The sequence below is a fragment of the Pseudomonas delhiensis genome (assembly GCF_900187975.1).
Lineage (GTDB): Bacteria > Pseudomonadota > Gammaproteobacteria > Pseudomonadales > Pseudomonadaceae > Pseudomonas > Pseudomonas delhiensis.
Genome location: NZ_FZPC01000044.1, coordinates 1 through 45750, shown reverse-complemented (window position 1 = coordinate 45750; position 45750 = coordinate 1). Strand labels below are relative to the sequence as shown.

At 67.7% G+C, this 45750-nt stretch carries 36 protein-coding genes; 14 read left to right on the top strand and 22 right to left on the bottom strand.

Annotated elements, in window-relative coordinates; genetic code table 11:
- From CHC02_RS27875 to CHC02_RS27865, 3 genes are all read right to left on the bottom strand, one after another.
- The coding region (locus CHC02_RS27875; RefSeq protein WP_141137691.1) for an IS110 family transposase at nucleotides 1-290 on the bottom strand (290 nt) is incomplete at its 3' end.
- A 246-nt stretch (nucleotides 291-536) separates the two neighbouring features.
- Nucleotides 537-1736 (bottom strand): lytic murein transglycosylase, encoded by a 1200-nt coding sequence (locus CHC02_RS27870; RefSeq protein ID WP_089394627.1) that lies wholly within the window; start codon nucleotides 1734-1736, stop codon nucleotides 537-539.
- 11 nt (nucleotides 1737-1747) lie between these two features.
- Nucleotides 1748-2419: a polysaccharide lyase family 7 protein gene (locus CHC02_RS27865; RefSeq protein ID WP_089394626.1), complete on the bottom strand. Its 672-nt coding sequence runs from the start codon at nucleotides 2417-2419 to the stop codon at nucleotides 1748-1750.
- Between the two features lie 159 nt (nucleotides 2420-2578).
- Here CHC02_RS27865 and CHC02_RS27860 point away from each other — a divergent pair, with 159 nt between their 5' ends.
- The 3 genes from CHC02_RS27860 to CHC02_RS27850 all read left to right on the top strand — a co-directional run bounded on the left by CHC02_RS27860 (nucleotide 2579) and on the right by CHC02_RS27850 (nucleotide 6017).
- The gene (locus CHC02_RS27860) at nucleotides 2579-3373 is read left to right on the top strand and encodes a dienelactone hydrolase family protein (protein WP_089394625.1); all 795 of its coding nucleotides are present in this window, start codon (nucleotides 2579-2581) and stop codon (nucleotides 3371-3373) included.
- A 329-nt stretch (nucleotides 3374-3702) separates the two neighbouring features.
- Complete coding sequence (locus tag CHC02_RS27855; RefSeq protein ID WP_089394624.1) at nucleotides 3703-4407, top strand: 4'-phosphopantetheinyl transferase family protein; 705 nt, start codon at nucleotides 3703-3705, stop codon at nucleotides 4405-4407.
- A 248-nt stretch (nucleotides 4408-4655) separates the two neighbouring features.
- Complete coding sequence (locus CHC02_RS27850) at nucleotides 4656-6017, top strand: OprD family porin (RefSeq protein WP_089394623.1); 1362 nt, start codon at nucleotides 4656-4658, stop codon at nucleotides 6015-6017.
- Nucleotides 6018-6361: 344 nt separating this feature from the next.
- Here CHC02_RS27850 and modC read toward each other — a convergent pair whose 3' ends face one another.
- Genes modC through modA form a run of 3 tightly spaced genes read right to left on the bottom strand, consistent with a single transcriptional unit; the run spans nucleotide 6362 to nucleotide 8900 of the window.
- On the bottom strand, nucleotides 6362-7450 hold the full coding sequence (gene modC / locus CHC02_RS27845; RefSeq protein WP_089394622.1) for a molybdenum ABC transporter ATP-binding protein: 1089 nt from the start codon (nucleotides 7448-7450) through the stop codon (nucleotides 6362-6364).
- Nucleotide 7451: 1 nt separating this feature from the next.
- On the bottom strand, nucleotides 7452-8132 hold the full coding sequence (gene modB / locus CHC02_RS27840; protein WP_089394621.1) for a molybdate ABC transporter permease subunit: 681 nt from the start codon (nucleotides 8130-8132) through the stop codon (nucleotides 7452-7454).
- A 12-nt stretch (nucleotides 8133-8144) separates the two neighbouring features.
- Nucleotides 8145-8900, bottom strand: coding sequence for a molybdate ABC transporter substrate-binding protein (gene modA / locus CHC02_RS27835; RefSeq protein WP_089394620.1), 756 nt, complete (start codon nucleotides 8898-8900; stop codon nucleotides 8145-8147).
- Between the two features lie 95 nt (nucleotides 8901-8995).
- Between modA and CHC02_RS27830 the strand changes: the two genes are divergently transcribed.
- Nucleotides 8996-9424 carry a TOBE domain-containing protein gene (locus CHC02_RS27830; protein WP_089394619.1) on the top strand — a complete coding sequence of 143 codons (429 nt, stop codon included), beginning with the start codon at nucleotides 8996-8998 and terminating at the stop codon, nucleotides 9422-9424.
- A gap of 206 nt (nucleotides 9425-9630) precedes the next feature.
- Here the strand turns inward: CHC02_RS27830 and CHC02_RS27825 are convergent, their stop codons facing one another.
- The 5 genes from CHC02_RS27825 to CHC02_RS27805 form a co-directional block, all read right to left on the bottom strand.
- A complete protein-coding gene (locus tag CHC02_RS27825) occupies nucleotides 9631-9993 on the bottom strand; it encodes a YidH family protein (protein WP_089394618.1) in 363 nt (120 codons plus the stop codon).
- Nucleotides 9994-10066: 73 nt separating this feature from the next.
- Nucleotides 10067-10492, bottom strand: a complete 426-nt coding sequence (locus tag CHC02_RS27820; protein ID WP_089394617.1) for a DUF6691 family protein — start codon at nucleotides 10490-10492, stop codon at nucleotides 10067-10069.
- Between the two features lie 2 nt (nucleotides 10493-10494).
- Nucleotides 10495-10926, bottom strand: a complete 432-nt coding sequence (locus tag CHC02_RS27815) for a YeeE/YedE family protein (RefSeq protein WP_089394616.1) — start codon at nucleotides 10924-10926, stop codon at nucleotides 10495-10497.
- A 78-nt stretch (nucleotides 10927-11004) separates the two neighbouring features.
- Nucleotides 11005-12618, bottom strand: a complete 1614-nt coding sequence (locus tag CHC02_RS27810) for an ATP-binding protein (RefSeq protein ID WP_089394615.1) — start codon at nucleotides 12616-12618, stop codon at nucleotides 11005-11007.
- Nucleotides 12619-12837: 219 nt separating this feature from the next.
- Entirely contained in the window at nucleotides 12838-13548 is a 711-nt protein-coding gene (locus tag CHC02_RS27805) for a response regulator (protein WP_089394614.1), read from the bottom strand.
- Nucleotides 13549-14302: 754 nt separating this feature from the next.
- Between CHC02_RS27805 and CHC02_RS27800 the strand changes: the two genes are divergently transcribed.
- From CHC02_RS27800 to CHC02_RS27790, 3 genes are all read left to right on the top strand, one after another.
- Entirely contained in the window at nucleotides 14303-17194 is a 2892-nt protein-coding gene (locus CHC02_RS27800) for a ribonucleoside-diphosphate reductase subunit alpha (protein WP_089394613.1), read from the top strand.
- A 160-nt stretch (nucleotides 17195-17354) separates the two neighbouring features.
- On the top strand, nucleotides 17355-18602 hold the full coding sequence (locus CHC02_RS27795) for a ribonucleotide-diphosphate reductase subunit beta (RefSeq protein ID WP_089394612.1): 1248 nt from the start codon (nucleotides 17355-17357) through the stop codon (nucleotides 18600-18602).
- Nucleotides 18603-19625: 1023 nt separating this feature from the next.
- On the top strand, nucleotides 19626-20090 hold the full coding sequence (locus CHC02_RS27790; protein ID WP_089394611.1) for a BRO-N domain-containing protein: 465 nt from the start codon (nucleotides 19626-19628) through the stop codon (nucleotides 20088-20090).
- A gap of 196 nt (nucleotides 20091-20286) precedes the next feature.
- Here CHC02_RS27790 and CHC02_RS27785 read toward each other — a convergent pair whose 3' ends face one another.
- Together CHC02_RS27785 and CHC02_RS27780 are read right to left on the bottom strand one after the other, a co-directional pair.
- Nucleotides 20287-20574: a helix-turn-helix domain-containing protein gene (locus CHC02_RS27785; RefSeq protein ID WP_089394610.1), complete on the bottom strand. Its 288-nt coding sequence runs from the start codon at nucleotides 20572-20574 to the stop codon at nucleotides 20287-20289.
- A 454-nt stretch (nucleotides 20575-21028) separates the two neighbouring features.
- On the bottom strand, nucleotides 21029-21493 hold the full coding sequence (locus CHC02_RS27780) for a MarR family winged helix-turn-helix transcriptional regulator (protein WP_089394609.1): 465 nt from the start codon (nucleotides 21491-21493) through the stop codon (nucleotides 21029-21031).
- Between the two features lie 254 nt (nucleotides 21494-21747).
- On the opposite strand from CHC02_RS27780, the gene CHC02_RS27775 reads away from it, so the two are divergent.
- The 3 genes from CHC02_RS27775 (at nucleotide 21748) to CHC02_RS27765 (ending at nucleotide 25195) form a co-directional block, all read left to right on the top strand.
- Nucleotides 21748-22701 (top strand): PDR/VanB family oxidoreductase, encoded by a 954-nt coding sequence (locus tag CHC02_RS27775; protein ID WP_089394608.1) that lies wholly within the window; start codon nucleotides 21748-21750, stop codon nucleotides 22699-22701.
- Nucleotides 22702-22738: 37 nt separating this feature from the next.
- A complete protein-coding gene (locus CHC02_RS27770) occupies nucleotides 22739-23815 on the top strand; it encodes an aromatic ring-hydroxylating oxygenase subunit alpha (RefSeq protein WP_089394607.1) in 1077 nt (358 codons plus the stop codon).
- A gap of 102 nt (nucleotides 23816-23917) precedes the next feature.
- On the top strand, nucleotides 23918-25195 hold the full coding sequence (locus tag CHC02_RS27765) for an OprD family porin (RefSeq protein ID WP_089394606.1): 1278 nt from the start codon (nucleotides 23918-23920) through the stop codon (nucleotides 25193-25195).
- Between the two features lie 704 nt (nucleotides 25196-25899).
- Here CHC02_RS27765 and CHC02_RS27760 read toward each other — a convergent pair.
- From CHC02_RS27760 to CHC02_RS27735, 6 genes are read right to left on the bottom strand one after another with little or no spacing between them, the layout of a single operon-like run.
- The gene (locus tag CHC02_RS27760) at nucleotides 25900-26721 is read right to left on the bottom strand and encodes a peptidylprolyl isomerase (RefSeq protein WP_089394605.1); all 822 of its coding nucleotides are present in this window, start codon (nucleotides 26719-26721) and stop codon (nucleotides 25900-25902) included.
- Nucleotides 26722-26732: 11 nt separating this feature from the next.
- Complete coding sequence (gene narI / locus CHC02_RS27755; RefSeq protein WP_089394604.1) at nucleotides 26733-27416, bottom strand: respiratory nitrate reductase subunit gamma; 684 nt, start codon at nucleotides 27414-27416, stop codon at nucleotides 26733-26735.
- Nucleotides 27417-27429: 13 nt separating this feature from the next.
- The gene (narJ, locus tag CHC02_RS27750) at nucleotides 27430-28191 is read right to left on the bottom strand and encodes a nitrate reductase molybdenum cofactor assembly chaperone (protein ID WP_089394603.1); all 762 of its coding nucleotides are present in this window, start codon (nucleotides 28189-28191) and stop codon (nucleotides 27430-27432) included.
- Entirely contained in the window at nucleotides 28184-29740 is a 1557-nt protein-coding gene (gene narH / locus CHC02_RS27745) for a nitrate reductase subunit beta (protein WP_089394602.1), read from the bottom strand. The genes narJ and narH overlap by 8 nt, the downstream gene beginning before the upstream one ends.
- Nucleotides 29737-33501: a nitrate reductase subunit alpha gene (locus CHC02_RS27740; protein ID WP_089394601.1), complete on the bottom strand. Its 3765-nt coding sequence runs from the start codon at nucleotides 33499-33501 to the stop codon at nucleotides 29737-29739. The genes narH and CHC02_RS27740 overlap by 4 nt, the downstream gene beginning before the upstream one ends.
- 29 nt (nucleotides 33502-33530) lie before the next feature.
- The gene (locus CHC02_RS27735; RefSeq protein ID WP_089394600.1) at nucleotides 33531-36179 is read right to left on the bottom strand and encodes a nitrate/nitrite transporter; all 2649 of its coding nucleotides are present in this window, start codon (nucleotides 36177-36179) and stop codon (nucleotides 33531-33533) included.
- Between the two features lie 329 nt (nucleotides 36180-36508).
- Here CHC02_RS27735 and CHC02_RS27730 point away from each other — a divergent pair, with 329 nt between their 5' ends.
- The 4 genes from CHC02_RS27730 (at nucleotide 36509) to CHC02_RS27715 (ending at nucleotide 40257) form a co-directional block, all read left to right on the top strand.
- Nucleotides 36509-38203 (top strand): FAD-dependent monooxygenase, encoded by a 1695-nt coding sequence (locus tag CHC02_RS27730; RefSeq protein ID WP_089394599.1) that lies wholly within the window; start codon nucleotides 36509-36511, stop codon nucleotides 38201-38203.
- 10 nt (nucleotides 38204-38213) lie between these two features.
- Complete coding sequence (locus CHC02_RS27725; protein WP_089394598.1) at nucleotides 38214-38396, top strand: DUF2783 domain-containing protein; 183 nt, start codon at nucleotides 38214-38216, stop codon at nucleotides 38394-38396.
- A gap of 90 nt (nucleotides 38397-38486) precedes the next feature.
- A complete protein-coding gene (locus CHC02_RS27720; RefSeq protein ID WP_089394597.1) occupies nucleotides 38487-39290 on the top strand; it encodes a helix-turn-helix transcriptional regulator in 804 nt (267 codons plus the stop codon).
- A 433-nt stretch (nucleotides 39291-39723) separates the two neighbouring features.
- Nucleotides 39724-40257 (top strand): REP-associated tyrosine transposase, encoded by a 534-nt coding sequence (locus CHC02_RS27715; RefSeq protein WP_089394596.1) that lies wholly within the window; start codon nucleotides 39724-39726, stop codon nucleotides 40255-40257.
- 377 nt (nucleotides 40258-40634) lie between these two features.
- Here the strand turns inward: CHC02_RS27715 and CHC02_RS27710 are convergent, their stop codons facing one another.
- The 3 genes from CHC02_RS27710 to CHC02_RS27700 all read right to left on the bottom strand — a co-directional run.
- The gene (locus CHC02_RS27710) at nucleotides 40635-43046 is read right to left on the bottom strand and encodes a glucose/quinate/shikimate family membrane-bound PQQ-dependent dehydrogenase (RefSeq protein WP_089394595.1); all 2412 of its coding nucleotides are present in this window, start codon (nucleotides 43044-43046) and stop codon (nucleotides 40635-40637) included.
- Nucleotides 43047-43090: 44 nt separating this feature from the next.
- Nucleotides 43091-45208: a TonB-dependent receptor family protein gene (locus CHC02_RS27705; RefSeq protein WP_089394594.1), complete on the bottom strand. Its 2118-nt coding sequence runs from the start codon at nucleotides 45206-45208 to the stop codon at nucleotides 43091-43093.
- 62 nt (nucleotides 45209-45270) lie between these two features.
- The coding region (locus tag CHC02_RS27700) for a carbohydrate porin (protein ID WP_176450352.1) at nucleotides 45271-45750 on the bottom strand (480 nt) is incomplete at its 5' end.

Sequence of the window (45750 nt, the reverse complement as noted above, 5' to 3'; positions counted from 1 at the left end):
CAGATCGCTTCGGCGTCGTGGGCATCGTGCTTGTCGCCCTTGACGTAGGGTTTGACGAACTGCGGGGCGATCAGGCGGACCTCGTGTCCCAGCTGGCGCAGTTCGCGCGCCCAGTAGTGCGCACTGCCACAGGCCTCCATCGCCACCAGGCATGGCGCCAACTGGCGGAAGAAATCCTGGACCTTGTCGCGCTTGAGCTGGCGACGGCACACCACCTGTTCGTGGCTGTCGACCGCGTGCACCTGGAAGACTTGTTTTGCCAGATCCAAGCCAATGCGTTTAATGTTCATCGTGACTCCCCCTCCGGGACTGTTGCCAACACATCAGTCTGGCACCTAGATGCCGTAGGAGGGAGGAGTCCATTTCATTGCCCTACGTCAAGGTCGGGCCTGGTGTAGGGCGCATAACGCCTACGGCGTTATCCGCCGTTTGGCCTCGGTGCCCGGCGGCTCCGGGGTTGACCTGGGCGTTGGCTGCGGCCTCGGTGTATCGGCGGATAACCGCGAACGGTTATTCGCCCTACGAAAAGCGGCGGTTCAGTGCGCGGCTTGCAGGGCCTTGAGGATCTTCTGCCCGGCGCGGCCGTCGGCCGGCTGCAGGCCCAGGCGTTGCTGCTCGGCCTGGATGGCGCGGCGGGTGTTGTCGCCGATCAGCCCGTCCGGCTCGCCGATGGCGTGGCCGCGGGCCAGCAGCAGTTGCTGCAGTTCCTTGCGCTGGGCGCGGCTCAGGCCCGGGTCGTCGGTCGGCCAGGGGGTGCGCAGGCCGGGTTCGCCGCGCAGGCGGTCGGACAGCAGGGCGATGGCCAGGGCGTAGCTCTCGGCGGCGTTGTAGGAGTAGATGGCGTCGTAGTTGCGCAGCACCAGGAAGGCCGGGCCGGCCTTGCCGGTGGGCAGCAGGATGGCCGCGCGGGCGTCGCCGGCCGGCAGCGGCCCGCCGTCGATGCGCTTCACCCCCAGGGCCTGCCAGTCCGCCACCGTACGCCGCTTGGTGCGCCCGGCCTGGGATTCGGCGAAGTTCGCCGGCAGCTTCACCTCGTAGCCCCAGGCCACGCCGGGCACCCAGCCGGCCTTGCGCAGGTAGTTGGCGGTGGAGGCCAGGGCGTCGGGCACGCTGCTGACCAGGTCGCGGTGGCCGTCGCCATCGAAGTCCTCGGCGATGCGCGCGTAGGTGCTGGGCATGAACTGCGTCTGGCCGAAGGCACCGGCCCAGGAGCCGGTGATGCCGGCATCGCGCAGGTCGCCCTGCTGCAGCAGCTTGAGGGTGGCGAAGAACTCGCCCTGGAAGAACGCCTGGCGCCGCCCGTAGCACGACAGCGTACCGAGGGAGACCAGCAGCGGGCGCTTGCCGGTGATGCGGCCGAAGTCGCTCTCCACGCCCCACACCGCCGCCACCGTGTACTTGTCCACCCGGTACTGGCGGGCGACGCGCTCGAACAGCTCGGCGTGCTTCGCCAGCATGGCCTTGCCATCGGCGACGCGCTGATCGTCCACCAGGCCGGCCAGGTAGTCCCACAGCGGGGTGACGAATTCCGGCTGGGCGTTGAGCAGGTCGAGCACGCTGAGGTCGGCCGCCAAGCCGCCGGTGTAGCGCTGGTAGGCGGCGGCGCTCACGCCCTTGGCGGCGGCCTGCGGCTGCAGGCGCGCGAGGCAGGCGGAGAATTCATCGGCCATGGCGCCCGGGGCCTGGGACAGGCCGGCGGCGAGCAGCAGGGCCGGGAGGATTCGGGAAGGCAGCATGGGGCGGTTCCTCAACGGTGCATGATCGACAGGGCGCTGAAGGTCGCCCGCCCGCCTTCGCTGGCGGGGCCGCGATTATCCTGCAGGTACAGCCCCGCCTTGAAGTACAGGCCCTGGCGCGCCCACCGCGGGTCGAGCTGGCGGACCAGGCGCTGGTCGTTGACCTCGATGCTCAGCACGCCGGTGCGCGACACGCCGATGCGGTAGTCGAAGCTGCGCCCCAGAGGAATGCCGTCCAGCACCGTGTAGGTGATGGCGGTGGCGTCGCCCGGGCGCTCGCGGATCTGCGCCAGCACCCGGCCCTGGTCCAGGCGCAGCTGGTAGACCAGCTTCAGCAGCGGCGCGGCATCCCCGCTGCCGGCGCCGTCGCTGTGGACCTGGCCGATCACCATGCGGCGCATGGAAGGCACCGCGTCCACCTTCAATGTAGCGCGCAGCAGGCTGTCGACGTTCGGGTAGCGCCAGGTGTAGGGCGTGCCGTCGCTGCGCGTCTCGCGCAGTTCGGTGCGCGGGAACTCGCTGTTGGGCGTGTGGCTGCCGTTGACCGGCACCCAGAACTCCACGCCGTCGATGCTGCGGTGGAAGTACGGGCTCTGATAGTCGCGCTGCAGCGCCGGGGTGGAGATGGTCCTGGCCGGGCGGCCTTCGGGGAGGGTGAGGTTCCAGGTACTGAGGTCGAACATCCGTTGTGGGTCCCGCACGGCTGACTGGCCCGGCAAGGGTAGCCGATGGCGCCGCGGCTTTCACGCCATGCCGCGGGCTTGAGCGGTTGCGCCGGGAAAATCCGACCGCCGCCGCACAACCGGCTATCTTTTTCAGTCCACCCTCTGGAGAAAACGCCCATGCGCCTGCTCGCCACCCTGCTGCTGCTCGGCCTGGGCTTCGCCGCCCAGGCGCAGGTCAAGACCCAGGAAATCCCCTACCAGGCCACCGACGGCACCAGGCTGGTCGGCTACTTCGCCTACGACGACGCGCAATCCGGCATCCGCCCGGGGATCATCGTGGTCCACGAATGGTGGGGCCTGAACGACTACGCCAAGCGCCGCGCCCGCGACCTCGCCGCGCTGGGCTACGCGGCGCTGTCCATCGATATGTACGGCGAGGGCAAGGTGGCCGAGCACCCCGAGCAGGCCCAGGCCTTCATGCAGGAGGCGCTGAAGAACGCCGACGCCGCCAAGGCGCGCTTCCAGGCCGGCCTCGACCTGCTGAAGAAACAGCCGCAGACCGACCCGGCGAAGATCGCCGCCATCGGCTACTGCTTCGGCGGCAAGGTGGTGCTGGACATGGCCCGCCAGGGCCTGCCGCTGCTGGGCGTGGCCAGCTTCCACGGGGTGCTGGCCACCGCCACCCCGGCGCAGCCGGGCGCGGTCACCGCCAAGGTGCTGGTGGAGCACGGCGGCGCCGACAGCCTGGTGCCGGCCGACAGCGTGGCCGCCTTCAGGCAGGAGATGGACGCGGCCAAGGTGGACTACAGGTTCGTCGTCCAGCCCAACGCCAAGCACAGCTTCACCAACCCCGATGCCGACAAGCACAAGGGCCACGGCCTGGACGTGGGCTACGACAAGACCGCCGACCAGAAGTCCTGGGCCGACCTGCAGGCCTTCCTCAAGGACATCTTCCAGCAGAAGGCCGATTGAAGGGCGATGGGTATCGCTTCGCCCAACCCATCCTGCGGGGCGTTGTTCCTGGCCGGGCCGGGCAAAAAAAACGGGAGCCCGAAACAGGGGCTCCCGCACAGCATCTGTGAAAAAGCCGGAGCACGCGGCTCCGACAACAACCTCACCTGCGTTCCGGCAAAGGAACGCGAGGCACAGTGTGGCAAATTCCCCGGGCGCCGATCCGTAGCGCTTCGGTAAACCTTTGCAAGCGAATGTAAAGGCTGCGTGACCGCCCGGACGCGACTGGACGGTCACTCGCCACACGAATCCACTGGCACCGCGTCCGGCGGCCGGGCAGAATCCCCGCCATGCTCGACACCGACGACTTCCTCACCCCGCCCCAGGCGCACTGGCCGCTGCCCCAGGCACTGCCCGGCGCCCTCCTCCACAGCTGCCGCTTCCAGCCGCAGAAGCTCGACGCCCAGGCCTTCGGCCGCCATGGCGTGGACCTGCCGCCGAACATCGGCCGCGCAGTGGCCAAGCGCCGCGCCGAGTTCCTCGCCGGGCGCCTGTGCGCCCGCGCCGGCATCCAGCGCCTGACCGGTCTAACACAGACGCCGGGCCTGGCGGCCGACCGCTCGCCGATCTGGCCGGGCGGCCTGGCCGGCTCCATCACCCATGGCGACGACTGGGCCGCCGCCGTGGTGGCCCGCCGCGACGCCTGGCGTGGCCTGGGCCTGGACGTCGAGACGCTGCTCGACGAGGCCCGCGCCAGCCGCCTGCAGGCGGAAATCCTCACCCCCGCCGAGCGCGAGCGCCTGGCGCCGGAGCAACTGGGCCTGGGCGTGACCCTGACCTTCTCGCTCAAGGAAAGCCTGTTCAAGGCCCTCTACCCCCTGGTGGGCCGGCGCTTCTACTTCGAGGACGCCGAACTGCTGGCCTGGGACGCCGAGGGCCGCGCGCGCCTGCGCCTGCTCTGCGACCTGTCCGGGGAATGGCACCGCGGCCGCGAACTGGATGCGCAGTACGTCCTGTTCGACGGGCGCCTGCTGAGCCTGGTGGCGGTCGCCTAGCGCTCCGCCGCCAAGGTGCGGCATCGCGGCCATTGACTGGAAAGTCAGAATTTGGCCTCATGCACCGCGTCCAACGACCGACCCCAGCCTTTGCCTGACCGCATCATCGTCACGGCAATCACGTCTTGCCCTCATCGCTATATACAAAAATATATAGCGATGGATGCAAGACGCGGCTACCTTGGCCGGCGCGGACGGCGCCACCCCGGCCACATACATAGAAAAAGAACGGACCAAGGAGCATGACAATGAAGCGATCCACCCTCGCCCTGGCCATCGCCACGGCGGCCCTCGCCCAGCAGGCCAGCGCCGGCGGGTTCATCGAGGACAGCAAGGCCAGCCTCGGCCTGCGCAACTTCTACATCAACACCGACAACCGCAACGGCCCCGCCTCGCCGAGCAAGCAGGAAGAATGGGGCCAGGGCTTCATGCTCAACTACGCCTCCGGCTTCACCGAGGGCACCGTCGGCTTCGGCGTCGACGCCCTGGGCCTGCTCGGCCTGCGCCTGGACGGCGGCGGCAAGTCCGGCAAGAGCGGCATCGACCGCCAGCCGGGCACCATCTTCCCGCTGGAGAGCGACGGCAGCGCGGTGGACGAGTTCAGCAGCCTGGGCCTGACCGCCAAGGCCAAGGTGTCGAAGACCGAGTTCCGCTACGGCACCCTGCAGCCCAAGCTGCCGGTGGTGGTCTACAACGACGCGCGCCTGCTGCCGATGACCTACGAGGGCGGCCAGGTCACCTCCAACGAGTTCAAGGACCTGACCCTGACCGGCGGCCAGCTGACTCATACCAAGGGCCGCAACTCCACCGACTGGCGCAGCATGTCCATCGCCGGCGCCAACGGCAGCAGCGCCAGCTCCCGCGACAGCAACAAGTTCTACTTCGCCGGCGGCGACTACAAGGCCACCAGGGACCTGACGCTGCAGTACTACTACGGCCAGCTGACCGACTTCTACCAGCAGCACTTCCTCGGCCTGACGCACAACTGGGCGATCGGCCCGGGCACCCTGAAGACCGACCTGCGGGTGTTCATCAGCGATTCCGACGGCAAGAACGGCAGCACCGCCGGGCGCAAGGACGGCTACGTCAGCAGCGGCTACTACGGCAGCGGCGTGACCAAGGGCGAGGTGGACAACAACGTCTACAGCGGCCTGCTCACCTACAGCCTCGGCGGCCACAGCCTCGGCGCCGGCTACCAGGTGCTCACCGGCGACAGCGACTTCCCCTACCTGAACCGCGGCGATGGCGAAGGCACCAGCACCTACCTGCACACCGACGCCCAGCTGCTGAAATTCAACCACGCCGGCGAGCGCACCTGGATCGGCCGCTACGCCTACGACTTCGCCAAACTCGGCGTGCCCGGCCTGACCTTCAGCGTGCTCTACCTCAACGCCGACGACATCAGGACCGGCCGCGGCGACCAGGGCGAGTGGGAGCGCGACATCGCCGTGGGCTACGTGGTCCCCGAAGGCACCTTCAAGGGCCTGGGCCTGGCCTGGAAGAACGCCACCATGCGCAGCGGCCTGCCGGTCAGCGGCTCGGGCACGGCGACGCAGCGGGACCAGGACGAGAACCGGTTGATCGTGAGTTATACGTTGCCGTTGTTCTAGGTCTTGGGTCTGGAGGGGGGTTGTTAAGAGCAACAGAGCCAAAAGCCCCTCTCCCTAACCCTCTCCCTGAAGGGAGAGGGGACCGTTCGGAGTGCTCGGGTATTTCGGAGTTAGCCGGACATTATGGCGTCCGGCTGAAGCCATGCTTTCCGCCGGCACGGACAAGCCCCCTCTCCCTTCAGGGAGAGGGCTGGGGAGAGGGAACGGAGCCACCCCAAAGCCCAAAAGCCACCGGGCCGCACCAGGATGCTCTTCGTAGGAGCGAGCTTGCTCGCGAACCGCATGGCACCGCATTTGTTCGCGAGCAAGCTCGCTCCTACGAAAAGCCATAAAGCCATCCGCCCTCAAGCCAGCAGCGCCACCGACTTCACCTGCGCCCACACCCCCTGCCCCACCCGCAGCCCCAGTTGCTCGCAGGAATAGCGGGTGATCCGCGCCAGCAGCGGGTTGCCGCCCACGTCCAGGCGCACCAGCAGGTGCGCCGGGGTGTCGGTGGGGGCCAGTTCGGTCACGGTGGCCGGCAGCAGGTTGAGGATGCTGCTCTGCGCCGGGCGCTGCAGGGCCAGGCTGACGTCGCGGGCCTGGACCTTGATGCGCAGCGCCTTGCCCCGCGGCAGGGGCTCATGGGCCAGGCGGATGCGTTCGCCGCAGCCGGGCAGGCCGAGTTCGAGCAGGCCGTAGCCGGCGTCGTGGCCCAGCACCTGGCCGTCGATCACCACGCCGGCGTCCTCCAGCAGCGAGGTGGGCAGGTCGGTGCGCGCCAGGGTCTCGCCCACCGCGCCGCTGGCCAGCGCGCGGCCGGCCTCCAGCAGCACCAGGTGGTCGGCCAGGCGCGCCACTTCGTCCGGCGAGTGGCTGACGTAGAGGATGGGGATGTCCAGCTCGTCGTGCAGGCGTTCCAGGTAGGGCAGGATTTCCGCCTTACGCTTGAGGTCCAGGGCCGCCAGCGGCTCGTCCATCAGCAGCAGGCGCGGGCTGGTCAGCAGGGCGCGGGCCATGCCCACCCGCTGGCGCTCGCCGCCGGACAGGTGGCGCGGCATGCGTTCGAGCAGGTGGCCGATGCCCAATAGCTCGCAGGCCTGGTCCATGGCCACGCGGTGCTCGCGCGCCGGCACGCGCTTCATGCCGTAGCGCAGGTTGCGCCGCACCGACAGGTGCTCGAACAGGTTGGCGTCCTGGAACACGTAGCCGATGGCGCGCTTGTGCGGCGCCAGGAACAGGCCCTGTGCGCTGTCCTGCCAGGTCTCGCCGTTGACCACCAGGCGCGCCTCGCGCGGCCTTTCCAGGCCGGCCACGCAGCGCAGCATGGTGGTCTTGCCCGAGCCGGAATGGCCGAACAGCGCGGTCACCCCGCGGCCCGGCAGGTGCAGGTCGAGGTCCAGGGTGAAGCTGCGGTACTCGAGCAGGAAGCGTGCTTGGATGTCTGCCGGCATCTCAGTTCCAGGCCGAATGGCTGCGGCGCGTGGAGTACAGCGCCAGCAGCACGAAGAAGGAGAACACCACCATGCCGCCGGCCAGCCAGTGCGCCTGGGCGTACTCCATGGCCTCGACGTGGTCGAAGATCTGCACCGAGACCACGCGGGTCTGGCCGGGGATGTTGCCGCCGATCATCAGCACCACGCCGAACTCGCCCACGGTATGGGCGAAGCCGAGGATGGCGGCGGTGACAAAGCCCGGCCGCGCCAGCGGCAGGACCACGCTGAAGAACGTGTCCAGGGGCCCGGCGCGCAGGGTCGCCGCGGCCTCCAGCGGGCGCGTGCCGATGGCCTCGAAGGCGTTCTGCAGCGGCTGCACCACGAAGGGCAGCGAGTAGATCACCGAACCCACCACCAGCCCGGAGAAGCTGAACGGCAGGCGCTGCCAGCCCAGCGCGTCGGTGAGCTGGCCCACCGGGCCGTGGGGGCCCAGGGTGACCAGCAGGTAGAAGCCGATGACCGTCGGCGGCAGCACCAGTGGCAAGGCCACCAGCGCACCCAGCGGGCCCTTGAGCCACGAGCGGGTGCGCGCCAGCCACCAGGCGATGGGGGTGCCCAGCAGCAACAGGATCAGGGTGCTGACGGTGGCCAGCTCGAGGGTGAGCCGGATCGCCGTGAAGTCCGCCGCGGTCAGATGCATCGTTTTCCCTGTTTACAGCTCGTAGCCGTAGGCCTTGATCACAGCGGCCGCCTTCGGCCCCTTCAGGTAGTCCACCAGGGCCTTGGCCGCGGCGTTGTCCTTGCCCTTCTCGAGGATCACCGCGTCCTGGCGGATCGGTTCGTAGAGGTCGGCCGGGACTATCCAGGCCGAACCGCCGGTCACCTTGCCATCCTTGTAGATCTGCGACAACGCCACGAAGCCCAGCTCGGCGTTGCCGCTGGACACGAACTGGTAGGCCTGGCCGATGTTCTGGCCCTCGACGAGCTTGCCGGCCAGCTTGTCCTTCAGGCCGAGCTTGTCCAGCACCTGGGTGGCGGCCAGGCCGTAGGGCGCGGTCTTCGGGTTGGCGATGGACAGGTGCTGGAAGCCGCCCTGCTTCAGCACCGCGCCCTTGGCGTCGACGTAGCCGTCCTTCGCCGACCACAGCGCCAGCTTGCCGATGGCGTAGGTGAAGCGCGAGCCGGGCACGGTGGCCTTCTCCTGCTCCAGCTTGGCCGGGGTGGTGTCGTCGGCGGCGAGGAACACCTCGAAGGGCGCGCCGTTCCTGATCTGCGCGTAGAACTGCCCGGTGGCGCCGAAGGAGGCCACCAGCTTGTGCCCGGTGTCCTTCTCGAAGTCCTTGGCGATGGCCTGGATGGGCGCGGTGAAGTTGGCCGCGACGGCGACCTGCACCTCGTCGGCCAGCGCCGCGTGGGCGGCCAGGCAGGCGGCCAGGGCCAGGGAAAGGCGGGCGAATGCGTGTTTCATCGATGTGCTCCAGTGGTTGACTGTCGTTCTGCTTCGAGGGGCCCGCCGGCTCTGCTATACCTTCCTGACCTCACTGGAGCCAGGGAGAGAAAGACATGAAAGTCAGCGCGCGCAATGTGTTCCGCGGCAAGGTCAGGCAACTGCGCAACGGCGCGGTGAATGCCGAGGTGGTGGTGCAACTGCCCGGCGGCAACGACCTGGTGGCCATCGTCACCGAGGAAAGCGTGAAGAGCCTCGGCCTGGCCCAGGGCAAGGACGTGGTGGCGCTGGTCAAGGCGCCCTGGGTGATGCTGATGACCGACGCCGAGGGCATCCGCCTGTCGGCGCGCAACTGCCTGGCCGGCACGGTGAAGTCGGTGGCCGATGGCGCGGTGAACGCCGAGGTGGTGCTGGACCTGGGCGGCGGCAGCGAAGTGGTGGCGGTGGTCACCCGCGACGCCGTCGCCGAGCTGGGGCTGGCGGCCGGCGTCAAGGCCACGGCGGTGATCAAGGCTTCCCATGTGATTCTCGGTGTTCCTTCCTGATGGATGCCACGGCACGTCGCTGGCGGGCCCCGGTCGAGGTCGGGGCCCGCTGCTAGAGATTCGTTATATCAAAAATTACATAACGGAACCCGCGGCACTGCAATACCCATTAAGGGCAACGCCATCAGCGTGGCCGGGGGCGTCCGTGCCGGGGAGCACGCCAGCATTCTGCATTTATTGACTTAAAGGTCAACTTCCACCTGGTGCTACAACGCCAGGTACAGCGTCAGCAGCAGGCCCAGGCCGGCCACCGCCAGGTTGAGCCAGGGCCCGGCGTTGACCCGGTAGCCCTCGGGAATCTCCACCGGCTTGAGCCCGCGCACCACCTGGCGGTACTGCAGCGCCGAGCTGCAGGCGGCCACGCAGCCGAGCGCGATGAACCCCAGCCCCACCCAGAACGACATGCGCTGCGCCGCCGCGGTCTCGAGGCCTGCGTGCATCAGGCGCAGCAGCAGGCCGGTGCGCTCCACCACGAAGCCGAAGGCGATCAGCGCCAGGGCGGTACGGTTCCAGGCCAGCAGGGTGCGCTCGGCGGCGAAGAAGACGCGGGGGTCGTTCAGGTCGGACATGGGGCCTCGGTTTGCCGGGGAATTCCCCGGTAGCGTAGGCGGCGGGCCGCCGCGCGTCCAAGCAACCGCGGCCTCATGCCCCGTCGCCCTCGCGCCGCTGGCGCCATTCGAACAGCCCCATGCCGGCCAGCATCCCCACCACGAACAGCGCCGCCTGCCAGTGGCCGGCGCCCAGGCCGACCAGCGCCGGCCCCGGGCAGATGCCGGCAATGCCCCAGCCGACGCCGAACAGCAGGCTGCCCAGCACCAGGCGGCGGTCCAGGTCGCGCCGCGCCGGCAGTTGCATGGCGCCGCCGAGCAGGCCATGGGCCTTGCCCCGGGCCAGGCCGAAGAACGGCAGGGCGGTGGCGATGGCGCCGACCATCACCAGAGCCAGGGACGGGTCCCAGGCCCCGGCCAGGTCGAGGAAGGCCAGCACCTTGGCCGGGTCGGCCATGCCCGCCAGCAGCAGGCCCAGGCCGAACAGCAGGCCGCAGAGGAAGGCGCTCAGTCGGGCCATGTTCAGGCTCCCAGCAGGTGGCGGATGCAGAAGACGCTGGCGAAACCGCTGGCCATGAAGCACAGCGTGGCCACCAGCGACCGCGGCGACAGCCGCGCCAGGCCGCACACCCCATGGCCGCTGGTGCAGCCGGCGCCGTAGCGGCTGCCCAGCCCCACCAGCAGCCCGGCCAGCAGCAGCGCCGGCCAGGCGCTGTCGAAGTGCAGCGCCGGCAGCGGCCCGAAGGCCAGCCACAGCAGCGGCGCCAGCAACAGCCCGAGGAGGAAGGCCAGGCGCTCGCCGCCGGCGCCGCCCCTGGCCAGCAGGCCGCCGAGCAACCCGCTGATGCCGGCCACGCGGCCGTTGAGCAGGGCGAACAGGCCGGCGGCCAAGCCGATCACCGCGCCGCCGGCCAGGGCGCTCCAGGGGGTGAAGGCATTCCAGTCGATGCTCATGGACAGGGCTTCCAGAAAACAATATACAAAAATATATAATGTATTTTCGTAAAGTATCAACCGGGGCCGCCGGCCGGCCTACTCCCTGGGCGCCTGGCGCCGCGGCCAGGCCAGGGTGAAGCAGGCGCCGCCCAGGCCCGGGCTGCGGGCGATGGACACCCGGCCGCCGTGCCAGCGGATGATCCGCCGCACGATGGACAGCCCCAGGCCATGCCCGCCGGTGACCCGCGTGCGGCTGTCGTCGACGCGGAAGAACGGCGTGAACAGGCGCTCCCAGCGGTCCTCGGGCACGCCCGGGCCGTCGTCCTCGACGTCCACCTGGCAGCGGTCCAGGCTGACGCGGTAGCTCACCCGCACCCGCGTCTCGGCGTAGCGGATGGCGTTGCTCAGCAGGTTCTGCAGGGCGCGGTGCAGGTAGCGCGGCTCGGCCTCGATCCAGCTGCCCTGGTCGAAGGGCACCAGCGCGCCCGCCTCGCAGCTCACCTGCACCTCGCGGCGCAGCGGGGCGATCTCCGCCACCACCTGGCGCACCAGCGCGCCCAGCTCCACCGCCTGGTAGCTCAGCGCCGGCGAGCCCTGCTCCAGGCGCGCGTAGGTGAGCATCTCGTCCACCATCTGGTCGAGGTCCTGGATGTCGCCGTCCATGCCCTCGATGTACTTGCGCCGGGCCTTGTCGTCCTCGGCGGACTCGATCATCTCCAGGCCGAAGCGCAGCCGCGCCACCGGCGTGCGCAGCTCGTGGGACACCGCGCGGACCAGCTCGCGCTGCACGCTGACCAGGCGCTGGATCTGCTCGGCCATGTGGTTGAAGGTGCCGGCCAGGCGCCCCACCGAGTCGCTGCCGCGCTCCTCCACGCGGGTCTCCAGGCTGCCGCGGGCGATGCGCGAGGCGGCCGACTCCAGGCCGCGCAGGCGCTGCTCCAGGCGGCTGACCAGCAGGTACAGGGTGAGGCCGATCAGCGACAGGCCGACGGCGGCGATCAGCAGCAGCAGTTGCGGCGGGTAGGGGTTCATCTGGTAGATCGGCCCCAGCTCCAGCACCCAGGGCGTGTCGACGATGCCGGCCACCACGCGGATGGAATCGCCGTTCTTGCCCAGCGCCAGCACGGTGTCGCCCTCCTCCACCCGGCGGCTCTGGTCGTCGTCCAGGTCGATCTCCTTCAGGCGCAGCAGGTGCACGTCGAAGCCGAAGCGCTTGTCGCGCACGATGCGCGCCAGGTGGTAGGGCTGCTCGCTGGCGGGGAAGCGGCGCAGCTCGTCCATCAGCATATAGATGGTGGCCCGCGCCAGCTGCTCGCTGACCTGCTCCACCTCGCCGGTGAGCACCAGCCCTTCCTGCAGGCTGACCTGGGTGTAGATATTCACCTGGTGCGGGCCGAAGGCCTCCACCAGCACCTGGTCGTTCATCAGCCGCGCGCGATCGCGGCCGTCCATGCCCAGCGCGTCGAGCTTCTGCAGGCTCAGCGGGATGCCCATCAGGCGGCTCCACTGCAGCAGCGCGCGCTTGCGGTCCACCTCCTCCATGGGCGCCATCTCGTCGGCCATCAGGCGGAAGGTGCCGCGGGCCAGCTCCTCGCGGTAGCGATCGCCGCGCACCTCGTTGACCAGGTGCAGGGTCAGCACGCCGAGGGCGGCGACCAGCACCAGGGTCAGCAGCATGCCGCCGTAGATGCGCAGGAAGATGGATTTCATCGGCTGCCCCCTGGAGCGCCGGGTTCATGGGCCGGGGTGAAGTCGCTGGGTTCCCGCCTGCGCAGGAATGACGCCGGGAAGTATGGATACCGGGGGGCTGCTGCGCAGGGTGCGGGAAACACCGAACCCACCCCCGTCATTCCCGCGAACGCGGGAACCCAATGAACAGCCGCAGCAACGCACGACCCCGAAGCCAGGCGGCGGATCAGCGCAAGCCCCCTACTGCTCGCCAACGAACAGGTAGCCCTTGCTGCGCACCGTCTTGATCAGCCGCGGGTGCATGGGGTCGTCGCCGATCTTCGGGCGGATGCGCGAGATGCGCACGTCGATGGAACGGTCCTGGCCGTCGTACTCGATGCCGCGCAGGGAATTGAAGATCTCCTCGCGGGAGAGGATGCGCCCGGTGTTGGCGGCCAGCAGCCAGAGCAGGTCGAACTCGGCGCTGGTCAGCTCGATGGTCTGGCCGTCCAGCCAGGCCTCGCGCATGGCGTTGTCGATCACCAGCTTGCCGAAGGCCAGGCGCTTGCTGCCCGCCGCCGGCGCCGGCGCCTCCTCCGGCCCCTCGCTGCGCCGCAGCAGGGCGCGGATGCGCGCCAGCAGCAGGCGCGGGCGCACCGGCTTGCACACGTAGTCGTCGGCGCCCATCTCCAGGCCCTGGATCTGGTCCATGTCGTCGGTGCGCGCGGTGAGCATCAGGATCGGGCCGTCGTAGTCCGGGCGCAGGCGCCGGCAGATCGACAGGCCGTCCTCGCCGGGCAGCATCAGGTCCAGCACCACCAGGTCCGGCCGTTCCGCCAGCACGCGGTCCACCGCGCGGGCGCCATCGGCCTCGACGCTCACCTTCAGGCCGTTGCTTTCCAGATAATCCTGGGTCAGCTCGGCCAACCGCTGGTCGTCCTCGACAATGAGGATTCGCGCCTCTTGCTCCACACCGCCTCCCAATGCACCTGAACGGGTCCGCCGCGCACCGCCGCGAGGCAGGCGCCGGGGCGCCGCGCGGCGCGTGCGGACGTGCCGCATTGTAGCCAGGAAGCCGCGCCATGGCACGGGCGGAACGCGCGCGGGCATGACCACAAGATATTGTGGTAGGGTTCGCCCCCTGCCCCACAGCGCCGGCGTACGAAAAAGCCTGCGCGTGCGTGACGAACGGCGAAATTCAGCGGTGGTGCGGCCTGGCGCGATCCATACGCGCTCACCCACACGCCACCCACAATTTATCCACAGGTTTCCCCCAGCCTGTCATCTTGCAAAGCCCCCGGCAGCGCATTATCTTGTATCCCCGTTGCGGATAACCCCTACATGTTGGGTCCGCGACCTGGAACCGGACACAAGAAGAAGCACGAGGTCGCGAGCCTTTTCCACGGCTCCTCCGGTTCCCCCAGCAGCTGCATCCAGGCGTACGGAAGTCCGAGGCGGCGCAGGCCGCAAAGGAGTGATCGATGTCGATGGCCATGCGGTACGGGTGTTGCAACCGATCGGTCAACACCACTAGGTATTGTGGTTCCGGCCCGTAAAGCCGGACACCCGACTTGGGCCAGGGAGGCGCTTGAGTCCCCATCCCCTGCTCCAGACGTTTTTTGCGCGGCCGGCCACGCCGGACGCACACGCTCTTTTTGCTCTTTTTTCGGGACGGCGCCCGGCGCCGGTAACAGAACCCATTACGAGAACGTGGAGACACCCACCCATGCAAATCGACACCACTCGCGAGAACCCGCAGGCCGCAGCGCCGCAGGCCGCCGAATCCGCCCAGGATCTGGCCGCCACCGCGCCCGGCCAGCTGCGCGTGATCAAGCGCAACGGCACCGTAGTCCCCTACACCGATGACAAGATCACCGTAGCCATCACCAAGGCGTTCCTCGCCGTGGAAGGCGGCACCGCTGCCGCCTCGTCGCGCATCCATGAAACCGTCGCGCGCCTGACCGAGCAGGTCACCGCGACCTTCAAGCGCCGCATGCCGTCCGGTGGCACCATCCACATCGAAGAAATCCAGGACCAGGTCGAACTGGCCCTGATGCGCGCCGGCGAACAGAAGGTCGCCCGCGACTACGTGATCTACCGCGAAGCCCGCGCCGCCGAGCGCAAGACCGCCAGCGCCGCCGGCGAAGTCGCCCAGCCGCACCCGAGCATCCGCATCACCAAGGCCGACGGCAGCACCCAGCCGCTGGACATGGGCCGCCTGCAGACCATCATCCGCGAAGCCTGCGAAGGCCTGGCCGAGGTCGACGGCGGCCTGATCGAGCGCGAGACCCTGAAGAACCTGTACGACGGCGTGGCCGAGAAGGACGTCAACACCGCCCTGGTGATGACCGCCCGCACCCTGGTGGAGCGCGAGCCGAACTACTCCTACGTCACCGCCCGCCTGCTGATGGACACCCTGCGCGCCGAAGCCCTGGGCTTCCTCGGCGTGGTCGAGAGCGCCACCCACCACGAGATGGCCGACCTCTACGCCAAGGCCCTGCCGGCATACGTCGAGAAGGGCGTGGAGTTCGAGCTGCTCGATCCCAAGCTGAAGACCTTCGACCTGGCCAAGCTGGGCGCCGCGCTGAACCACGAGCGCGACCAGCAGTTCACCTACCTGGGCCTGCAGACCCTCTACGACCGCTACTTCATCCACAAGGACGGCATCCGCTTCGAACTGCCGCAGGTGTTCTTCATGCGCGTGGCCATGGGCCTGGCCATCGAAGAGCCGCAGAAGGAAGAACGCGCCATCGAGTTCTACAACCTGCTGTCGTCCTTCGACTACATGTCGTCCACCCCCACCCTGTTCAACGCCGGCACCCTGCGCCCGCAGCTGTCCAGCTGCTACCTGACCACCGTGCCGGACGACCTGTCGGGCATCTACAGCGCCATCCACGACAACGCCATGCTGTCGAAATTCGCCGGCGGCCTGGGCAACGACTGGACCCCGGTGCGCGCGCTGGGCTCCTACATCAAGGGCACCAACGGCAAGTCCCAGGGCGTGGTTCCGTTCCTGAAAGTGGTCAACGACACCGCCGTGGCCGTGAACCAGGGCGGCAAGCGCAAGGGCGCCGTGTGCGCTTACCTGGAAACCTGGCACCTGGACATCGAGGAATTCCTCGAGCTGCGCAAGAACACCGGTGACGACCGCCGCCGCACCCACGACATGAACACCGCGAACTGGATTCCCGACCTGTTCATGAAGCGCGTGTTCGAAGACGGCACCTGGACCCTCTTCTCCCCGGCCGACGTCCCCGACCTGCACGACCTCTACGGCAAGGCCTTCGAAGAGCGCTACGAGTACTACGAAGCCCTGACCCAGTACGGCAAGCTGAAGCTGCACAAGGTCGTCCAGGCCAAGGACCTGTGGCGCAAGATGCTCTCCATGCTGTTCGAGACCGGCCACCCGTGGCTGACCTTCAAGGACCCGTGCAACCTGCGCAGCCCGCAGCAGCACGTGGGCGTGGTGCACAGCTCGAACCTGTGCACCGAGATCACCCTGAACACCAACAAGGACGAGATCGCCGTCTGCAACCTGGGCTCGGTGAACCTGGTCAACCACATCGTCGACGGCAAGCTCGACGTCGAGAAGCTCGGCCGCACCGTCAAGACCGCGGTCCGCATGCTCGACAACGTCATCGACATCAACTACTACTCGGTGCCCCAGGCGGAGAACTCCAACCTCAAGCACCGTCCGGTGGGCCTGGGCATCATGGGCTTCCAGGACGCCCTGTACCTGCAGCACATCGCCTACGGCTCCGACGCCGCCATCGACTTCGCCGACAAGTCCATGGAAGCCATCAGCTACTTCGCCATCCAGGCCTCCTGCGACCTGGCCGAGGAGCGCGGCGCCTACGAGTCCTTCGACGGCTCGCTGTGGTCGCAAGGCATCCTGCCGATCGACTCGCAGAAGCTGCTGATCGAGGCCCGCGGCGCCAAGTACATCGAAGTCGACCAGAGCGAGAGCCTGGACTGGGCCCCGGTGCGCGAGCGCGTGCGCAAAGGCATCCGCAACTCGAACATCATGGCCATCGCGCCGACCGCGACCATCGCCAACATCACCGGCGTGTCGCAGTCCATCGAGCCGACCTACCAGAACCTGTACGTGAAGTCGAACCTCTCCGGCGAGTTCACCGTGATCAACCCCTACCTGGTGCGCGACCTGAAAGCCCGCGGCCTGTGGGACCCGGTCATGGTCAACGACCTGAAGTACTACGACGGCTCCGTGCAGCAGATCGAGCGCATCCCGCAGGACCTCAAGGACCTGTACGCCACCGCGTTCGAGGTCGAGACCAAGTGGATCGTCGACGCCGCCAGCCGCCGCCAGAAGTGGATCGACCAGGCCCAGTCGCTGAACCTGTACATCGCCGGCGCCTCGGGCAAGAAGCTCGACGTGACCTACCGCATGGCCTGGTACCGCGGCCTGAAGACCACCTACTACCTCCGTGCCCTGGCCGCCACCAGCACCGAGAAGTCCACCATCAACACCGGCAAGCTGAACGCCGTGAGCTCGGTGATCGACGAAGGCCTGCAAGCCGCCCCGGCCGCTGCCCCGCAGCCGGCCCCGGTGCCCAAGGCCTGCAGCATCGACAACCCGGACTGCGAAGCCTGCCAATAAGAGCAGCGGCAAGCTGCAAGCGACAGGCCGCAAGCCGTCCGCAGTTGCCTTAACGTGCTCGACGACGGTGAAGCCAGGTGCGCCCTGGCTTCACCGGCAACACCAAACCTCTTGTAGCTTCAAGCTTGTGGCTTGTAGCTGCGACTGAAAGGAGCCCCCAATGCTGAGCTGGGACGAATTCGACAAAGAAGACCCCACCGAAGCCAAGGCCGCCCCGGCCGTGGCCAAGGCCGCCGCCCAGGCCGCCGACAAGCTGGACGACGAAGCCGCCGGCTCCGTGGAAGAAGCCCGCGCCGTCTCCGCCAGCGACTCCGACGCGGTCGCCCGCGCCAAGCAGGCCCTGGACGCGCTCGACATCCAGGAAGGCCTGGACGACCTGGAAGGCTCCGCCGCCCGCGTGCAGGTCGGCGACAAGCAGATGATCAACGCCCGCGCCGACCTCAACCAGCTCGTACCCTTCAAGTACGACTGGGCCTGGCAGAAGTATCTGGATGGTTGCGCCAACCACTGGATGCCGCAGGAAGTGAACATGAACGCCGACATTGCCCTGTGGAAGAGCAAGGACGGCCTGAGCGAAGACGAGCGCCGCATCGTCATGCGCAACCTCGGCTTCTTCTCCACCGCCGACTCCCTGGTGGCGAACAACCTGGTGCTGGCGGTGTACCGCCTGATCACCAACCCCGAATGCCGCCAGTACATCCTGCGCCAGGCCTTCGAAGAGGCGATCCACACCCACGCCTACCAGTACTGCATCGAGTCGCTGGGCATGGACGAGGGCGAGATCTTCAACATGTACCACGAGATCCCGAGCGTCGCGAAGAAAGCGTCCTGGGGCCTGAAGTACACCCGCTCGATCTCCGACCCGCAGTTCCAGACCGGCACCCCGGAAACCGACCGCCAGTTCCTGCGCAACCTGATCGCCTACTACTGCGTGCTGGAAGGCATCTTCTTCTACTGCGGCTTCACCCAGATCCTCTCCATGGGCCGCCGCAACAAGATGACCGGCACCGCCGAACAGTTCCAGTACATCCTGCGCGACGAATCCATGCACCTGAACTTCGGCATCGACGTGATCAACCAGATCAAGATCGAAAACCCGCACCTGTGGGATGCCCAGATGAAGGACGAAGCCACGCAGATGATCCTGCAGGGCACCCAGCTGGAAATCGAATACGCACGCGACACCATGCCGCGCGGCGTCCTGGGCATGAACGCGGCGATGATGGAGGACTACCTCAAGTTCATCGCCAACCGCCGCCTGACCCAGATCGGCCTGAAGGAAGAATACCCGGGCACCAGCAACCCCTTCCCGTGGATGAGCGAAATCATGGACCTGAAGAAGGAAAAGAACTTCTTCGAGACCCGCGTGATCGAGTACCAGACCGGCGGCGCGCTGAGCTGGGACTGACGGAAGTAGTAGCAAAGCAGCAAGTCAAGACCATTAGAAACGCTGATACTCGAAATGGAATTTTGGGGCAGTGATTAGAAAGACAAAAGCCCCGCCTTGTGCGGGGCTTTTTATTTGGAAAGAGAAATGATAATTCGCCAAAATCAAAATTTCAGTTTATGGACAGCATTCAAGAAAGAAATAATTGTCTGCACCCTAATAGGCAGCATCCCTGTCTGGCTCTGTTTCTACATCTATGGGCTAGCTGAAACACTACAAACGATTCAATCACTTCTAACAGTAAAGATGGTGACAAATCTCTTTGGAGTCTACGCTTGTTTTGCAATTTCCATCCTAGTAACACGCATAGCCTTCACGCCAAAGAGAGAAAGAACAGAGAAAATATTTACCCATGCAAAACCATATTTACAAGAAGGGATCTCAGCCTTTCATGGCGCATCGAGACTAGGTTGCGGGGCATCACTTGGTTACGGAACCCTCTGTATCATGAGCACACCTTCCAACTTAAGCACGTACACTCCAACATTACTAGTATGGATTTTCTCACTATCCTTATGCACAGCTATTGCTTGGTTCTTTGAGATTTTTAAAATTTATAACCCAGGAAGCAGAGCAAGCGATTATCAATAGTCAAAGCCTACAATAAACTTCTCTTCGGAATTTTGGATTTATGTCCAAAGATCTTTCACTTGACCTATCTCTGCCATCCCCCTAATCTCGCATCCGGCGCCTAAGAAACGCCTAAACCAGAGCGGTCCACCGCACCCGATAGCCTATGCGGCTTTTTTGCGCCTGCGGCCCTGTCGCGTCCGCAAGAAAGAACCCGTGCTGTCGGGAGTGGGCTAATACAAGACCCGCAAGGGGAATACGTCCGGCCCGTCTCTGGTGGGTTTCTTAGCTCCCGACTCCAATCACGCCCTAAGAAGCGACCAGAGGTAATGGATATGCCTATCACCCCCAGCCTTCAGCCCGAAGGCGCTTCGCCGTACCTGCCCTCTTCCCCCTCCACCCTGGAGGTGCGCCATGTCTGAAGAGGTCCTGATCCCCACCCTGTTCACCCGCCACAAGCGCCAACTGCGCGCCCTGCTGCTGGAAGACCAATGCTGGTTCTGCGCCCGCGACCTCGGCCGGCTGATGGGCATGCCGTCGCTGGAAGAGCGCGTGCTGCGCAACCTGGACGACGACCAGCACCGCCGCGCCTGGCTGCGCGGCGGCAACGGCGACTACGAGGACGAACTGCTGCTCAGCGAGTCCGCCGTATACGCCACGCTGATCCACCACTTCCACCCGGAAAACCGCTGCATCCGCCAATGGATCACCCAGGAAGTGGTGCCCACCCTGCGCGACAGCTACCGCCACGACACCCGCCAACCCCGCCGCGAAACCCTCCACGCCCCCACCCAGGCCCTGACGGTGCTGCACTGGCAAGGCATGCTGTGGGTACCCTACCGACAATGGCCGCAGCTGAACGCCACACCCAACCGCTAAGCACCAGACCTGTTCGTAGGATGGCGTTGAGCGCAGCGATACCCATCGATGGCGAGGCAGCATGGGTATCGCTTCGCTCCACCCATCGTACGGGGGCTGGCGCTTCGGGTTCGGCCACGGCGTTGGCGGCAAGAACGGCAACGGCGTACAACCGCGAACGGTTGTACGCCCTACGCAACCTGCCCTCCGGGAGCGATCACGCCGCCTGATGTTCTATGGTCAGGCCGATGGACAGTCCGGCGTGAACGGCGAGCACAACCAGAGCATCCAGGCTGAACTCACCCAACTGGCCGCGCTTGAGCAGGGTATAACGCGGCGCAGTGATACCCAGACGCTGGGCGCGGCTGCGGTCGGTGCCATCCCAACTGGCTGCCTCCTTCTGGATCGCCTGCAGGAGTGTCGCGCGCAGGCGCAGCTTTTCCGCCTCTGCGGTGGTGTCTGCAATGGCGTCGAAGACGCTGTTGAACGCTTGGACCTCGATCATTTTCTTTCCCTCGGTCAATCGCGCAGGCGGCTCCTGGCCAGGTCGATATCTGCCCGCTGATAAAGCCAGGCAAGCAAAATTATCGGAACCGATAACGCGGCACAATTTTCCTGTCGACCAAAAGCGGAGTTTGGCGTTAAGGATGCGGCCCAGCACCGTAGGGCGCAGGGAAGCACGGTCGTAGGAGCGGACTTTGTCCGCGATTGGATTCACCGGCCATGCCGCATACCTCGGTAGCGTGACCAGCGGCGTACAACCGCGAACGGTTGTACGCCCTACGGGTGGGCCCGGCGTAGGGCGAATAACGCTCCGCGTTATCCGCCGTTTGACCTTGGCCGCGGTCCGCTCGGTGCCGGGCACGGAGCCGCCATCGGAGCTGCGCCAGGCTAAACCACGGCGTTGCCGACAAGGAAGGTGTAACGGCGTACAACCGCGAACGGTTATTCGCCCTACATCAGGACTCCGGCTCCACGGCGTTCACCGCGTCCAGCTGGGCGCTCATCCGGTGCAGGAAGTCGATGAGCATCTCCACCTCCTCCTCGCCCAGGGCCGCCAGCAGCAGTCTCTCCCTCTCCAGCGCGGTCACCAGCACCCGGTCGTGGAGTTCACGCCCCGATGGGGTCAGCGAGACCGTGTACCGGCGCGCGTCCTTCGCATCGACTTTCGTCGCCACGTAGCCATCGCGCTCGAGCACCTGCAGCGCTCGGCTGACGGCGCTCTTGTCGAGGCCTATCACCTGCACCACGCGGTTGGCGCTGATGTGGTCTTCCACCGCGAGCATGGCCAGCACCCGCCACTCCACTATCCCTATCCCGAAATGCTTGCGGTAGCAGGCCGAGGCCCCGCTGGCCATCTTGTTGGTCAGCGAGGTCAGCAGTGCGGGAACGTAGCGGTCCAGGTTGAGGGGCGAGCGGGGCATGTCGAGCGGTTCCTGCGCGTTGATTGAATTGGTTGACATCGCAACTAAAATACTTAGGATGGGAATCACCCATAGATTCCGCGTCCGCATCCAAGCGCACGCGGCACGACAATAATAATCCAGAGGTGCCGTGCCATGTCTTACCCGCGCCCGTACTTCCCTCCCGACGCTCACGCCTGACGCACCCTGCCGGTAACGCCGGCCCCACGTCCATTCGCTTTCGAACACTGCACAGCCGCGGTGGGGGTACGCTCATGCTCGAAGTTCGTGTCGCTCGAAAAATCGCCGAAGCCGAAGGTGTCTGCAGCTTCGAACTGGCCGCCGCCAACGGCGCGGAACTGCCGCCATTCACCGCCGGGTCGCACATCGACGTGCATGTCGCGCCGGGGATCGTCCGCCAGTATTCGCTGTGCAATTCGCCCCATGAACGCGGCCGATACCTCATCGCGGTGCTCGACGAACCAGCCTCGCGGGGCGGCTCCCGAGGCATGCATGCGGACGTGCAGGAAGGCTCGCGCCTGGCCATAGGCGCACCGCGCAATCTGTTCGACCTGGACCTCGGCGGCGATCGCTACCTGCTGTTCGCCGGCGGCATCGGCATCACGCCGATGCTCGCCATGGCCCACAGCCTTCTCGCGGCGGGCAAGCGCTTCGAGCTCCACTATTGCGGCCGCTCCATCGAGCGCCTGGCATTCCTTGGGCTTCTGAACGAGGCCCCCTTCGCGAAGCACCTGCGGGTTCATGTCGACAACGGCCCGGTCGAGCAGCGGCTGGATGCAGCGCAGGTCCTCGCGTTGCCCGCGCAGGGCGACCAGCTCTACGTTTGCGGGCCGTCAGGCTTCATGTCGCACATCCAAGCCACCGCCAAGGCCTCCGGCTGGAGCGATCGGCAGTTCCACCGCGAGGACTTCACGGCTCCGCCGCAGGTTCTCGAAGGCGACCGGGCCTTCGAGATCGAGCTGTCCAGCTCCGGCCGCGTGCTCCAGGTGCCCGCGCAGAAGACCGCCCTGGAGGTGCTGCTGGCGCACGGCGTCGCAATCGAAAGCGCCTGCGAACAGGGCATCTGCGGCACCTGCATCACCCGCGTGCTGGCCGGTGAGCCGGACCACCGCGACCAGTACCTGGACGCCGCGGAGCACGCCCGAAACGACAGCTTCACCCCTTGCTGTTCCCGTTCCCGCAGCCCACGCCTCGTGCTGGACCTGTGACCTTCAACAAGCCCACACCTGATAGCTGGAGACCGCCATGAGCACATCGCAAGCCCAGTCACTCGCCTACGAGGTTGCGGCGCCCGCCGCGCCGCCGAAGTTCCCGCTGGACCAGTGGTACGTCGCAGGCTTCGCCTGGGAGCTGAAAGACAAGCCGATAGGCAGGACCCTGCTCGGCCAGCCCGTCGTACTGTTCCGCACCGCGGATGGCCGGCCGGCAGCCCTGGAGGATCGCTGCTGCCACCGGGCGCTCCCGCTGTCCCACGGCACGCTCGAAGCGCAAGGGGTGCGCTGTGGCTACCATGGCCTGCTGTTCAACGGCGCGGGGCAGTGCCTGGAGGTGCCCGGGCAGGAAAGGATTCCCACCAAGGCCAGGGTGCCGGCCTACCACGTCCGTGAGCGCGACCGGATCATCTGGATCTGGTTCGGCAGCGCGGAGCACCGGGAGCCGACCTGCGAGCCCCCGGCCTACGAGGTCCATAGCAGCGGCGAGTACCTCTACGACGGGGGCGTCTACCACTACCAGGCCCCCTATCAGCTCATCCACGACAACCTTCTCGACCTGAGCCACCTGGGCTACGTGCACCTGCGAACCATCGGCGGCAACGCCAGTATCCACATGAACGCCCGGATGCGCGTCGAGAGCGACGACAGCAGCGTGCGGGTGGTTCGCCACATGCCGGGCTCGGTGCCGCCGCCGACCTACACCGCCGCCTACCCGTTCCGGGGCAAGGTCGATCGCTGGCAGGAAATCGAGTTCCGCGTCACCCACCTGCGCATCTGGACCGGCGCGGTCGACGCCGGCAGCGAATCGCTCGACGACCCCCGCCGCGGCGGCTTCCACATGCGCGGTTTCCACGGCGTGACGCCCGAGACGGAAAGCACCAGCCACTACTTCTGGACCATCGCCACCAACCCACGGAGCAATCCCGAAGAGACCAAGGCGAAGGTCGTCGAACAGACCGTCATGACCTTCGACGAGGACAAGGTCGTGATCGAGGCCCAGTACAGGAACATGCTCGCGTTCGGCCCCCGGCCGCTGGTGGACATCCACGTGGACGTGGGCGCCAACCGCGCGCGCAGGATCATCGAGCGCCTCCGCCAGGCTTCCTGATGGCCGCAGAGGCGGCCGCAACAGCCGGCGGCCCGTCATCGCCTGGCCACCCGGGCCAGGCCCCTGGTTACACCCATAACAAGAACAAGAAGGTAGTACCCCATGAGCACTCAATCTTTCGACTTCAGACTGTCCGGCCTGGCGGGGTTCGCGGCCTTGCTCTCGCAAAGCGCGTTCGCGGACCTCATCGAGGACAGCAGCGTCACCCTCACTGCCCGCAACTTCTACCTGGACCGGGACTACAAGGACGAAACCCCGTACCCCGCCGCCCGGGAATGGGCCCAGGGGTTCATCGTCAGGGCCCATTCAGGCTTCACCGAGGGGACTGTCGGCTTCGGCCTCGATGCGACAGGGATGCTGGGGCTCAAGCTCGACTCGTCGCCGGACCGCACGGGCACCCAGTTGCTTTCCTACGACCCGCTGAGCCGGGAAGTGAGGGACGAGTACTCCGAACTCGGCCTGGCCCTGAAAGGCAAGGTCTCCAGGACCAGGGTATCGGTAGGAACGCAGTTCCCCTCGCTGCCGGTGATCTACGCAAGCCCTGCCCGGCTTCTACCGCAGTCGTTCCGCGGGGTCTACATGATCTCCGACGAGCTGGACGGGCTGACGCTTCATGCGGGGCGAATGGACCGGGTCAACCAGCGGGACTCCACCGATTACCAGCCGCTCGCACTGGCATCGCCCAATGGCCGTTTCCAGCCCGGGGCGACCGCCGAGCGCTTCGACTTCCATGGTGTCGACTATCGCTGGACCGACAACCTGACCTTGCGCCTGTTCCATGCGGAACTGCGGGACATCTATACCCAGGACTTCCTGGGCGCGCTCCATTGGCTGCCGCTGGGCGAAAGCAGGCTCAAGTCGGATATCCGCGTATTCGACAGCCGCGACGACGGCCAGGCCAAGGCCGGGAAGGTCGACAACCTGAACGTGGGCGGCATGTTCAGCTACCTGTGGGGCGGCCACAGCCTGGGCGTCGGCTACATGCGCCAGTTCGGCGATACCGCCTTTCCCTACCTCGCCGGCGGCGAGCCCATCGTGCTGAGCGACGGCACCCTGAGCGCGGACTTCGTGAACCCCAGGGAGCGCACCTGGACCCTGAGGTACGACTACGACTTCGCCGCCTCGGGCATACCGGGCCTGACCGGCATGGCGCGCTACCTGCACGGCGACAGCATCGACCTGCCTGCGCTGGGCGGCGGCAGCCTCAGCGAGTCCTCGAAGGACTTCGAACTATCCTACGTCATCCAGTCCGGCCCCGCGAAAGGCCTGGCGTTCCGGTTGCGAGAGACCTTCTACCGAAACCAGCAGAATGCGAACGCCACGTTCCGAAGCGACAACGAGACGCGGATAAACATCGACTACACCATCAGGCTCTGGTGAGCCGACCGGCCGGGGTGCAGCGGGTGTTGGGTTCCCAGGAGTTCGCTCCTACGGGAAACGCCGTGCCTCGTTGCGGACTGTAGGAGCGGGCCCTGCCCGCGATTCGCGCGCAGGGCGCGCTCCTACAGGGTGGAGCCAGGCGCCCCGGTAGCATGGCCAACGGGTAGACCTGGCGTAGGGCGAATAACGCTCCGCGTTATCCGCCGTTCGACCTTGGCCGCATTCCGCTCGGTACCGGGCACGGAGCCGCTGTCGGAACCACGCCAGACTCAACCACGGAGTTGCCGACAAGGAAGGTGTAGCGGCGGATAACCGCGAACGGTTATTCGCCCTACGTCACCGGCAGGCCTGGCGTTATCCGCCGATCGCGGACGGAGTCCGCTCCTACGGGGAAGCTCCGTGCCTCATTGCAGACTGTAGGAGCGGGCCCTGCCCGCGATTCGCGCGCAGGGCGCGCTCCTACAGGGTGGAGCCAGGCGCCCCGGTAGCATGGCCAACGGCGTACAACCGCGAACGGTTGTACGCCCTACGGGTGGCCTGGCGTAGGGCGAATAACGCTCCGCGTTATCCGCCGTTTGACCTCGGTCGCATTCCGCTCGGTGCCGGGCACGGAGCCGCCGTCGGAGCCGCGCCAGGCTCGACCACGGAGTCGCCGGCAAGGAAGGTGTAGCGGCGTATAACCGCGAACGGTTATACGCCCTACGTCACGACCGGGCGCCATGCTCGGGGCTGTCGTCGAGGGTGATGCCCTTGACGCCTATTTCCTTTTCCAGGGCCAGCAGGTATTGGCGCAGGGCCTGGCGGGTGGCTTCCTCGCGCAGGCTGTGGCGCACGCGGGCGCTGACCTGGGCGTAGGGCAGCGGCCTGCTTTCGCGGCGGTCGTCGATGCTCACCAGGTGCCAGCCGTAGCGCGAGGCCAGGGGGCGGTCGTGCAGGCCCGGGGGCAGGCGCTGCAGGGCCTGGTCGAGTTCGGCCACGGTTTGCCCGGCGCTTAGCCAGCCGAGGTCGCCGCCTTCTTCCTTCGACGGGCAGGCCGAGTGGCGTTGGGCCAGTTCGGTGAAGCGTTGCGGCTCGCGGTGCAGTTCGCGCAGCAGCTTTTCGCCCAGGTGGTAGTGGGCGTCGCGGGCGCTGGCGTCGTCCGGGGCGGCGGGCAGGAGGATGTGCCGGACCTTGACCCGGGCCGGCTCGGCGAAGCGTTCGCGGTGCGCCTCGAAGTAGCGCCGGCAGGCCTCTTCGTCGGGCTCGGGGACTTGCAGTTCACGCTCCAGCAGCGCCGCCACGGCCTGGTCGGCGCCCTCCTCCCCCAATTGGCCTTCGGGCAGCAGGCCGAGGCTGGCGGCCCTTTGCCCCAGCAGTTCACGCACCACCAGGGCGCGGGCCGCCTGCAGTTGCGCCTCGGCCAGGGAGGCGGCCGGGTGGAAGGGGGTTTCCCGGGCGATGTCGGCTTCGCTGAGCCGGGCGTTGCCGACGCGGATAACCGCGACGGGTTCGTCCGGCAGGTTCTCGACGGCGATCATTTGGGCCATGGCTTCGCTCCTCAGCCGCGCCGGCGGACGATCTGGTAGTTACGCCCGAAGTAGCCCAGGGGGATGCTCCAGACGTGCACCAGGCGGGTGAAAGGGAACAGCAGGATGATGGTCAGGCCGAGGAAGATGTGGATCTTGAAGATCAGCGGCGTGCCGATCAGGAAGCTGGCCGCGTCGCCGCGGAAGAACACGATGGACTGCGCCCAGCCGGCCAGGGCCAGCATCATCTCGCCGTCCAGGTGGTGCAGCGAGAAGAAGATGGTGATCAGCCCCAGGCAGGCCTGCAGCAGCAAGAGCGCGATGATCAGGTTGTCCATGAAGCTGGACGAGGCCCGTACCCGCGGGTTGAACAGCCGCCGCCACAGCAGCATGGCGCCGCCGATCACGCAGAGCACCCCGGCAATGCCGCCGAAGACGATGGCCATGAGCTGCTTGTGGCCGGCGGAAAGAAACGGCTCGTAGACCCAGTGCGGGGTCAGCAGGCCGACCAGGTGACCGAAGAAGATCGCCAGGATGCCGATGTGGAACAGGTTGCTGGCCAGGCGCATGTGGCGGCTGGAGAGCAGCTGGCTGGAGCCGGTCTTCCAGGTGTACTGGCCGTAGTCGTAGCGCAGCAGGCTGCCGAGCAGGAACACGGTGCCGGCCAGGTAGGGGTAGTAACCGTAGAGCAGGTGCAGAACGTAGTCTTCGAACATGGTGAGCCTCCGTTCATTGGCCGTCCGCCAGGGGCGGCGGGGTGGTCGGCAGGACCTGGATGACCTGCGGGACCGCTTCGTACTTGCGCTCGGCCAGGCGCCGGCCCTCGGCGGATTGCAGGCTGCAGTCCTGGTCGGAGTCGGCGTTGAAGCGGACGATTTCCTCTTCCCAGACCGCATCCAGGGCTTGCGGGGTGTCGTCCGGCGCCTCCCCTTCCACCGCCGGGCGCTGCTGCTGGATCAGTTCGCTGCGGCCGATCAGCGCCAGCAGCGCGTGGGGCACCAGGGCGTGGTCGGCGCCGCGCTCTTCCAGACGCGCGGCGAGCAGCGCGAGGATGTGCTGGATGTCGCCCAGCCACTGGCCGATCTCCGCGTGGCTGCGGGTGGAGAGGTATTCGAGGAACAGCGGCAGGTGGTCGGGCAGTTCGCGGGCGTCGAGCTGGAAGCCGGCGGCCTGGTACTCGGCCAGCAGGTCGACCATGGCCTGGCCGCGGTCGCGGGATTCGCCGTGGACGTGCTCGAACAGCAGCAGCGAGACCGAGCGGCTGCGGTCGAAGAGTTCGACGTAGGCCTCCTGCAAGTCGAGCAGTTCGCTTTGCGCCAGGCGCCGGCACCACTGCCGCAGGCGCTCGCGCAACGCGGCGGGCAGGCGCGTCTCGGCGCCGAGGATGGCGGCCAGCTCGCCGGCCGCCGCCTGCAGTTCGGCGCAGGGGTAGTCGAGCAGCCGGGCCAGCACGCGCAGGCTCAGCAGGCCCTCGGGCTGGCGCTCATCCATGGCGGCTGTCCTCCACCGGGTCGAAGGTCTGCACCGGCTTGACCAGGGTGGTGGTCTGCTTGCTGCCGCCGAACAGACTGACCTCGCTGTTGCCGCCGTGGCAGCCGTTGCCGAAGGTGAAGCCGCAGCCGCTGCGCTCGGCATAGGCGTCGGGCAGGGCCTCGCGGTGCCCGGTGGGGATGACGAAGCGGTCCTCGTAGTTGGCGATGGCCAGGTAGCGGTACATCTCCTCCACCTGGCGCTGGCTCAGGCCGACCTGCTGCAGCACCGCCTCGTTCAGGGTGCCGTCCACGTGCTTGGCGCGCATGTATACGCGCATGGCCATCAGCCGCTTGAGGGCCAGCACCACCGGCGCCTCCTCACCCGCGGTGAGCATGTTGGCCAGGTAGCGCACGGGGATGCGCAGCGATTCGATCTTCGGCAGCACGCCGTCGAACTCCACGTGGCCGGCCTCGGCGGCGGACTGGATGGGCGACAGCGGCGGCACGTACCAGACCATGGGCAGGGTGCGGTACTCCGGGTGCAGCGGCAGGGCCAGCTGCCAGTCGATGGCCAGCTTGTACACCGGCGAGGCCTGGGCGGCGGCGATGACGCTGTCGGGCACGCCGTCCTTGCGCGCCTGCTCGATCACCTGCGGGTCGTGGGGGTCGAGGAAAATTTCGCACTGGCGGTGGTAGAGGTCGCGGTCATCGGCCGAGGCGGCCACTTCCTCGATGCGGTCGGCGTCGTAGAGCAGCACGCCGAGGTAGCGGATGCGCCCCACGCAGGTCTCCGAGCAGACCGTCGGCTGGCCGGTCTCGATGCGCGGGTAGCAGAAGATGCACTTCTCGGATTTGCCGCTCTTCCAGTTGTAGTAGATCTTCTTGTACGGGCAGCCGCTGATGCACATGCGCCAGCCGCGGCACTTGTCCTGGTCGATCAGGACGATGCCGTCCTCCTCGCGCTTGTAGATCGCCCCGCTGGGGCACGAGGCCACGCACGCCGGGTTCAGGCAGTGCTCGCACAGGCGCGGCAGGTACATCATGAAGGTGTTCTCGAACTGGCCGTAGATGTCGGCCTGGACCTGCTCGAAGTTGATGTCCTTGCGCCGCTTGGCGAACTCGGTGCCCAGCAGTTCCTCCCAGTTCGGCCCCCACTCCACCTTGTCCATGCGCTGCCCGCTGATCAGCGAGCGCGGCCGCGCCACCGGCTGGTGCTCGCCCTGGGCGGCGCTGTGCAGGTGCTGGTAGTCGAAGGTGAAGGGTTCGTAGTAGTCGTCGATCTGCGGCAGGTCGGGGTTGGCGAAGATGTTCGCCAGCACCCGCCACTTGCCGCCGATGCGCGGGTTGATGGAGCCGTCGGCGTTGCGCACCCAGCCGCCGTTCCACTTCTTCTGGTTCTCCCACTCCTTGGGGTAGCCGATGCCGGGCTTGGTCTCGACGTTGTTGTACCAGGCGTACTCGATGCCTTCGCGGCTGGTCCAGACGTTCTTGCAGGTGACCGAGCAGGTGTGGCAGCCGATGCACTTGTCGAGGTTGAGGACCATGCCGACCTGGGAACGGATCTTCATTTCACCGCCTCCTGCTGGTAGTCGTTGCCTTCGCCGTCGAGCCAGTCGATGCGCTTCATCTTGCGCACGATGACGAACTCGTCGCGGTTGGAGCCGACGGTGCCGTAGTAGTTGAAGCCGTAGGACAGCTGGGCGTAGCCGCCGATCATGTGGGTCGGCTTGGGGCACACCCGCGTCACCGAGTTGTGGATGCCGCCGCGGGTGCCCGTCACTTCGGAGCCGGGCACGTTGAGGATGCGTTCCTGGGCGTGGTACATCATCGCCATGCCCGGGCGCACCCGCTGGCTGACCACCGCCCGCGCGGCGATGGCGCCGTTGGCGTTGTAGAGCTCGATCCAGTCGTTGTCGACCACGCCGATGGCGCGCGCGTCGTCCTCGCTGATCCAGACGATGGGCCCGCCGCGCGACAGCGTCTGCATCAGCAGGTTGTCGCTGTAGGTGGAGTGGATGCCCCACTTCTGGTGCGGCGTCAGCCAGTTCAGGGCGATCTCCGGGTTGCCGTTGCTGCGCGGCTCGGCGACGCTGGCCGCGGCCTTGGTGTCGATGGGCGGGCGGTAGACCATCAGGCTCTCGCCGAAGGCGCGCATCCAGGGGTGGTCCTGGTAGAACTGCTGGCGGCCGGTCAGGGTGCGCCAGGGGATCAGCTCGTGGACGTTGGTGTAGCAGGCGTTGTAGCTCACGTGCTCGTCCTCCAGGCCCGACCAGGTGGGGCTGGAGATGATCTTGCGCGGCTGCGCCACCAGGTCGCGGAAGCGGATCTTCTCTTCCTGCTTGGGCCGCGCCAGGTGGGTGTGGTCGCGCCCGGTGATCTTCGACAGCGCGGCCCAGGCCTTGACCGCCACCTGGCCGTTGGTTTCCGGGGCCAGGGTGAGGATCATCTCCGCCGCGTCCACCGCCGAGGCCAGCCGCGGCCGCCCTTCGGCGGAACCGTCGAGCTTGCGGTAGTTGAGCTTGCCGAGCAGCTCGACCTCTTCCTGGGTCTGCCAGGCGATGCCCTTGCCGCCGTTGCCCAGGGTGTCCAGCAGCGGGCCGACGGAGCTGAAGCGCTCGTAGGTTTCCGGGTAGTTGCGCTTGACCTCGATCAGCGAGGGCATGGTCTTGCCGGGGATGGGCTCGCACTCGCCCTTCTTCCAGTCGCGCACCTGCGCCTGGGCCAGTTCGCCGGGGCTGTCGTGCTGCAGCGGCAGGGTCACCAGGTCGGTTTCCTCGCCCAGGTGGCCGACGCACAGGCGCGAGAAGGCGCGGGCGATGCCGTCGTAGATCTGCCAGTCGCTGCGCGCTTCCCAGGCCGGGTCGGTGGCGGCGGTGAGCGGGTGGATGAAGGGATGCATGTCCGAGGTGTTGAGGTCGTCCTTCTCGTACCAGGTCGCCGTCGGCAGCACCACGTCGGAGTACAGGCAGGTGGTGGACATGCGGAAGTCCAGGGTCACCAGCAGGTCGAGCTTGCCCTCGATGGGCTCGTCCTTCCACAGCACCTCTTCGGGCTTCTGCTTGCCGGCCTCGCCCAGGTCCTTGCCGAGCACGCCGTTCTTGGTGCCGAGCAGGTACTTGAGCATGTACTCGTGGCCCTTGCCCGAGCTGCCCAGCAGGTTGGAGCGCCAGACGAACAGGTTGCGCGGGTGGTTCTGCGGGTTGTCCGGGTCTTCGCTGGCGAAGCGCAGCTGGCCGCTCTTGAGCTGCTCGACGGTGTAGTCGACGGTGCTCTTGCCGGCGGCCTGGGCCGCGGCGGCCAGGCGCAGCGGGTTGGTGCCCAGCTGCGGCGCCGAGGGCAGCCAGCCCATGCGCTCGGCGCGCACGTTGAAGTCCACCAGGCTGCCGCTGAAGTCCTGCGGCCGGGCCAGGGGCGAGAGCAGTTCCTTCACCTCCAGCTTCTCGTAGCGCCACTGGCTGGAGTGGTTGTAGAAGAACGAGGTGCCGTTCATGTGCCGCGGCGGGCGGTGCCAGTCCAGGGCGAAGGCCAGGGGCGTCCAGCCGGTCTGCGGGCGCAGCTTCTCCTGGCCGACGTAGTGCGACCAGCCGCCGCCGCTCTGGCCGATGCAGCCGCAGAGGATCAGCATGTTGATCAGCCCGCGGTAGTTCATGTCCATGTGGTACCAGTGGTTCATCCCGGCGCCGACGATGATCATGGAGCGGCCGTGGGTCTTGTCGGCGTTCTCGGCGAACTCGCGGGCGATGCGGATCATCTGCGCCGCCGGCACCCCGGTGATCGCCTCCTGCCAGGCCGGGGTGTAGGGCTTGAGCTGGCCGTAGTCGCTGGCGCCATCGTCCTCGCCGGCGCCGCCCACGGTGGGCTGCAGGCCGCGGTCGATGCCGTAGTTGGCGGCCATCAGGTCGAACACGCTGGCCGCCAGCACCTCGCGGCCGTCGGCCAGTTGCAGGCGCTTGGCCGGCACGTGGTGGTAGAGCACGTCGCGCACGGGGACGTTGGGGAAGTGCTTGCGCTCGATGCCGCCGAAGTACGGGAAGGCCACCCGCGCCACCTCGTCGTGGCGGCCCAGCAGCGACAGCGCCAGGCGCACCTCGCGGCCCTCGGCGTCCACCGGCTCCAGGTTCCAGTGGCCGGTCTCGCCCCAGCGGAAGCCGATGGAGCCGCGCGGCACCACCAGGCGCTCGCCGGCCTCGTCCCAGGCCAGGGTCTTCCACTCGGGGTTGTTGGCCTGGGCCAGGTTGCCGGCGAAGTCGCTGGCGCGCAGTTGCTTGCCGGGGACCAGGCCGCCCTCGGCGCGCGGCTCCAGCTCCACCAGGATCGGCAGGTCGGTGTAGCGCCGCGCGTAGTCGCTGAAGTAGGCCCGCGGGTTCTCCAGGTGGAATTCCCTGAAGATCACCTGGCCCATGGCGATGGCCAGGGCCGAGTCGGTGCCCTGCTTGGCGCTCATCCACTCGTCGCAGAGCTTGGAGATTTCCGCGTAGTCCGGGGTGATGGCCACGGTCTTGGTGCCCTTGTAGCGCACCTCGGTGAAGAAGTGCGCATCGGGGGTCCGCGTCTGCGGCACGTTGCTGCCCCAGGCGATGAGGTAGCCGGAATTGTACCAGTCGGCGGACTCGGGCACGTCGGTCTGCTCGCCCCACACCTGCGGCGAGGCGGGCGGCAGGTCGCAGTACCAGTCGTAGAAGCTCAGGCACACCCCGCCGATCAGCGACAGGTAGCGGGTGCCCGAGGCATAGCTGACCATGGACATGGCCGGGATCGGCGAGAAGCCGGCGACGCGGTCCGGGCCGTAGGTCTTGATGGTGTAGACGTTGGCCGCGGCGACCAGCGTCTGCAGCTCGTCCCAGTCGCTGCGCACGAAGCCGCCGCGGCCGCGGATGGACTTGTACTGCCTGGCCTTCTGCGGGTCCTCGACGATGCTCGCCCAGGCCAGCACCGGATCGGCGTGGCTGGCCAGCGCCTCGCGCCACAGCTGGATCAGCGCCTTGCGCACCAGCGGGTATTTCAGCCGGTTGGCGCTGTACAGGTACCAGGAATAGCTGGCCCCGCGCGGGCAGCCGCGCGGCTCGTGGTTGGGCAGGTCCGGGCGGGTGCGCGGGTAGTCGGTCTGCTGCGTCTCCCAGGTGACCAGGCCATTCTTCACGTAGATCTTCCAGCTGCACGAGCCGGTGCAGTTCACCCCGTGGGTGGAGCGGGCGATCTTGTCGAACTGCCAGCGCTGCCGGTAGCCGTCCTCCCAGGCGCGGCTCTCGTCGCGAGTCTCGCCGTGGCCGCCGGCGAAGGCCGGCGGGCGTTTGACCAGGTAGCGCAGGCGGTCGATGAAGTAACTCATTTCTCTCCTCCTCGGCGCGGGCCGGATGGCTAGCAGCTCACCTCGGCGTTACGGCGGGTGTAGTAGAACCAGGTCACCAGGATGCACAGGGCGTAGAAGACGATGAAGCCGTAGAGCGCCCACTCCGGCCCACCGGTCAGGTCGAACGAACTGCCGAACGACTTCGGGATGAAGAAGCCGCCGTAGGCCGCCACCGCCGAGATGAAGCCCACCGCGGCGGCGGACTCCTTCTCGCTCTGCAGCGCCTGCTGCCCGGCGGGCAGCCCGGGGAACAGGCGCGGCGTCTGGATGCGGAAGATCGCCGGGATCATCTGCGTGGTGCTGGCGTTGCCGACCCCGGAGAAGAAGAACAGCAGCAGGAACATGGCCAGGAAGCCCCAGAAGGCCCCCGGCTGGTCCTTGATGCCGATGAAGAACAGCACGCCGCCGACGCACGCGGCCATGGCGACGAACACCCAGAGGCTGATGCGCCCGCCGCCGAAGCGGTCGGCCAGGCCGCCGGAGAAGGCGCGGCTCAAGGCGCCGATCAGCGGGCCGAGGAAGGCGAAGCGCAGCACGTCGACCTGCGGGAACAGGTGCCCGGCCAGCAGCGGGAAGCCGGCGGAGAAGCCGATGAAGCTGCCGAAGGTGCCGGTGTAGAGCACGCTCATCAGCCAGGTGTGCTTGCGCTTGAAGATCGCCAGCTGGTCGCTGAACGAGGACTTGGCGCTGGCGATGTCGTTCATCCCGAACCAGGCGGCGAGGGTCGCGGCGATGATGAACGGCACCCAGATGAAGCCGGCGTTCTGCAGCCACAGCGGGGTGCCGGCGGCGGTCACCTGCGGCTCGCCGCCCAGGCCGCCGAACACCGCCAGGGTGATCGCCAGCGGCACCAGGAACTGCATGACGCTCACGCCCAGGTTGCCCAGCCCGGCGTTCAGGCCCATGGCCGCGCCCTTGGCCTGTTTGGGAAAGAAGAACGAGATGTTGGCCATGCTCGAGGAGAAGTTGCCGCCGCCCAGGCCGCACAGCAGGGCGAGGATCAGCATGATCAGGTAGGGCGTATCCGGGTTCTGCACGGCGAAGCCGATCCACAGCGCCGGCACCAGCAGCGAGGCGGTGGACAGCGCGGTCCAGCGCCGGCCGCCGAAGATCGGCACCATGAAGCTGTAGAAGATGCGCAGGGTGGCGCCCGACAGCCCGGGCAGCGCCGCCAGCCAGAACAGCTGGTTGGCCGTGTAGCCGAAGCCGGCCAGCGGCAGCTTGGCCACCACCACCGACCAGACCATCCAGATGGCGAAGGCCAGCAGCAGGTTGGGGATGGAGATCCACAGGTTGCGGGTGGCGATGCGCTTGCCCCTGGCCTCCCAGAACGCGGCGTCCTCCGGGTGCCAGTCCAGCAGCACGAAGCTGCTGGGGGTGGACAGTTCCGGCAGGTCGCGGGTCTCGCGCCGCTCGGCCCACTCCACGCGCTCGGCCATGCGGATGGCGTAGTGCATCCACGCCAGGGCGCCGGCGGCGATCAGGAACAGCAGCATGAAGCAGCTCTGCCACACGCCCAGCACGTCGTTGAGCATGCCGAAGGTCAGCGGCAGGAAGAAGCCGCCGAGGCCGCCGATCATGCCCACCAGGCCGCCCACCACGCCCACGTGCTGCGGGTAGTAGCTGGGGATGTGCTTGAACACCGCGGCCTTGCCCAGCGACATGAAGAAGCCCAGCACCACGATCAGCAGGATGAAGCCGGCCAGGCTCATGTGCAGGGCGAACTCGATGTCGCCGCGCACCCCGGTGACCGTGTAGCGGGTCGGCGGGTAGCTGAGCAGGAAGGTGCACAGCGCCGACATGCCGAGGGTCCAGTACATCACCCGGCGCGCGCCGTAGCGGTCGGACAGCCAGCCGCCGAGGATGCGGAACAGCGACGCCGGCACCGTGTACAGCGCGGCTATCACCCCGGCGCTGGCCAGGCCCAGGCCGAACACCTGCATCAGGTAGTGCGGCAGCCACAGCGCCAGGGCGACGAAGGCGCCGAAGACGAAGAAGTAGTACAGCGAGAAGCGCCATACGCGCAGTTCCGCCAGCGGCGCCAATTGCTCGGCCAGCGGGACCGGCTGGTTCCTGCGCGACTCGCTCTGCGGGTCGGACTTGGCCAGCAGCAGGAAGGCCACGCCCATGGCCGCCAGCACCGAGGCGTACACCAGGGCGGCGCCACGCCAGCCCAGGGCCAGCAGCAGGAAGGGCGCGGCGAAGTTGGTGATGCCGGCGCCGACGTTGCCGGCGCCGAAGATGCCCAGCGCGGTGCCCTGGCGCCCCGGCTCGAACCAGGCCGAGGTATAGGCCGTGCCGACGATGAAGCCGCCGCCGGCCAGGCCCACGCCCAGCGCCGCCAGCAGCAGCGTGTAGAAGTTGCCGGCGAAGGTCAGCAGGTAGACGCACAGCGCCGAGGTCAGCATCAGCAGGCCGAACACCCAGCGCCCGCCGTAGCGGTCGGTCCACAGGCCGAGGAAGATCCGCGAGACCGAGCCGGTCAGCACCGGCGTGGCCATCAGCAGGCCGAGCTGGGTGTCGGACAACCCGTACTCGTCCTTGATCTGCAGACCGAGGATGGAGAACAGCGTCCACACGGCGAAGCAAAGGGTGAACGCCAGCGTCGACAAGCCGAGTGCCCGGTACTGGTCCCGGGCGGGAGCGGTCGTAACCATGCGCACGCAGTCCCTGGCGAGCGCCTCGAATGGCGCTTGCTCTACAGGCCTGGGGCAAGTCCCGATACCGGCGGCTACCGGTCCACAACGAACAGCTTTGCACTCAGGCCAATCACGGTTGATGTTGCTGCTTTCGTTATCGTGGCACCGTTTCGGTGCAAGAACTGAGCGTAGACAGGTTCCGCGAGAATTCCACAACGCCCGTTCAGGAAGAGACCCGCGGGGCGCGGCGCAAGTTGTCCCCTTGCGGGGACATCCCGGCCGCGAGTGGGGGTTAGAGTCGTCGGCGAATCCGCCCACAAGCACAATAATCCCGGAGACGCACCGCGATGCACTGCCCTTCCGCCGAGCCCCGGCGCTCGCTGTATTTCGACTACCAGGTCCACCCCGCCTTCACCGCCGCCGTGGGCGCCGCGCAGGCCGAGCGGCATGCCGTGGTCATCGTCGGCGCCGGGCCCATCGGCCTGGCCACCGCGCTGGACCTGGCCCGCTACGGCATCCCCTCGGTGCTGCTCGAGGCCGAGCAGCAGGTCAGCGAGGGCAGTCGCGCCATCGTCTTCACCCGCCGCTCCATGGAAATCCTCCAGCAGGTGGGCGTGGCCGACCGGGTTACCGCGGCCGGGCTGGGCTGGCGCTTCGGCAACTCCTTCTACCGCAACCAGCTGGTGTTCCGCATGGAGGCGCCGCAGGACGCGGACGACCGCTTCGCCCCCATGACCAACCTGCAGCAGCCCTGCCTGGAGCAGTACCTGGTGGAGGCCGCCCAGGCCAACCCGCTGATCGAGCTGCGCTGGGGCAACAAGGTGACCGCCCTCGCCCAGGCCGCGGACCATGCGCGCCTGGAAGTGGACACCCCCGCCGGCCCCTACGCCCTGGAAGGCCAGTGGGTGATCGCCGCCGACGGGGCGCGCTCGGCCCTGCGCGCGCTGCTCGGGCTGAAGCTCGAAGGCGCGGCCTACGAGGGCCGCTTCGTGATCGCCGACATCCGCATCCGCCTCGACCTGCCCACCGAGCGCCTGGCCTTCTTCGACCCGCCGTGGAACCCCGGCAACACCGTGCTGATGCACCGCGAGCCCGGCGACATCTGGCGCATCGACTACCAGCTGCCGGCCGGCGAGACGCCGGAGCAGGCCCTGGCGCCCGAGTCGCTGCGCGCACGCATCGACGCGCAACTGGCCCTGGTGGGCGTGCGGGAGCCGCAATGGGAGCTGGACTGGTGCTCGGTGTACTCCGCCCGCGCGCTGACCCTGCCGGACTACATCCAGCAGCGGGTGATCTTCACCGGCGACGCCGCGCACCTGCTGCCGATCTTCGGCGTGCGCGGGGCCAACACCGGCTTCCAGGACTGCAACGACCTGGCCTGGAAGCTGGCCCTGGCGCTCAAGGGCCTGGCCGGCCCGGCGCTGCTGCCCTCCTACAGCCACGAGCGCGTCGGCGCGGCGCGGGAGATCATCGCCGAGGCCGGCAAGAGCACCCGCTTCATGACCCCGCCCACGCCCGGCCAGCGCCTGGTGCGCGACGCCGTGCTGTCGCTGTCGCTGAGCCAGGCCTTCGTCCGCCCGCTGTACCACTGGCGCACCTCGCGGCCCCACGACTACGCCGACTCGCCGCTGAACTGCCGCGACGACGACGATGCGCAGTTCCCCGCCGGCCCGCGCCAGGGCGCGCCGCTGCCGAACATCCGCCTGGGCGAGGACGACTACCTGTTCGACCACCTGGGCGCCGCCTTCCACCTGCTGTACTTCACCGAGGCCGGCGAACTGCCCGAAGACCTCCGGGCCCAGGCCGCGGCCCTGCGCGAGCGCGGCATCCCGCTGCGCATCCTGGCCATAGGCACGGCCGACGCGGTGGACGGCGCCGACCTCAGCCTCGCCGACGCCGACGGCCACCTGCGCCGCAAGTACGGCGCGCAACCGGGCTGCGCCTACCTGGCGCGCCCCGACCAGCACGTCTGCGCGCGCTGGCGGCAATTGAGCGGCGCCGCGCTGGGCCGGGCCATCCACACCGCACTGGGCAACGCCTGAGGAAGCCACCATGCAGACACTCACCATCGCCGGGCTGGAAACCGTCTACGAGCAACTGGCCGACACCCTGGACCGCGCCCCCGAGGGGCGGCGCGAGCTGTTCCTGGTCAAGCTGGCGCTGCTCGCCGCCGAGGCCCTGGGCGACCCCACGCGCTTCGCCGAACTGACCGAAACCGCCCTGCTGGACCTCTGAGCCCGGCCGATCCCCGGTCCGCCACGACGGCGGCCGGGGTGCTACAGTGGCCGGCGCCCGCAACCATCAGAACTCCGGAGGGATGTCGCGATGCAGTACTGGCCCCTGCGTGCCGGCAGCGTCGAGCACAGCCTGAACCTCGGCCACGCCGCCAGCCTGTTCGCCCGCGTCGGCGGCAACCGCAGCCGCACCCTGGCCGCCGACCTGCTGCAGCTGATCGGCCCCGGCGTGCCCCTGGCGCAGTGCACCATCTTCGCCTACGCGCCGCGGCGCAACCCGCAGGTGTTCTCCTTCGCCGACCGCGCCCGCGACGTGGCGCTGCCGCGCATCTCCCACAACTACGCCGAACGCTTCTACAGCCAGGACGGCAACCAGCAGGCCATGGCCCACGGCGGCCCGGCCGAGCGCATCCTGGTGCAGCGCCAGGGCATCGACGACATCGCCCATCCCGAATACCGCCGCGTGTGCTACGAGCAGCCGCGCATCAGCGAACGCGTGGCCCTGCTGACGCACTGCGAGAACGAGCGCTGGCTGTCGCTGAACTTCTACCGCGGCCGCGAGCACGGGCACTTCTCCGCCCGCGAGATGGACTACCTGCAAACCCTGGCGCCACTGCTGATCCAGGCCGTGCGCCTGCACTACCAGGCCTGGCTGCAGGCCAACGAACTCCCCCTGCTGCTGGCCGAACGCGTGGCCGCCCGCCAACCGGGCCTGACCCTGCGCGAACAGACGCTGCTGCGCCTGATGCTGACCGGCGCCGACACCGACGCCATCGCCACGCAACTGGGCGTACGCCCCTCCAGCGCCGCCACCTACGTCAAGCGCCTGTACCGCAAGCTGGGCATCGGCGGGCTGCGCGAACTGATCGGCCTGGCGACGCAGGCGCAGTGGTAAGCCCCCACGGTGGGCTTGCCGTAGGGCGAATAACGCTCCGCGTTATCCGCCGTTTGACCTCGGCCCCATGCCGCTCGGTGCCAAGCACGAAGCCGCCCCAAGCCCAACCACGAAGTTGACGGCAATGAAGGTGAAGCGGCGGATAACCGCGAACGGTTATTCGCCCTACGTCCATGGCGGGCTTGGCGTAGGGCGAATAACGCTCCGCGTTATCCGCCGTTTGACCTTCGCCCCATGCCGCTCGGTGCCGAGCACGAAGCCGCCCCAAGCCCAACCACGAAGTTGCCGGCAACGAAGGTGAAGCGGCGGATAACCGCGAACGGTTATTCGCCCTACGCCAGGTCCGAGTTTCTTGTAGGGCGAATAACGCTCCGCGTTATCCGCCGTCCGCCCAGTTACCCTGCCCCATGGCAGAGCACAGGGAGGACCGCCGATGCCGAACTACCGACGCGCCTGGATTCCCGGCGGCACCTACTTCTTCACCGTTACGCTGCGCGACCGCCATTCGGACCTGCTGGTGCGGGAGATAGCCCTGCTCCGCCAGGTCGTCGCCAGGGCCCGGCGCCGCCATCCGTTCCGTATCGACGCATGGGTCGTACTCCCCGAACACATGCATTGCCTGTGGACACTTCCGCCGGGCGACTCCGATTTCGCCACCCGCTGGAAGGCCATCAAATCCGGCTTCGCCCGTCACATCACCCCGGGAGAATGGCTTTCCGCCGCGCAGCGCCTGCGCGGCCAGCGGGGAATCTGGCAGGCACGCTATTGGGAACACCTGATCCGCGACCATGCCGACTACCGGCGGCACTTCGACTACATCCATGTCAATCCGTTGAAACACGGGTTGGTCACGGCGGTGAAGGACTGGCCATTCTCGACCTTCCACCGAGCCGTTGCCGAAGGCATCTACCCCACGGACTGGGCCGGGGACCTTTCACTGGAAGTGCAGGCAGCGGAACGGCATTGAGGCCGACGGCGGATAACCGCGAACGGTTATTCGCCCTACACCCATGGCAGGCCTGGCGTAGGGCGAATAACGCTCCGCGTTATCCGCCGTTTGGCCTTCGCCCCATGCCGCTCGGTGCCAAGCACGAAGCCGCCCCAAGCCCAACCACGAAGTTGCCGGCAACGAAGGTGAAGCGGCGGATAACCGCGAACGGTTATTCGCCCTACACCCATGGCGGGCCTGGCGTAGGGCGAATAACGCTCCGCGTTATCCGCCGTTTGACCTTGGCCCCATACCGCTCGGTGTCGAGCACGGAGCCGCCTGCAAGAGCGCGCCAGCCAAACGAAAACGCCCACGGATCACTCCGCGGGCGTTCTTTCATTCCAGCGTCGCCACCCTCAATCCGGCAGCGCGAAGGCCATCACGTAGTCGCCCTGGCGGGTGCCGAGGGAACCATGCCCACCCGCCATGACCAGCACGTACTGCTTGCCGTCCTTGCCGGTGTAGGTCATCGGGGTGGTCTGGGCGCCGGCGGGCAGGCGGCCTTCCCAGAGGACCTTGCCGTCGCGCAGGTCGTAGGCGCGCAGGTACTGGTCCAGGGTGCCGCTGAGGAAGCCCAGGCCGCTGGCGGTGGTGATCGGACCGCCGAGGCTGGGCACGCCCATGGTCAGCGGCAGCGGGACCGGCGAGCTGTCGCGCACGGTGCCGTTCTTGTGCTTCCAGATCACCTTGTGGGTGGTCAGGTCGACCGCCGCCACGTAGCCCCAGGCCGGGGCCTGGCACGGCAGGCCGACGGGCGACAGGAAGGGCGCCATGATCACGCCGTAGGGCGCGCCGGCGTTGGGTTGCACGCCTTCGGTCTCGCTCTTGCGCGCCGGGCCCCCGGCGACTTCCTCGCTCGGCACCAGCCTGGACTTGAAGGCCATGTAGTCGGGGTTGACGAACATGATCTGGCGCACCGGGTCGACCGATACGCCGCCCCAGTCGAACACCCCGAAGTTGCCCGGGAACACCAGCGAGCCCTGCAGCGACGGCGGGGTGTAGATGCCCTCGTAGCGCAGGGACCTGAAGTCCAGGCGGCAGAGCATCTGGTCGAACGGCGTCACGCCCCACATGTCCTTCTCCTGCAGGGTGGTGGGCATGAAGTTCAGTTCGGACATCGGCTGCGTCGGCGCGGTGTGGTCGCCTTCCACCGCGCCCTGGGGCACCGGGGTCTCGTTGATCGGCACTATGGCCTCGCCGGTGCGGCGGTCGAGCACGTAGATGCTGCCCTGCTTGGTCGATGCCAGCAGCGCCGGCCTGATGCCGTCGGCGGTCTTCAGGTCGACCAGGGTCGGCTGGCCGCCCACGTCCATGTCCCACAGGTCGTGGTGGGTGAACTGGTGGGTCCAGCGCACCTTGCCGGTGGCCAGGTCCAGCGCGGTGACGCCGGCGCTGAACTTCTCGGCCTCGGGGGTGCGGTTGCCGCCCCACTGGTCGGGCATCTGGTTGCCCATGGGCAGGTAGACCAGGCCGAGCTTCTCGTCGACGCTGGCCACCGACCACATGTTCGGCGAGTTGCGGGTGTAGGTCTTGTCGGCGGCGATGGGCGCGGTGGCGTCCGGGTTGCCGCTGTCCCAGTTCCACACCAGGTGGCCGTCGCGCACGTCGTAGGCGCGAATCACCCCGGAAGGCTCGTCGGTGGAGACGTTGTCGGTGACGTGGCCGCCGATGATCACCAGGTCGCGGGTCACCGCCGGCGGCGAGGTGGAGTAGTAGCCGCCGGCGGTGAAGCTGCCGATGTTGGCGCGCAGGTCGATCTCGCCCTTGTTGCCGAAGCCTTCGCAGACCTTGCCGGTGTCGGCGTCGAGGGCGATCAGGCGGGTGTCGGCGGTGGGCACGAACAGGCGTTTCGGGCAACTGCCGGCGGCCGGCGCCGGGCTGGCGACGGTAGTGCCGTCGGCGGCCTTGGCGGCGTAGGCGGCTTCATCGTGGTAGGCCACGCCGCGGCAGGTCATGTGCGCCCAGCCCTTGAAGTTGGCCGCGTTCTGCGTGCTCAGCCTGGGATCGAAGCGCCAGAGTTCCTTGCCGGTGTCCGGGTCCAGGGCGATCACCTGGCTGTGCGGGGTGCACACGTAGAGCTTGCCGTTGACCTTCAGCGGGGTGTTTTCCGCGGTGGTCTCGCCCGGGTCGTTCGGGCCGGGCAGGTCGCCGGTGCGGAAGGTCCAGGCCAGCTTCAACTGGTGGACGTTGTCCGGGTTGATCTGCGTGAGCGGCGAGTAGCGGTCGCCGAAGGCGGTGCGCCCGTAGGCCTGCCAGTCGCCCTCGGGCTGCGCCGGGGCGGCGTTGGGCACGCCGGCGCTGGCGCGGTCGATGCGCCCTTCGATGCGGCCCGGGTTGGTGAACTGCGAGGCGATGGCGCTGGCGCCGGCCAGCACCACGGCCAGGCCCAGCAGCGCGGTGGCCTTGGGCGCGGGGCCCGCGCTCAGCAGCGGGCGGCGCAGCCAGGGCAGCAGCAGGACGATGCCGAGCACGAACCACAGGGCCAGGCGCGGCACCAGCTGCCACCAGTCCAGGCCCACTTCGTACCAGGCCCACAGGGTGCTGCCCAGCAGGAACAGCGCGTACAGGCCGATGGCGGCGGCGCGGCCGAGCAGCAGCAGCACGCCGGTGACGACCAGCGCCACGCCGGCCACCAGGTAGTAGAGCGAGCCGCCCAGGCTCACCAGCTTGACGCCGCCGGCCAGCAGGGCCAGGCCCATCAGCAGCAGCAATAGTCCGAGCAGGCTCGGCAGCAGGCGTGGCCTGCCAAACGCACCGTCAGTGCTCATGGGTGTTCTCCTTCGGTCTTTCAGTGAGCGGGTACTGCTTGGGTTCAGAACTGGTATTCGAGGCCGGCGCCGGCGTACCAGGAGCGCCCCGGAGCGGCCTCGTAGTAGCGGCCGTTGCTGTCGCCGACGATGACCGAGCCGACGTACTGGCGGTCCAGCAGGTTGTCCAGGCGCAGCAACTGGTGGAAGGTCCAGGGCCCGTAGCGCTGTTCGAAGCGGGTGCGCCAGTTGAACACCGCGTAGCTGGGCGCCGGCTTGTCCTCGTTGCTGTCTTCAACATAGACCTTGCTGCGGTACTGCCCCTCGAAGCCCATGCTGATGTCCTGCCGCGGCTTCCACACCAGCTCGCCGTAGAGGCTGCTGCCGGGCACGCCGGGCAGGTGGTTGCCCTTCTCGATGAGGTTGCCGCCCTCGACGAAGTCTTCATCGTATGTGGCCTCCAGGCGGGTGTAGGCGAGGGTCGCGTCCCACTGTTCGTTGAGCTGGCTCTGCACGCCCAGCTCGAAACCGCGGCGCAGCGTCTTGCCGGCGTTCTGGTAGCTGGTGCGGCCGCCGGTGGAGCTGGCCACGACGATTTCGTCGTCGGTGCGGATTTCGAAGACTGCCGCGTTGATCCGCGTGTTGCCGCCGACCCTGGCCTTCAGGCCCAGCTCGTACTGGGTGCTGGTGGCCGGGTCGAGGCCGAAGTTGAAGCTTTCCACCAGGCCCGGGGCGTAGGCCATCTCGGCCTGGGTCGGGGTCTCGAAGCCCTTGCCGGCGCTGACGTAGCCATGCAGCTCGGGAGTGAAGGCGTACATCACCGACAGCGACGGGGTGTTCTTCTGGTACTTCTTCGAACCGCTGGAGTCGCCGTTGGCCAGGTAGTGGTCGTCCACGTCCATCTTCATGGTGCTGTGGCGCAGGCCGGCGTCGAGGGTCCAGTCGCCCAGCTCCCAGCGCGCCTGTACGTAGGGGTCGAGGCTGGTGGCGGTGTCGTCCTCGTCGCGGCGCAGCTCGCCCTTCACGCCCAGTTGGTCGCCGCTGTAGTTCTGGTAGCCGCGGCGGTCGTCGCGGCTGCGGTCGTAGTCCACCCCGGTGGTGACGGTCAGCTCGCCGGGCACCCCCTGCACCGGCTGTATCCAGCGCAGGGTGCCGCCATGGAATTCGCGGTCGAAGTCCACCACGCCGCCGCCGCGCTGGGTGTTGGAGACCACGCCCCTGGGGATCGACAGGTACTGGATGACGCTGCGCTGGCCGGCGTAGAGGTTGAACTGCAGGGTGGCGTCGCCGAAGTAGCGCTCGTAGTTCATGCCCAGCTGCTGGTGGTCGATGCTCTTGCGCGTGTCGTAAGTCTCGGCGGCCGCGGCCACCGAGCGCGGGTCGTGCTTGTAGGCATCCCAGGTCTGGCCCAGCGGGTCCTGGGTGCCGTTCTGCTCCAGGCTGCTGTAGATCAGCGCCAGGCGGCTGTCGTCGTCGGGCCTGAAGTTGAGCTTGGCGAAGGTCTGGTCGCGGCGCGCGGCGCTGTGGTCGCGGTAGCCGTCGGTGTCCATGCGCGAGGCGTCGAGGAGGAAGCCGGCCTTGTCGTTGCCGCCCTCGGCGTAGAGGTGGTTCTTGTTGAAGCCGTCGCTGCCGAAGGTGGTTTCGGCGCCCACCCGCGGCGGGCCGGAGCCGTCGCGGCTGAACATCTGGATCACCCCGCCGGCGTTGCTGCCGTAAATGGTCGAGGCCGGGCCGCGCAGCACCTCGATGCGCTCGGCCACGTCGAGGTTCAGCGTCGCCGCCTGGCCCTGGCCGTCGGGGGTGCTGGCCGGGATGCCGTCACTGAGCAGCTTCAACCCGCGGATGCCGAAGGCCGAGCGGGCGCCGTAGCCGCGCGAGGAAATCTGCAGGTCCTGGGCGTAGTTCTGGCGGTTCTGCACCACCAGGCCGGGCACCCGCGGCAGCACCTCGGAGAGGTTCACGCCGAGCTGGCCGTCGCCGATCCGCGGCTGCTGCACGGTGTCGATGGAGAACGGCAGGTCGAAGCTGGACACCGGCGCGTAGGTGCCGGTGACGACCATCGGGGCGAACACCTCGTCGGCGGGCACGGCGCCGTCCTCGGCGCCGGCGGCGTGGCTGGCGCTCAGCCCCCAGAGCAGCAGCGACGGCTGCAGCAGGGCGAACGGGAGAAAACGCGGGGGCATGCTGGGGTTCCTGCTCCTTGCCCCGGGAACGGGCCGGGGCCTTGTGCTGATGGCGTGGCGGTTCAGAAGCTGGACTGGACCTTCAGCCCGGCGACCAGGGCGTTGTCCACCTCGTAGACGCCGCCGGGATGCTTGATGTACTGCAGGTTCGGCCGCACGGTCAGCCAGTTGGTGACGTGCACCCCGTAGTACAGTTCGGCGTCGTACTCGCTGTGCTGCACCGGCTGGAACAGCGGGTTGTCGTAGTCGTCGATGCCGGCGACCGTATTGACCTGCTTCTGGCGCCTGGTCACGTCGTCATTGATGTGGATACGCGCCACCGCCAGGCCGATGTCGTCCTTCGGCCGGGCGTCGAACAGGCCTTTGTAGAGCATGCCGGCCTGCTGGTAGTTGTCGATGCTGTTGGTGGCCTGGTCGTGCACGGTGAAGTTGGCGAACAGGCTCAGGCCGCGCGAGGCGTCGCCGTCGTGGGCGGTCACCTGCTGCTGCGCCACCACCCACCAGCCGTGCTTGCTGCCGTGGGACTTGAAGGCGTCGCCGGT

Bases quoted from the DNA above. Each gene is read 5' to 3' on its own strand.
- CHC02_RS27870 (WP_089394627.1), bottom strand. From the start codon at position 1,736: ATGCTGCCTTCCCGAATCCTCCCGGCCCTGCTGCTCGCCGCCGGCCTG.
- CHC02_RS27865 (WP_089394626.1), bottom strand. From the start codon at position 2,419: ATGTTCGACCTCAGTACCTGGAACCTCACCCTCCCCGAAGGCCGCCCG.
- CHC02_RS27860 (WP_089394625.1), top strand. From the start codon at position 2,579: ATGCGCCTGCTCGCCACCCTGCTGCTGCTCGGCCTGGGCTTCGCCGCC.
- CHC02_RS27855 (WP_089394624.1), top strand. From the start codon at position 3,703: ATGCTCGACACCGACGACTTCCTCACCCCGCCCCAGGCGCACTGGCCG.
- CHC02_RS27850 (WP_089394623.1), top strand. From the start codon at position 4,656: ATGAAGCGATCCACCCTCGCCCTGGCCATCGCCACGGCGGCCCTCGCC.
- modC (WP_089394622.1), bottom strand. From the start codon at position 7,450: ATGCCGGCAGACATCCAAGCACGCTTCCTGCTCGAGTACCGCAGCTTC.
- modB (WP_089394621.1), bottom strand. From the start codon at position 8,132: ATGCATCTGACCGCGGCGGACTTCACGGCGATCCGGCTCACCCTCGAG.
- modA (WP_089394620.1), bottom strand. From the start codon at position 8,900: ATGAAACACGCATTCGCCCGCCTTTCCCTGGCCCTGGCCGCCTGCCTG.
- CHC02_RS27830 (WP_089394619.1), top strand. From the start codon at position 8,996: ATGAAAGTCAGCGCGCGCAATGTGTTCCGCGGCAAGGTCAGGCAACTG.
- CHC02_RS27825 (WP_089394618.1), bottom strand. From the start codon at position 9,993: ATGTCCGACCTGAACGACCCCCGCGTCTTCTTCGCCGCCGAGCGCACC.
- CHC02_RS27820 (WP_089394617.1), bottom strand. From the start codon at position 10,492: ATGGCCCGACTGAGCGCCTTCCTCTGCGGCCTGCTGTTCGGCCTGGGC.
- CHC02_RS27815 (WP_089394616.1), bottom strand. From the start codon at position 10,926: ATGAGCATCGACTGGAATGCCTTCACCCCCTGGAGCGCCCTGGCCGGC.
- CHC02_RS27810 (WP_089394615.1), bottom strand. From the start codon at position 12,618: ATGAAATCCATCTTCCTGCGCATCTACGGCGGCATGCTGCTGACCCTG.
- CHC02_RS27800 (WP_089394613.1), top strand. From the start codon at position 14,303: ATGCAAATCGACACCACTCGCGAGAACCCGCAGGCCGCAGCGCCGCAG.
- CHC02_RS27795 (WP_089394612.1), top strand. From the start codon at position 17,355: ATGCTGAGCTGGGACGAATTCGACAAAGAAGACCCCACCGAAGCCAAG.
- CHC02_RS27790 (WP_089394611.1), top strand. From the start codon at position 19,626: ATGTCTGAAGAGGTCCTGATCCCCACCCTGTTCACCCGCCACAAGCGC.
- CHC02_RS27785 (WP_089394610.1), bottom strand. From the start codon at position 20,574: ATGATCGAGGTCCAAGCGTTCAACAGCGTCTTCGACGCCATTGCAGAC.
- CHC02_RS27780 (WP_089394609.1), bottom strand. From the start codon at position 21,493: ATGCCCCGCTCGCCCCTCAACCTGGACCGCTACGTTCCCGCACTGCTG.
- CHC02_RS27775 (WP_089394608.1), top strand. From the start codon at position 21,748: ATGCTCGAAGTTCGTGTCGCTCGAAAAATCGCCGAAGCCGAAGGTGTC.
- CHC02_RS27770 (WP_089394607.1), top strand. From the start codon at position 22,739: ATGAGCACATCGCAAGCCCAGTCACTCGCCTACGAGGTTGCGGCGCCC.
- CHC02_RS27765 (WP_089394606.1), top strand. From the start codon at position 23,918: ATGAGCACTCAATCTTTCGACTTCAGACTGTCCGGCCTGGCGGGGTTC.
- CHC02_RS27760 (WP_089394605.1), bottom strand. From the start codon at position 26,721: ATGGCCCAAATGATCGCCGTCGAGAACCTGCCGGACGAACCCGTCGCG.
- narI (WP_089394604.1), bottom strand. From the start codon at position 27,416: ATGTTCGAAGACTACGTTCTGCACCTGCTCTACGGTTACTACCCCTAC.
- narJ (WP_089394603.1), bottom strand. From the start codon at position 28,191: ATGGATGAGCGCCAGCCCGAGGGCCTGCTGAGCCTGCGCGTGCTGGCC.
- narH (WP_089394602.1), bottom strand. From the start codon at position 29,740: ATGAAGATCCGTTCCCAGGTCGGCATGGTCCTCAACCTCGACAAGTGC.
- CHC02_RS27740 (WP_089394601.1), bottom strand. From the start codon at position 33,501: ATGAGTTACTTCATCGACCGCCTGCGCTACCTGGTCAAACGCCCGCCG.
- CHC02_RS27735 (WP_089394600.1), bottom strand. From the start codon at position 36,179: ATGGTTACGACCGCTCCCGCCCGGGACCAGTACCGGGCACTCGGCTTG.
- CHC02_RS27730 (WP_089394599.1), top strand. From the start codon at position 36,509: ATGCACTGCCCTTCCGCCGAGCCCCGGCGCTCGCTGTATTTCGACTAC.
- CHC02_RS27725 (WP_089394598.1), top strand. From the start codon at position 38,214: ATGCAGACACTCACCATCGCCGGGCTGGAAACCGTCTACGAGCAACTG.
- CHC02_RS27720 (WP_089394597.1), top strand. From the start codon at position 38,487: ATGCAGTACTGGCCCCTGCGTGCCGGCAGCGTCGAGCACAGCCTGAAC.
- CHC02_RS27715 (WP_089394596.1), top strand. From the start codon at position 39,724: ATGCCGAACTACCGACGCGCCTGGATTCCCGGCGGCACCTACTTCTTC.
- CHC02_RS27710 (WP_089394595.1), bottom strand. From the start codon at position 43,046: ATGAGCACTGACGGTGCGTTTGGCAGGCCACGCCTGCTGCCGAGCCTG.
- CHC02_RS27705 (WP_089394594.1), bottom strand. From the start codon at position 45,208: ATGCCCCCGCGTTTTCTCCCGTTCGCCCTGCTGCAGCCGTCGCTGCTG.